52 protein-coding genes (2 of these 52 only partly in view) are annotated in these 57,103 nt (G+C 64.7%); 31 read left to right on the top strand and 21 right to left on the bottom strand.

All coding sequences use genetic code 11. From position 1 onward, the window contains the following. Together urtB and urtA are read right to left on the bottom strand one after the other, a co-directional pair. On the bottom strand, positions 1-968 hold the 5' portion of the coding sequence (gene urtB, locus AKN83_RS09270; RefSeq protein WP_050405372.1) for an urea ABC transporter permease subunit UrtB. The gene continues 628 nt to the left of window position 1, outside the view; only the first 968 of its 1,596 coding nucleotides appear in the window; the start codon lies at positions 966-968; its stop codon lies off the left edge, out of view. Positions 969-1,083: 115 nt separating this feature from the next. Then, positions 1,084-2,412 carry an urea ABC transporter substrate-binding protein gene (urtA, locus tag AKN83_RS09265; RefSeq protein ID WP_050405361.1) on the bottom strand — a complete coding sequence of 443 codons (1,329 nt, stop codon included), beginning with the start codon at positions 2,410-2,412 and terminating at the stop codon, positions 1,084-1,086. A gap of 488 nt (positions 2,413-2,900) precedes the next feature. On the opposite strand from urtA, the gene AKN83_RS09260 reads away from it, so the two are divergent. The 3 genes from AKN83_RS09260 to AKN83_RS09250 all read left to right on the top strand — a co-directional run bounded on the left by AKN83_RS09260 (position 2,901) and on the right by AKN83_RS09250 (position 5,172). After that, complete coding sequence (locus tag AKN83_RS09260) at positions 2,901-4,373, top strand: DEAD/DEAH box helicase (RefSeq protein ID WP_430641509.1); 1,473 nt, start codon at positions 2,901-2,903, stop codon at positions 4,371-4,373. Positions 4,374-4,397: 24 nt separating this feature from the next. Further along, positions 4,398-4,691, top strand: a complete 294-nt coding sequence (gene infA / locus AKN83_RS09255) for a translation initiation factor IF-1 (RefSeq protein WP_016842649.1) — start codon at positions 4,398-4,400, stop codon at positions 4,689-4,691. Between the two features lie 268 nt (positions 4,692-4,959). After that, complete coding sequence (locus tag AKN83_RS09250) at positions 4,960-5,172, top strand: cold-shock protein (RefSeq protein ID WP_016842648.1); 213 nt, start codon at positions 4,960-4,962, stop codon at positions 5,170-5,172. A gap of 200 nt (positions 5,173-5,372) precedes the next feature. Here AKN83_RS09250 and AKN83_RS09245 read toward each other — a convergent pair whose 3' ends face one another. From AKN83_RS09245 to AKN83_RS09225, 5 genes are all read right to left on the bottom strand, one after another. Continuing rightward, positions 5,373-6,002, bottom strand: a complete 630-nt coding sequence (locus AKN83_RS09245; protein ID WP_244521940.1) for a TadE/TadG family type IV pilus assembly protein — start codon at positions 6,000-6,002, stop codon at positions 5,373-5,375. An 8-nt stretch (positions 6,003-6,010) separates the two neighbouring features. Then, positions 6,011-6,562, bottom strand: coding sequence for a TadE family protein (locus AKN83_RS09240; protein WP_050405359.1), 552 nt, complete (start codon positions 6,560-6,562; stop codon positions 6,011-6,013). 172 nt (positions 6,563-6,734) lie between these two features. Continuing rightward, the gene (locus AKN83_RS09235; protein WP_063270689.1) at positions 6,735-7,238 is read right to left on the bottom strand and encodes a pilus assembly protein N-terminal domain-containing protein; all 504 of its coding nucleotides are present in this window, start codon (positions 7,236-7,238) and stop codon (positions 6,735-6,737) included. A gap of 231 nt (positions 7,239-7,469) precedes the next feature. After that, positions 7,470-8,915, bottom strand: coding sequence for a hypothetical protein (locus tag AKN83_RS09230; RefSeq protein ID WP_050405357.1), 1,446 nt, complete (start codon positions 8,913-8,915; stop codon positions 7,470-7,472). A 24-nt stretch (positions 8,916-8,939) separates the two neighbouring features. Continuing rightward, a complete protein-coding gene (locus tag AKN83_RS09225; protein ID WP_050405356.1) occupies positions 8,940-9,770 on the bottom strand; it encodes a sterol desaturase family protein in 831 nt (276 codons plus the stop codon). Positions 9,771-10,052: 282 nt separating this feature from the next. On the opposite strand from AKN83_RS09225, the gene AKN83_RS09220 reads away from it, so the two are divergent. From AKN83_RS09220 to AKN83_RS09180, 9 genes are all read left to right on the top strand, one after another. Next, positions 10,053-10,217, top strand: a complete 165-nt coding sequence (locus tag AKN83_RS09220) for a Flp family type IVb pilin (RefSeq protein ID WP_050405355.1) — start codon at positions 10,053-10,055, stop codon at positions 10,215-10,217. A 170-nt stretch (positions 10,218-10,387) separates the two neighbouring features. Next, positions 10,388-10,912 carry an A24 family peptidase gene (locus AKN83_RS09215; protein WP_050405354.1) on the top strand — a complete coding sequence of 175 codons (525 nt, stop codon included), beginning with the start codon at positions 10,388-10,390 and terminating at the stop codon, positions 10,910-10,912. A 127-nt stretch (positions 10,913-11,039) separates the two neighbouring features. Continuing rightward, positions 11,040-11,834, top strand: coding sequence for a Flp pilus assembly protein CpaB (gene cpaB, locus AKN83_RS09210; protein WP_050405353.1), 795 nt, complete (start codon positions 11,040-11,042; stop codon positions 11,832-11,834). Positions 11,835-11,836: 2 nt separating this feature from the next. Then, entirely contained in the window at positions 11,837-13,321 is a 1,485-nt protein-coding gene (locus AKN83_RS09205; RefSeq protein ID WP_157113289.1) for a type II and III secretion system protein family protein, read from the top strand. An 8-nt stretch (positions 13,322-13,329) separates the two neighbouring features. Beyond that, positions 13,330-14,082, top strand: coding sequence for a CpaD family pilus assembly protein (locus AKN83_RS09200; protein WP_050405351.1), 753 nt, complete (start codon positions 13,330-13,332; stop codon positions 14,080-14,082). Further along, positions 14,079-15,347 (top strand): CpaE/TadZ family protein, encoded by a 1,269-nt coding sequence (locus AKN83_RS09195; protein WP_050405350.1) that lies wholly within the window; start codon positions 14,079-14,081, stop codon positions 15,345-15,347. Before AKN83_RS09200 ends, AKN83_RS09195 begins: the two co-directional genes overlap by 4 nt. Positions 15,348-15,371: 24 nt before the next feature. After that, positions 15,372-16,835: a TadA family conjugal transfer-associated ATPase gene (locus tag AKN83_RS09190; protein ID WP_063695273.1), complete on the top strand. Its 1,464-nt coding sequence runs from the start codon at positions 15,372-15,374 to the stop codon at positions 16,833-16,835. Between the two features lie 11 nt (positions 16,836-16,846). After that, complete coding sequence (locus AKN83_RS09185; protein WP_050402164.1) at positions 16,847-17,824, top strand: type II secretion system F family protein; 978 nt, start codon at positions 16,847-16,849, stop codon at positions 17,822-17,824. Between the two features lie 9 nt (positions 17,825-17,833). Next, a complete protein-coding gene (locus tag AKN83_RS09180; protein WP_050402165.1) occupies positions 17,834-18,808 on the top strand; it encodes a type II secretion system F family protein in 975 nt (324 codons plus the stop codon). Positions 18,809-19,041: 233 nt separating this feature from the next. Here the strand turns inward: AKN83_RS09180 and AKN83_RS09175 are convergent, their stop codons facing one another. After that, complete coding sequence (locus tag AKN83_RS09175; RefSeq protein ID WP_050402166.1) at positions 19,042-19,839, bottom strand: tetratricopeptide repeat protein; 798 nt, start codon at positions 19,837-19,839, stop codon at positions 19,042-19,044. A gap of 208 nt (positions 19,840-20,047) precedes the next feature. On the opposite strand from AKN83_RS09175, the gene AKN83_RS09170 reads away from it, so the two are divergent. Together AKN83_RS09170 and AKN83_RS09165 are read left to right on the top strand one after the other, a co-directional pair. Further along, positions 20,048-21,427 carry a leucyl aminopeptidase family protein gene (locus AKN83_RS09170; RefSeq protein WP_050402167.1) on the top strand — a complete coding sequence of 460 codons (1,380 nt, stop codon included), beginning with the start codon at positions 20,048-20,050 and terminating at the stop codon, positions 21,425-21,427. After that, the gene (locus tag AKN83_RS09165; RefSeq protein ID WP_050402168.1) at positions 21,420-22,262 is read left to right on the top strand and encodes a C40 family peptidase; all 843 of its coding nucleotides are present in this window, start codon (positions 21,420-21,422) and stop codon (positions 22,260-22,262) included. The genes AKN83_RS09170 and AKN83_RS09165 overlap by 8 nt, the downstream gene beginning before the upstream one ends. Positions 22,263-22,378: 116 nt before the next feature. Here AKN83_RS09165 and AKN83_RS09160 read toward each other — a convergent pair whose 3' ends face one another. From AKN83_RS09160 to AKN83_RS09135, 6 genes are all read right to left on the bottom strand, one after another. Next, positions 22,379-24,004 (bottom strand): ABC transporter ATP-binding protein, encoded by a 1,626-nt coding sequence (locus AKN83_RS09160; protein ID WP_050402169.1) that lies wholly within the window; start codon positions 24,002-24,004, stop codon positions 22,379-22,381. A gap of 3 nt (positions 24,005-24,007) precedes the next feature. Next, complete coding sequence (locus tag AKN83_RS09155) at positions 24,008-25,192, bottom strand: ABC transporter permease (protein ID WP_050402170.1); 1,185 nt, start codon at positions 25,190-25,192, stop codon at positions 24,008-24,010. Beyond that, positions 25,192-26,301, bottom strand: a complete 1,110-nt coding sequence (locus AKN83_RS09150; RefSeq protein WP_050402171.1) for a microcin C ABC transporter permease YejB — start codon at positions 26,299-26,301, stop codon at positions 25,192-25,194. Before AKN83_RS09150 ends, AKN83_RS09155 begins: the two co-directional genes overlap by 1 nt. 3 nt (positions 26,302-26,304) lie before the next feature. Next, positions 26,305-28,176 (bottom strand): extracellular solute-binding protein, encoded by a 1,872-nt coding sequence (locus AKN83_RS09145; protein ID WP_063695272.1) that lies wholly within the window; start codon positions 28,174-28,176, stop codon positions 26,305-26,307. Between the two features lie 17 nt (positions 28,177-28,193). Next, a complete protein-coding gene (locus tag AKN83_RS09140; protein WP_050406346.1) occupies positions 28,194-30,098 on the bottom strand; it encodes an extracellular solute-binding protein in 1,905 nt (634 codons plus the stop codon). 246 nt (positions 30,099-30,344) lie between these two features. Beyond that, positions 30,345-30,893, bottom strand: coding sequence for a c-type cytochrome (locus AKN83_RS09135; RefSeq protein WP_050406345.1), 549 nt, complete (start codon positions 30,891-30,893; stop codon positions 30,345-30,347). A 199-nt stretch (positions 30,894-31,092) separates the two neighbouring features. Between AKN83_RS09135 and AKN83_RS09130 the strand changes: the two genes are divergently transcribed. Together AKN83_RS09130 and AKN83_RS09125 are read left to right on the top strand one after the other, a co-directional pair. Further along, entirely contained in the window at positions 31,093-31,833 is a 741-nt protein-coding gene (locus AKN83_RS09130) for a 3-deoxy-manno-octulosonate cytidylyltransferase (RefSeq protein ID WP_050406344.1), read from the top strand. A gap of 33 nt (positions 31,834-31,866) precedes the next feature. Continuing rightward, complete coding sequence (locus AKN83_RS09125; RefSeq protein ID WP_050406343.1) at positions 31,867-32,727, top strand: prephenate dehydratase; 861 nt, start codon at positions 31,867-31,869, stop codon at positions 32,725-32,727. Positions 32,728-32,846: 119 nt separating this feature from the next. Here AKN83_RS09125 and AKN83_RS09120 read toward each other — a convergent pair whose 3' ends face one another. After that, positions 32,847-33,866, bottom strand: a complete 1,020-nt coding sequence (locus AKN83_RS09120) for an LLM class flavin-dependent oxidoreductase (RefSeq protein ID WP_063695271.1) — start codon at positions 33,864-33,866, stop codon at positions 32,847-32,849. Between the two features lie 389 nt (positions 33,867-34,255). On the opposite strand from AKN83_RS09120, the gene metF reads away from it, so the two are divergent. From metF to maiA, 3 genes are all read left to right on the top strand, one after another. Beyond that, positions 34,256-35,170, top strand: coding sequence for a methylenetetrahydrofolate reductase [NAD(P)H] (metF, locus tag AKN83_RS09115; protein WP_050406342.1), 915 nt, complete (start codon positions 34,256-34,258; stop codon positions 35,168-35,170). A 15-nt stretch (positions 35,171-35,185) separates the two neighbouring features. Next, entirely contained in the window at positions 35,186-39,040 is a 3,855-nt protein-coding gene (gene metH, locus AKN83_RS09110) for a methionine synthase (RefSeq protein WP_050406341.1), read from the top strand. A 141-nt stretch (positions 39,041-39,181) separates the two neighbouring features. Next, positions 39,182-39,841, top strand: a complete 660-nt coding sequence (maiA, locus tag AKN83_RS09105; RefSeq protein WP_050406340.1) for a maleylacetoacetate isomerase — start codon at positions 39,182-39,184, stop codon at positions 39,839-39,841. Positions 39,842-40,059: 218 nt separating this feature from the next. On the opposite strand, the gene AKN83_RS41705 is transcribed toward maiA, so the two are convergent. From AKN83_RS41705 to AKN83_RS09095, 3 genes are read right to left on the bottom strand one after another with little or no spacing between them, the layout of a single operon-like run. Continuing rightward, entirely contained in the window at positions 40,060-40,182 is a 123-nt protein-coding gene (locus AKN83_RS41705; protein WP_283807360.1) for a Cj0069 family protein, read from the bottom strand. A gap of 34 nt (positions 40,183-40,216) precedes the next feature. Continuing rightward, complete coding sequence (locus AKN83_RS09100) at positions 40,217-41,284, bottom strand: nickel/cobalt efflux transporter (RefSeq protein WP_050406368.1); 1,068 nt, start codon at positions 41,282-41,284, stop codon at positions 40,217-40,219. Between the two features lie 5 nt (positions 41,285-41,289). Further along, positions 41,290-41,568 (bottom strand): metal/formaldehyde-sensitive transcriptional repressor, encoded by a 279-nt coding sequence (locus AKN83_RS09095; protein WP_050406339.1) that lies wholly within the window; start codon positions 41,566-41,568, stop codon positions 41,290-41,292. Positions 41,569-41,806: 238 nt separating this feature from the next. Between AKN83_RS09095 and AKN83_RS09090 the strand changes: the two genes are divergently transcribed. From AKN83_RS09090 to AKN83_RS09065, 6 genes are all read left to right on the top strand, one after another. After that, positions 41,807-42,625 carry a chromate resistance protein ChrB domain-containing protein gene (locus AKN83_RS09090; protein WP_050406338.1) on the top strand — a complete coding sequence of 273 codons (819 nt, stop codon included), beginning with the start codon at positions 41,807-41,809 and terminating at the stop codon, positions 42,623-42,625. Between the two features lie 80 nt (positions 42,626-42,705). Continuing rightward, entirely contained in the window at positions 42,706-42,939 is a 234-nt protein-coding gene (locus AKN83_RS09085; RefSeq protein ID WP_050406337.1) for a PepSY domain-containing protein, read from the top strand. 51 nt (positions 42,940-42,990) lie between these two features. Then, positions 42,991-43,323, top strand: a complete 333-nt coding sequence (locus tag AKN83_RS09080; RefSeq protein WP_244521939.1) for a hypothetical protein — start codon at positions 42,991-42,993, stop codon at positions 43,321-43,323. 44 nt (positions 43,324-43,367) lie between these two features. Further along, a complete protein-coding gene (locus AKN83_RS09075; protein ID WP_157113286.1) occupies positions 43,368-44,087 on the top strand; it encodes a superoxide dismutase in 720 nt (239 codons plus the stop codon). 42 nt (positions 44,088-44,129) lie between these two features. Continuing rightward, positions 44,130-45,308, top strand: a complete 1,179-nt coding sequence (gene chrA / locus AKN83_RS09070; protein ID WP_063695270.1) for a chromate efflux transporter — start codon at positions 44,130-44,132, stop codon at positions 45,306-45,308. Positions 45,309-45,486: 178 nt separating this feature from the next. Further along, on the top strand, positions 45,487-46,203 hold the full coding sequence (locus tag AKN83_RS09065) for a dihydrofolate reductase family protein (protein WP_063695269.1): 717 nt from the start codon (positions 45,487-45,489) through the stop codon (positions 46,201-46,203). Between the two features lie 80 nt (positions 46,204-46,283). Here the strand turns inward: AKN83_RS09065 and AKN83_RS09060 are convergent, their stop codons facing one another. Together AKN83_RS09060 and AKN83_RS09055 are read right to left on the bottom strand one after the other, a co-directional pair. Beyond that, entirely contained in the window at positions 46,284-47,108 is an 825-nt protein-coding gene (locus tag AKN83_RS09060; protein ID WP_083991994.1) for an outer membrane protein, read from the bottom strand. 151 nt (positions 47,109-47,259) lie between these two features. Continuing rightward, positions 47,260-47,985, bottom strand: a complete 726-nt coding sequence (locus tag AKN83_RS09055; RefSeq protein WP_172803511.1) for a TetR/AcrR family transcriptional regulator — start codon at positions 47,983-47,985, stop codon at positions 47,260-47,262. Positions 47,986-48,190: 205 nt separating this feature from the next. Here AKN83_RS09055 and AKN83_RS09050 point away from each other — a divergent pair, with 205 nt between their 5' ends. Further along, positions 48,191-49,453 (top strand): HlyD family secretion protein, encoded by a 1,263-nt coding sequence (locus AKN83_RS09050; protein ID WP_430641507.1) that lies wholly within the window; start codon positions 48,191-48,193, stop codon positions 49,451-49,453. A 15-nt stretch (positions 49,454-49,468) separates the two neighbouring features. Beyond that, positions 49,469-51,058 (top strand): DHA2 family efflux MFS transporter permease subunit, encoded by a 1,590-nt coding sequence (locus tag AKN83_RS09045; RefSeq protein WP_050406331.1) that lies wholly within the window; start codon positions 49,469-49,471, stop codon positions 51,056-51,058. A gap of 76 nt (positions 51,059-51,134) precedes the next feature. Here AKN83_RS09045 and AKN83_RS09040 read toward each other — a convergent pair whose 3' ends face one another. After that, positions 51,135-52,034, bottom strand: coding sequence for a LysR family transcriptional regulator (locus AKN83_RS09040; protein ID WP_050406365.1), 900 nt, complete (start codon positions 52,032-52,034; stop codon positions 51,135-51,137). Positions 52,035-52,171: 137 nt separating this feature from the next. Between AKN83_RS09040 and AKN83_RS09035 the strand changes: the two genes are divergently transcribed. The 4 genes in view from AKN83_RS09035 to AKN83_RS09020 are tightly spaced (at most 20 nt apart) and all read left to right on the top strand, a layout consistent with a single transcriptional unit that may run on beyond the window. Further along, the gene (locus tag AKN83_RS09035; RefSeq protein WP_244521938.1) at positions 52,172-52,711 is read left to right on the top strand and encodes a hypothetical protein; all 540 of its coding nucleotides are present in this window, start codon (positions 52,172-52,174) and stop codon (positions 52,709-52,711) included. Next, positions 52,708-53,904, top strand: coding sequence for an efflux RND transporter periplasmic adaptor subunit (locus AKN83_RS09030; RefSeq protein ID WP_244521937.1), 1,197 nt, complete (start codon positions 52,708-52,710; stop codon positions 53,902-53,904). Before AKN83_RS09035 ends, AKN83_RS09030 begins: the two co-directional genes overlap by 4 nt. After that, positions 53,901-57,020, top strand: coding sequence for an efflux RND transporter permease subunit (locus tag AKN83_RS09025; RefSeq protein ID WP_050406330.1), 3,120 nt, complete (start codon positions 53,901-53,903; stop codon positions 57,018-57,020). The genes AKN83_RS09030 and AKN83_RS09025 overlap by 4 nt, the downstream gene beginning before the upstream one ends. 20 nt (positions 57,021-57,040) lie before the next feature. Next, on the top strand, positions 57,041-57,103 hold the beginning of the coding sequence (locus tag AKN83_RS09020) for a hypothetical protein (RefSeq protein WP_050406329.1). 594 nt of this gene lie beyond the right edge of the window; the window shows 63 of its 657 coding nt (coding positions 1-63); it begins with the start codon at positions 57,041-57,043; its stop codon lies beyond the right edge, outside the window.

Below are 57,103 nucleotides of genomic sequence, written 5' to 3'. Positions count from 1 at the left end.
ATGATGGTGCGCTCAATCAGGACGCCGATGAACCCCGCGACCAGGAAGGCGAGCGGCACCGCGATCAGCAGCGAATAGTCGAACAGCGCGGGATAACGGGTGCGGATCACCTCCTGCACCACGAAGGTGGTGTAGGCGCCTAGCATCACCATCTCGCCATGCGCCATGTTGATGACGCCCATCACGCCGAAGGTGATGGCAAGCCCGATCGCGGCGAGCAGCAGCACCGAGCCGAGCGACAGGCCGTACCAGGCGTTCTGCACCATCGACCACATCGCGAGATTGCTCTGGATCGATGTCACCGCGGCTGCCGCCGCCTTGGCGACCACCGGCGGCTGGTCGCCGAGCCCGGTGAGCAGCGCCAGCGCCTCCTGGTCGCCACGCGCCTTGACCACGGCGACGGCGTCGAGCTTGTCACTGTCCGATGCATCCGACTTGAACAGGATGATGGCGGCGCGCGCCTCGGCGAAGGCCTGCTTGATCGACTTGACGCTCTCCTTGGCGAGCGCGCCCTCCACCGTCGGCAGCAGATTCTCCTCGTGGCTCTTGAACACCGATTGCGCCGCGGCGAGGCGCTTGGCCGGATCCGGCGACAGCAGCGTCAGGCCGCCGAGCGCGGCCTCCACGGTGCGGCGCAGGCGGTTGTTGAGACGAACCGCGGCCGCATTGTCGGGCAGCTTGTCGACGGCCGCGCCGGTTGCGGCGTCGACGATCTTGCCATCGGCCTGGGTGATGAAGACCTTCTTGCTGTCGGGATCGGCCGACAACCGGCCGTCCTGCAGCGCGCTGATGATGGGCGAGGCGAGCGCATTGCCCGATGCAGCAACCTCGCCGATCGCAGCCTCCGTGTCGGAGAACTCGTCATTGGCGAATTTGGCAACCGAATCCTCGAACGGGCCGGCCAGCGCCGGCACAGCAACGCAGCTCAGCAGCAGGATCGAGAGAAACAGAGTGCGAAAGCGATCAATACAAATAGCAAACACGTCAGTACCCCGGCAGGAGTGGAGGAGAAGGCGGCGAGCATGCCGCCTTCTCCGGTGTTGGAAGGTTGTGTTGTGTCGTTGTTGAGTCAGGCGCGCCCTATCAGGAGCCCTGGCCGCCGCACTTGTTGGTCTTGGTGTTGTAGTTGCCGCACTTCTTGCCGACCCAATCGCCGATCAGGTCCTTGGAGCCCTCGAGCTCCTTCGACCAGGCGTCGCCGGCCACCAGGCCCGGGGTCTTCCAGACCACGTCGAACTGGCCGTTGCCCTTGATCTCGCCGATGAACACCGGCTTGGTGATGTGGTGGTTCGGCAGCATCTTCGAGGTGCCGCCGGTCAGGTTCGGCGCCTCGGTGCCCGGAAGCGCGTCGATCACCTTGTCCGGATCGGTCGACTTCACCTTCTCGACAGCCTTCACCCACATGTTGAAGCCGATGTAGTGCGCTTCCATCGGATCGTTGGTCACGCGCTTCGGATTCTTGGTGTAGGCCTGCCACTCCTTGATGAACTTCTCGTTCGCCGGGGTCTTGATCGATTCGAAGTAGTTCCAGGCGGCGAGATGGCCGAGCAGCGGCTTGGTGTCGATGCCGGCGAGCTCTTCTTCGCCGACCGAGAACGCGACCACCGGAATATCGGTCGCCTTGATGCCCTGGTTGCCGAGCTCCTTGTAGAACGGAACGTTGGCGTCGCCATTGATCGTGGAGACCACGGCGGTCTTCTTGCCGGCGGAGCCGAACTTCTTGATGTCGGCCACGATCGTCTGCCAGTCGGAGTGGCCGAACGGCGTGTAGTTGATCATGATGTCGTCCTGGGCGACACCCTTCGACTTCAGATAGGCTTCCAGGATCTTGTTGGTGGTGCGCGGATAGACGTAGTCGGTGCCGGCCAGCACCCAGCGCTTCACCTTCTCTTCCTTCATCAGATAGTCGACGGCGGGGATCGCCTGCTGGTTCGGCGCTGCGCCCGTGTAGAACACGTTGCGCTCGGACTCCTCGCCCTCATACTGCACCGGATAGAACAGGATGTTGTTGAGCTCCTTGAACACCGGCAGCACGGACTTGCGCGACACCGAGGTCCAGCAGCCGAACACGACCGCAACCTTGTCCTTGGTGATCAGCTCGCGGGCCTTTTCGGCGAACAGCGGCCAGTTCGATGCGGGGTCGACGACGACGGCCTCGAGCTTCTTGCCGAGCACGCCGCCCTTCTTGTTCTGCTCGTCGATCAGGAAAAGGATTGTGTCCTTCAGCGTGGTCTCGCTGATGGCCATGGTGCCCGATAGCGAGTGCAGGATGCCAACCTTGATGGTGTCATCGGCCGCTTGTGCGGGCGCGAACGGCGAGGACGCAGCCAGGCCCAAAACCAGGCCGGCCGTCGCCGCGAGCGCGCGGCGGCGGGTCATCGTCGTTATTTTGTGAGTAAGCTGAGTAAGCATGAAATGTCGTCTCCCTGACGCAGGCGTGAACGCTGCGAACGGCCGCTTGGCCGCCTGCGGTTAAGGGAATCGCAAGAACTATGCCACGGTGCGTGGGCACCGTAAGCCGATGAACGGGCAGGATAATTTCGCAGGTTCCGGGCAAATACGGAGCGCGACCGCCCAATCATTGAGCCATCAACTTGACCTCCGAAAGAGCAATCAGGTTATTTTATAGGCAAAATTGGCCTCTTGGCTAAATTTCCGGCAGCGATTTGTGACAGTTTGCGCGATGGTTCGGCGCATTCGGCGCACCAAACTCGGCGATATCATCTTGAAACCGCCCAGTTCCTGGTCCATATCCTCGGCATGCCCGCGACATCGCGGTGCCTTCGCGAGCTGCGTGTTCAAGCTGCCCCAAGCGGCTTCTGGCTCGCCTTTCAGCTAACCAAGCTCGACGCCCCAGACACGCGGGTGTCCCCGAATGCCTTCATGCGATTCCGGCCGAGATGGGCCGGGACGATGACGGCTTTTATGGAAAGAACCACCTTTTGACCTCCTTTCAGGATTTCGGCCTCGCCGATCCCATCGCCCGCGCGCTTCGAGAAGAAAATTATCTCACGCCAACCCCCATCCAAGCCCAGACCATCCCGCTCGCACTCGCCGGCCGCGACGTCGTCGGCATTGCCCAGACCGGAACCGGCAAGACCGCGTCCTTCGCGCTGCCGATCCTGCACCGTCTGCTCGAGAACCGCGTCCGCCCGCAGCCCAAGAGCTGCCGGGTGCTGGTGCTGTCGCCGACCCGCGAACTGTCCGGGCAGATCCTCGACAGCTTCAACACCTATGGCCGCCACATCCGGCTGTCCTCGACGCTCGCCATCGGCGGCGTGCCGATGGGCCGCCAGGTCCGTTCGCTGATGCAGGGCGTCGAGGTGCTGGTCGCCACGCCCGGCCGCTTACTCGATCTCGTGCAGAGCAACGGGCTGAAGCTCAACCAGGTCGAGTTCCTGGTGCTCGATGAAGCCGACCGCATGCTCGACATGGGCTTCATCAACGACATCCGCAAAATCGTCGCCAAGCTGCCGATCCGCCGGCAGACGCTGTTCTTCTCGGCCACCATGCCCAAGGACATCGCCGAGCTCGCCGAGGCGATGCTGCGCGACCCGGCCCGCGTGGCGGTGACGCCGGTGGCCTCGACGGTGGATCGCATCGCCCAGCGCGCGATCCAGGTCGATTTCGCGGCCAAGCCGGCGGTTCTCGCCCAGCTTCTGAAACAGGAGCCGGTCAATCGTGCCCTGGTGTTTACCCGCACCAAACACGGCGCCGACAAGGTGGTGAAGAGCCTTGCCAAGGCGGGCATCGAGGCCAATGCGATCCACGGCAACAAGTCGCAGAACCACCGCGAGCGGACATTGGCGGCATTCCGTTCCGGCGAGATCCGCACGCTGGTGGCGACCGATATCGCCGCCCGTGGCATCGACGTCGACGGCGTCAGCCACGTCGTGAACTTCGACCTGCCCAACATCCCGGAAACCTACGTCCACCGCATCGGCCGCACCGCGCGTGCCGGCGCCGACGGGGTCGCGATCTCGCTGATCGCGGGTGCCGAGGAGATGGGCTATCTGCGCGATATCGAGCGGCTGATCCGGATTACCGTGCCGCGGGAAGACCGCCGCGCACAAGGCGGCTCCGCTGGCAGCCGCGAGGCCGCGGCGCCCGCATCGGCGACCCACCCCCACCGGGGCGGCCGCTCTGCGCCACGCGCGCATAATGTCCGTGGGAATGAGGCCGCTCCAGGTGCAAAAGGGCCTCGCCGCCGCCGCCGTCGGGGTGGTAATAATGGCGCGCCGCAGACGAGCCGGGGCGAGTCGCCGCGTCCGTCGCAGGCCGGAAACAGCGAAGGCATCCAGGGCGTCGCCTTCTTGCATCGCGAGAGCCGGCCGAATCCGCAACACAACCGCAACAACCGACCGAAGCACTAGCCGTCGCTCGATCTGGAGAACCATATGGCTAAGGAAGAGCTGATCCAGTTCGAAGGACTGGTGACCGAAATCCTCCCCGACGCTCGTTACCGGGTGCAACTCGATGCCGGACACGAAATCGTCGCCTACACCGCCGGCAAGATGAAGAAAAACCGCATCAAGACGCTGGCCGGCGACCGTGTCACGATCGAAATGTCGCCCTACGATCTCGAAAAAGGCCGCCTGATTTTTCGGCACAAGGACGAACGTCCGAGTGGCGCACCCGGCGGTCCGCCGCGGGGCGGTGCGCAGCGCGGCGGCCAGTTCCGTCGCCGATAGGCTGGACATTGCAACCGTCGCGCGCATGGCGTCCCGATGTCCTGCGCAACAATTGGCCGGCGGCTGCGCCGGCCAAAAAATCGCGCACGTCAGGATTGTTTTGAGCCCTTCTATCGAATAATATCCTACCCATCGATTTTCGGCCGGACGACATTAGCCAATACCGGTACAGCCGGTTCAGACGCTGACGACCCTTCCAAAAATTCGATCTCACCACCCCGCCGACCAGCGGGTCTTGAACTTGTATATCTGAGAAGGGACTACCCACGTGAGCATGGGAACCGTGAAGTGGTTTAACGCGACCAAGGGCTACGGCTTCATCCAGCCGGATGAAGGCGGGAACGACGTGTTCGTGCACATCAGTGCAGTCGAGCGCGCCGGCCTTGGCACTCTGCGTGAGGGCCAGAAGATCTCCTACGAGATCGTTGCTGACCGCCGTTCCGGCAAATCCTCGGCCGACAATCTGCGCGCCGCTGGATAAGCCGATTTCCCGGAGCGCGAAGCTCCAGGAAATTGTCGTCAAAGCATCAAGGGCCGCACCTTCGGGTGCGGCCCTTTTTGTCTGGATCGCGCTCTGTGATCCTAAAGCGCGATGAGATCAGGTTGAAGCACCTTCGCGCTTGAGCTCCTTGTTTGAGCGATCTTTTCGGAAAACCGCTTCGCACTTTTCCGGATCATGCTTTAGTAGGTCGAGCAGGTCGTCGGCATGGTGGCGGAGGTCGGCGCGTAGAACACGCAAACCGACTGCCGCGGCCGCGTGAAGGCAACGTCGCTGAGATTAATGCCGGCCTTGGCCATCACATAGCCGACCGTCGGAACGTATTTGTAGCTGACTTCGCTGAAGATCAGATAGGTGCCCGAAACCAGCAGCGCCGACGGAACGATGCTTGTCACGATGTCGCCCTGACTGCGGCTTGAGGCTACCACGGTAGCCTGCGTGGCGCCCGCGCTCATCACCCCCGCCTTGCTCCACTGGATCCGCGCGATGTTGGATTTGTCGACGTAGATTTCCGACAACGTGACCCTGGTCGGCGACGGATCGTAGGGCGTCATGATGCCGACGCTGGCGCTGAAGAAGTTCTGGAGGTCGGCATCCACCACCTGCGTCGCCTGCGATGTCAGGTCCGACGCGGCGCGCGCCATCAGCGTAACCTTGCGATCGACCGCGACACCGGATGAGAACTCCACGGTGCCGAAGAACAGCACCAGCATCAGCGGCATGATGAAAGCGAACTCGACGGCGGCGAGGCCCCGGCGATCACGCCCGAGAGCGACGACAAAGCGCAGCAACGCCGCGGGCGGGGTTTTCATGACTTTGCTCATGAGCATGTCGTGCCGGCGGTTCCGGAGGGCTCGTTCTTGAACGTTGCGGTCGCGATCAGCAGCCGCTTGCCGTTGGCGAGGGCGGTGGAGCTGAAGACCTTGGTGACGAACAGCGGCCACTGATAGAACAGCCGGACCACGACGACGTCACCGTCCTTGCCGGGACACCATTTCACCTGGGTGGGGTCGATGATGGGCACGAGGTTGACGGTCGAAAAACTCGTCGCAGGATAACTCCGCACGTCGACGTAGATGCCGTTGTTGCAATCGAACAACGCCTGGCTGACCGCGCCACAGACGAATTTCTTGAAATCCTGCTGGCTGTAATTCGCGCCCTGCGCCTGACCGGTCATGACCATCCGCGCGGAATCCTGCGTCGCCGTCTCAAGCACCTGGCTGGCGAAGAAGATCATTGCCACTTCGATGATCGCAAAAAGCAGCGCGAAAAACAGCGGCGCGACCATCGCGAATTCGACCACGGTCGCACCGCGGCGGTCTCGGCGAAAGCGACGGAGCAGGCGTGCAAGAGGATGAGCGGGCAGCAGCATCAACGACCCCGGATCAATGTGACGGCAACAACTACCGAAGAGTCATTGTTGAAGTATTTCGCCGAATCGAGACAGAGCGACCCAATCCGGTAGGCCTTTGTTAAGCACGTCGGGCGAGCGGCCTGCGATCGGCCAGGACGGCGGCGTGTGAGGCGCCCGGAGCGGACGCGCGTCAGTTCTGCGGCTTCGCGCCGCCCGAGCCGGAGGCCTGATTGTTGAGCGTACCGGCCTGATCCATGGTCGCCTTGAAATAGGTGTCGCCGTCGCCGAGCGTGATGCGACGCTGACAAACCGGCATGCAGCTATAGGTCTCGCGATCGATGCCGCGATAGACGGTGACGAGCTGATCGCTCGGACCTTCGACCTGGATCTGGCGATCCACCAGCACCTGGCCGGAGCGGTCGAGTGCGATGAAATTGGTCGCGCCATAACCCTTGCCGGTCACCACGACAACCCCGCCATTCTGCAGGGTGACGTCGGCGATCAGGGGATTGCCGACCACGATCGTGGCAATGCCGCCGGGCAGCTTGACGAGCTTGGCCTGATCGACATTGACCGCGATCCGGTCGGGATCCGGCGCTGCCGTTGCGAGTGCAGGCCCCAGCAGCAAGGCTGCGGCCATCGAGATGAAACCGATGCGCATGACGGCGCGAATACGCTGGGACTGAAACGACATACTCTACCCCGGGACGTTAACAGGCCGGCAAAGGCGATACGCTGCGGACCGGCGCCCGACGCTGGCAAATCTGACGGCAATTCATTTAGGAAGAGCAAAGATCGATCGCCGAATTGCGCGGATGTCGCGACTTCCCGAGCCGATCGGCTAACCCTCCGATGCCTCGCGCGGGACCATCCGGCCGCCGTTTCCCGTCGTCCAGCCACTGGGTGGCGAGCGCCTGCGGCGGTTTCAGCCGGCGGCGCGGACGTGGACGACCACGCGGTCATCGGCGTAGAGGCGCTGCCATCCTGCGATGTGATCCAGCAATTTGGACGCCGGCGTGGTTGGATCGAGCATCACCGCATCGATATCATGTGTTGCGAGCAGACTGAGGAAGCCGTTGACGTCCTTGAGCTGAACCGCGCGGACCAAGCTCATGCCGAACGCCTCGCCGTAGAGTTCGGCACGCCCGTCGATGAACACCGGCATCTGACGCCAGATCAGGTAGCCGCCGAACTGCAGATCGTTGAGCACGCGCTTGACGTCGTGCGCCTTCATCGCGTCAACGGCGGCGGCCGGCGAATAGATCGGCGGTGGCGATATGACCCGGCGCGCGGCAGCGACTGCGGTCCACGCGCAAAGCCCGACGACAAGGATTGCGGCCGGAGCAACCCTCGGGCGGACCGCGCTGGCGGCGCGCAGCCCGAACTGGGTGGCGACCGGCGTCAGCACGGCCAGCGGCAGCAGCAGGGCAAGCAGCTCGAGATTTCTGACATGGGACAGCGCCATGTGCAGCAAGCCCAGCACCAGGATGATTCGCGGCAGCGGCAACCTCGCCCCGTAATAGAGCGCAGCGCCGAGCAGGCCCAGGATCGATAGTCCGAACGGCTCGATCTCGCCGAATGTCGCCGGCTTCCACTCTGTGATCAGGTGCAACAATTCGCCGAGGCCGAGAATCCTGAGCGAGGCGAGGATCGAGCCCCAGCCATAGGGGGTCGCGCAGCACGCAGCGAGCGCGCCGATGCCGAACGCCGCCCAGCGCAGCGCCAGCGCCGGCCTCTGGGCCGGCAAGGCATTCCACATCGCATCGAGCGCGAATGCGCCGGCCAGTACCACGCCAAATAGAAAGCCGCCGTGCAGATTGGCCCACAGCGCGATCAGCGGTAGCAGCCAGAACGAAGGCGCCTCGCGGCGTTCGCTGGCGGTCATCAGGCCGTTCGCCCAGACGACCATGATGGGCATCGCCAGCACATGCGGACGGGCCAGCAGGTGCCCGCAGATCAGAACCAGCGCCGCTAGCGCAATCAGGCTCGCGTAGACCGTCGGTAGCGCGCGGCTGAGGATGGCGGTGAGCAGCGCGAAGCTGGCAGCGGCGCAGGCGGCGGCCAGCGCCACCGGGCCGGTCCATCCGGCGAGGTCATAGGCCTTCGCGAACAGAACCTGCGCCAACCAGGACGACGACACCCACGGCTCACCGGCCTTGGTGAACGAATAGATGTCGATAGACGGCAGCGTGCGATGGTCGAGGATCCAGCGGCCGACGGCAATCTGCCAGTAGGTGTCGGAATCGGCGAGCAGCCTGTTGCCGACGAACAGCAGCAGCGCATAGACGCCGCACGCCATCCAGAACCAGGCCGGGAGCTCGGCGAAAGCGGAGACTTTCGCGCGCGGGAAGGTCGCCGTCTCAGCGCTCATGATGGCACCGGCCGGCTGGCGGCGTCATTGCCGGAACGGATAGGCCAACTGTCCGCCGATCTCGGACGGCACGCCCTGTTCGGCATCGACGCCATAATCTTCCGGAAGCTTGCCTTCGGGCATCCGGAACGTACCGAACAGAATATCCCAGAGCGGAAACGTGCCTGCGAAATTGGTGTCGCCGCCTTCCTCGAGCCCGGTGTGATGCCAGCGGTGAAACACCGGTGTCGCGATCACGTATTTGAACGGGCCGAGCGTCCAGTTCAGGTTGGCGTGCACGAATGCCGAGTGGAATGTGGTGAACGGCCCCACCCACAGCATGATGTTCGGCGAGATGCCCGCCATCAGCAGGATCACATCGACGGTGATCGTGCCGATCAGAAGATTGACCGGATGGAAGCGTGCCGCCGAGATCCATTCAAGATCCTCGGAGGAGTGATGAATGGCGTGATATTTCCAGAAGCCGCCGCCATGGAACATCCGATGCAGCCAGTACAGCATGAAATCGGAGGCGACCAGGAAGATGATAGACTGCAGCCAGAGCGGAAGCTGCGCCAGCGGGCCGTGTCCGTTCTCGTAGAATGCGATCAGATCGTCGGCTTCGTGAACGTTGAACACCACGGCTGCGCCAACCACCAGGAGCCCGATCCGCAGCACGCGGGCGAATGCCGGCACGAAGAACCAGTAGCAGATGTCGGTGACCAGCTCACGCTTTTGCCACCATGGCTTGCCGGGATTGCAGGCCCAGAAATGAGTGAGCACCGTGAAGAACAGCGCCAGCGCGATGGTGATCGGCACCACCTTCATCATCGTCTGGCCGATCATCTCGATGACTTCAAAGGGAAGGGTGGGCATGACGGCCTCGTTTTGACGGAAGCCCCATGCGTATAGATGTGCGCTTAAGGACCCGTGAACAGGTGCCGATAGCAGCGGGCCCCTGCAACAATCTGCAATCTTAACGGGCCGCTTAAGGCCAAATTTACTGTGCTCAACAACTGCGGGTTCCCGCTGTGTTTATGCGATCAAATTAACTGCGCCGAAATTGTCGAACCGTAGGGTGCCGCAATGGTCACGGTGCTGAGAACGCCGGCGAGACCAAACCTAGTTCGACCAGCCACGTGTACACAGGAGTTACTTATGAAGAACCTCGTCTCGCGCTTCGTGAAGGATGAGTCGGGCGCGACTGCCATCGAATACGGCCTGATCGCCACCGGTATCGCCATCGCGATCATCGCGGCTGTCAACGGCGTCGGCTCCAAGCTCTCGACCACCTTCAACACGGTCTCCAACTCGCTGAAGTAAGCCGGTTCGAACGAACTCGCATCAAAGGTCCCGGCAGCCCCGGGACCTTTGCTATTTGGCGGACAGGCGGTCGGCGCCTTGATGGCGGCCGCGGCGGCTTTTCCCGATTGTTCACCATTGGCCGCTAGCGTCGGGTCTCGACCGCAGCTCCAGCTTGACGGCATGAATCCATGATCCTCGACATCGCACGCTTGATGCTGTTCCCGGCCCTGATGGCCTTTGCGGCGGCGAGCGATCTCTTGACCATGACGATCCCGAACCGGATCTCGCTGGCGCTGGTGGCCGGGTTCTTCATCCTGGCGCCGCTGACCGGGATGGGCATCCACGAGATGCTCGACCATGCCGGCGCGGGCGCGCTGGTTCTGGCGGTGGCATTCGGCATGTTTGCGATGGGCTGGGTCGGCGGCGGAGATGCCAAGGTCGCCGCCGCGGCCGGCCTGTGGTTCGGTTTCGAGCATCTGCTCCCCTATCTGGTCTTCGCGTCGCTGTTCGGCGGCGCGCTGACGCTGCTGCTGCTGCAGCTCCGGCAATGGCCGCTGCCCTATGCGCTCGCGAACCAGGCCTGGCTCAGCCGCCTGCACGACAAGCAGACCGGAATTCCCTACGGCATCGCACTCGCCCTCGGCGCCCTGCTGATCTATCCCGAGACGGACTGGATCAAGACGATCGATCTCGCGCACCTGGCGATGCGCTGACAAAGCAGCGGTAACCGCCCGTTAAGGCGATTTAGATACGCCTCATTAACCATGCTTTGACGAATAGCTGGTCAACTCCCATCACGGCGGCGGCAGCGTCGCGGCGTCATGTGGAAAGTGAAGCGTAATGGATAAGGCCCGCATTCTGGTCCTCGCAATCGCAGGCTGCGCCGGCCTCGCGGCGCTCTATTTGGCGAGTGGAAGCGACGACAGGCCGGCGCCGCCCCCACCTGTCGCGCAGCTGCCCACCGTCGACATCCTGGTCGCGAAGACCGACATCGGCCTCGGCCAGGCCGTGAAGCCCGAAGACTTGCAATGGCAGACCTGGCCGGCGGCAACCGCCAGCGCCAGCTTCATGCGCAGGGACAGCAACGCCGAAGCGATCAAGGACGTGACCGGTTCGATTGCGCGCGCCCCGTTCATCCAGGGCGAACCGATTCGCGAGCAGAAGCTCGTCAAGGCCGACGGCAGCGGCTTCATGGCCGCGATCCTGCCGACCGGCATGCGGGCGGTATCGACCGAAATCTCACCCGAGACTGGCGCCGGCGGCTTCATCCTGCCGAATGACCGGGTCGACGTCCTGCTGTCGAAGCGGGACAAGAATCCGGATCGCAACGGCGCCGACATCGTCAACTCCGAAGTGATCCTGACCAACATCCGCGTGCTCGCGATCGACCAGGCACCGAAGGAAAAGGACGGCACCAACGCACTGATCGGCAAGACGGTGACGCTGGAGCTGAAGCCCGAACAGACCGAGACGCTGGCGCGCGCGCGCCAGAGCGGCGTCCTGTCGCTGGCGCTGCGCAGCATCGCCGACAACAACGCGCCCGAAACCAAGATCGACGACAGCCGCCAGAGGCGCGGTGACACGATCAACGTCATCCGCTTTGGCGTTGCCAACCAGGCGACGATGCAGAAGTGACCATGAGGACACACGTGATGAAGGGCGGGGCAACTCAACGGACGATGCGGGCCTTCATGGTCCGCGCATTGTCGTTCTCGGCCGTCGCGGCGCTCACGCTCAACCCGGCGCTGACACCGGTGGTGGCGAGCGATTATCGCGCCGCGCCTGCCGCTGCCGCATCGGCCGATGGCGGCCAGATGAATGCCCGGTTCCTCTCGCTCGGCGTCGGCAAGTCGATCGTGATCGATCTGCCCCGGGACATCAAGGACGTGTTGGTCGCCGATCCCAAAATCGCCAACGCCGTGGTGCGCTCGGCGCAACGCGCCTACATCATCGGCGCGACGGTCGGCCAGACCAACATCGTGTTCTTCGACGCCGCCGGCCAGCAGATTGCGGCCTATGACATCGCGGTCAAGCGCGATCTCAACGGCGTGCGCGCCGCGCTGCGTGCGGCACTGCCGAATTCCGATATCCAGATCGAGGGCGTCGGCGACGGCGTGATGCTGAGCGGGAGCGCTGCGAGCCCGATCGAAGCACAGCAGGCCGGCGATATCGCCACGCGGCTGGTCGGCAGCCCCGACAAGGTCGTGAACTCGATCACGGTTCGCGGCCGCGACCAGGTGATGCTGAAGGTCACGGTTGCCGAAGTCGCGCGCAGCCTGATCAAGCAGCTCGGCATCGACCTCACCGCGAACCTCAACTACGGCACGACCGTGGTGAAATTCGCCAACAGCAACCCGTTCACCGCGAACAGCTCGCCGCTGGTGTCCGGCAACAATCTGACCACGTCGTTCGGATCGTCGGTGTCGGCAACGATCCGCGCCATGGAAAGCGCCGGTGTCGTGCGGACCCTCGCCGAACCGAACCTGACCGCAATCTCGGGCGAATCGGCGACCTTCATCTCGGGCGGCGAGTTTCCAATTCCGACCGGCGTGACCTGCCAGACCTCGACGACGGGCGCGATCGGGAATTGCGTCCAGACCGTCAGCTTCAAGAAATTCGGCATTTCGCTCAACTTCACGCCGGTGGTGCTGACCGAAGGGCGCATCAGCCTGCGCGTGATGACGGAAGTGTCGGAAGTCTCGACCGAGAACGCGCTGACCGGCGGCGCGGGTGGAACGACGATCCCTTCGATCAAGACCCGCCGCGCCGAGACCACGCTGGAAATTCCTTCGGGCGGCTCGATGGCCATGGCCGGCCTGATCCAGGATCAGACCAAGCAGGCGATCAACGGCCTTCCCGGGCTGGCGTCCCTGCCCGTGCTCGGCACGCTGTTCCGCAGCCGCGACTTCGTCAACAACCAGACCGAACTGATGGTTCTGGTGACGCCCTATGTGGTTCGCGCCGTGGCGCAAAAGGATTTGTCGCGCCCGGATGACGGCTTCGCCAACGCATCCGACCCACAGGCCGACCTGCTCGGCAGCCTCAATCGCATTTACGGCGTGCCCGGCCGCACCGAGCCGGCGCGGAATTACCGCGGCACCTACGGCTTCATTACCGACTGAGGCGGACGATGACACAGACCACACCCAGACCATCCGCCGATTACAAGCGCACCGCCGGTGTCGCCGGCGTGCTCGTCGTTCTTGCCATGGCGCTCGGCGCCTGCCAGCACGCCGCCGACAACAGTTTCGCGATGGTGGACTCGCCGGCCGACTATCGCCTGCGTCACCCGATCGCGGTGACCGAGGCCGATCGCTCGATCGTGGTCTTCGTCGGCCGCAGCCGCGGCGGCCTGACCGCGGAGCAGCGCGCCGAGGTGATGGGAATGGCGCAGGACTGGATGCGCGAGGGCACCGGCGCCGTTACCATCGACGTTCCCGCCGACACGCCGAATGCCCGGCCCGCGCAGGAATCGCTGCGCGAGATCCAGGCGACCTTCGCCGCCGCCGGCGTGCCGCCGCGCGGGATCCTCGTGCGCAAATACCACCCCGAGAATCCGCGCCTGATGCCTGCGATCCGCGTGAACTATCCAAAGATGAAAGCGGAGGCCGGGCCGTGCGGCCTCTGGCCGGAGGATCTCGGCCCGTCGATGCACAACGGATCCTACATCCAGAACAAGCAATACTACAATTTCGGCTGCGCCAATCAGCGCAACCTCGCAGCCATGGTCGAAGACCCGACTGACCTCGTGCAGCCGCGCGCGGAGACCCCTGCCTACACGTCGCGCCGCAACATCGCCTTCGACAAGTATCGCAAGGGCAGCACAACCGCCACGACGTATCCCGAGTCCGACAGGGCCAAGCTAAGCGACACAGGAAAATGATCACCTACGCGCAGCAAAACTCCGAAGAGCAGACGGACGTCCCGCCGCAGGCCGTGGACGACCATATTGCTCCGGCGCCACGGGTCTCGGTCCAGGCGTTCTGCGAGACGGTCGAGACCGCTGCCGCCGTACAGTCGGCGGGCGAGGATCGCCGGTTGGCCAAGGCCCACCTCAAGATCCAGATGGGCGGCATGGCGGCTGCCATCGAGGCCTACCGCTCGGCGCCGACGCCCAACGTCATCATCCTCGAGACCGAGGGCCGCAGCGACATTCTGGGCGGGCTCGACCAGCTCGCCACGGTATGCGACGCCGGCACCCGGGTGGTCGTGATCGGCCGGGTCAACGACGTCACGCTGTATCGCGAGCTGGTGCGGCGCGGCGTCAGCGACTACGTGATCGCGCCGGCACATGCGATCGACGTGGTGCGCGCGGTCTGCAACCTGTTCTCGGCGCCGGAAGCCAAGGCGGTCGGCCGCGTCGTCGCCGTCGTCGGCGCGAAGGGCGGCGTCGGCGCCTCGACGATCGCCCACAATGTTGCCTGGGCGATCGCCCGCGATCTGGCGCTCGATTCCGTGGTCGCCGATCTCGATCTTGCATTCGGCACGGCCGGCCTCAACTACAACCAGGATCCGGCGCAAGGCATTGCGGATGCGGTGTTCTCGCCGGACCGCGTCGATACCGCCTTCGTCGACCGCCTGCTGTCGAAATGCACCGACCATCTGAGCCTGCTGGCGGCACCGGCGACGCTCGACAAGGTCTACGATTTCGGCGCCGAAGCGTTCGATGCGATCTTCGACACGTTGCGCACCACGATGCCGTGCATCGTGCTCGACGTACCGCACCAGTGGTCCGGCTGGACCAAGCGCGCGCTGATCGCGGCCGACGACATCCTGATCGTGGCGGCGCCCGACCTCGCCAATCTGCGCAACGCCAAGAACATGTTCGACCTCTTGAAGGCGTCGCGGCCGAACGACCGCGCGCCGCTGTACTGCCTGAACCAGGTCGGCGTGCCGAAGCGTCCGGAGATCGCTGCGGGCGAATTCGCCAAGGCGATCGAAAGCCAGCCGATCGCCGCCATTCCGTTCGATCCGCAGATCTTCGGTTCGGCTGCCAACAACGGCCAGATGATCGCCGAAATCTCCGCCAATCACCGCGCAGTCGAGATGTTTCTACAGATGGCGCAGCGGCTGACAGGCCGCGGCGAGACCAAGAAGCCGAGGGGGTCTTTCCTGTCGCCCCTGCTCGAAAAGCTGCGGTCCAAATAGTGGTCCGCGTGGAGTCAAGACGTCGTGTTTGGTAAGCGTAGCGGAAACGAGGGGGACCTGCGGGCACCTAAGCCTGCCTTTCAGACGCCGGAGCCTGCCGGCTCGTCGCCGATGGCGCGCGAGTCCGCCGCCCCGACGATCTCGTCGCCGCCGCTGGCGCCGGCCAAGCCGCCGCCTGCTCCCGTCGTCGAAGCCCGCCGCTCGGACAACTACTACCAGGTCAAGGCGACGATCTTCGGCGCCCTGATCGAGGCGATCGACCTTGCCCAGCTCGCCAAGCTGGACAGCGAGTCGGCGCGCGAGGAAATCCGCGACATTGTCAACGAGATCATCGCGATCAAGAACATCGTGATGTCGATCGCCGAGCAGGAAGAGTTGCTCGACGACATCTGCAACGACGTGCTCGGCTACGGACCGCTGGAGCCGCTATTGTCGCGCGACGACATCGCCGACATCATGGTCAACGGCGCGGGCACCGTGTTCATCGAAGTCGCCGGCAAGATCCAGCGCACCGGCATCCGCTTTCGCGACAACCAGCAGCTGCTCAACATCTGCCAGCGCATCGTCAGCCAGGTCGGCCGGCGCGTCGACGAATCCTCGCCGATCTGCGACGCCCGCCTCGCCGACGGCTCGCGCGTCAACGCCATCGTGCCGCCGCTGGCGATCGACGGGCCCGCGCTCACCATCCGCAAATTCAAGAAGGACAAGCTGACGCTGGAGCAGCTCGTCAAGTTCGGCGCGATCACGCCGGAAGGGGCGACCATCCTGCAGATCATCGGCCGTGTCCGCTGCAACGTGATCATCTCGGGCGGCACCGGCTCGGGCAAAACCACGCTGCTGAACTGCCTGACCAACTATATCGAGCACGACGAGCGCATCATCACCTGCGAAGACGCCGCCGAACTTCAGCTGCAGCAGCCGCATGTGGTGCGGCTGGAAACCCGGCCGCCGAACATCGAGGGCGAGGGCCAGGTCACGATGCGCGAACTGGTCCGCAACTGCCTGCGTATGCGTCCGGAGCGCATCATCGTCGGCGAAGTCCGCGGCCCCGAGGCGTTCGACCTGTTGCAGGCGATGAACACCGGCCACGACGGCTCGATGGGCACGCTGCACGCCAACAATCCCCGCGAAGCGCTGTCGCGCTGCGAATCCATGATCACCATGGGCGGCTTCTCGCTTCCCTCGCGCACCATTCGCGAGATGATCTGCGCCTCGGTCGACATCATCGTGCAGGCCGCCCGCCTGCGCGACGGTTCGCGCCGCATCACCCACATCACCGAGGTGATGGGCATGGAAGGTGACACCATCATCACCCAGGATATCTTCCTCTACGACGTGATCGGGGAAGATGCCAACGGCAAGATCATCGGCAAGCACCGCTCGACCGGCATCGGCCGGCCGCGCTTCTGGGAGCGCGCGCGCTATTACAATGAAGAGAAGCGGCTTGCGGCGGCGCTGGACGCCTCCGACTCGCCGGCGCCGGTCTAGAGGAACGCAGGATGCAGACGCAAACCCTTGCCCTCGCCTTCCTCGCCGCCACCACCGTGGGCGGCATCGCCTGGGTCTTCCTCTATCCTTACCTTTCGGGGGAAAAGAAGGCCGAGTCGCGCCGCGCATCGGTGGCGCGCAGCGAACCGTCGACCACGCGAACCACCGAACGCACCCAGCGCTCCCGCCGCGAGCAGGTCGAAGGATCGCTGAAGGAGCTCGAGGCGCGTCGGCAGAAGGACAAGAAAATCCCGCTCGGCATGCGCATCTCGCAGGCCGGACTGGAGTGGTCCGAGCAGAAATTCTGGATGATCTCCGGCGCCCTCGGCTTGTTCGGGTTCGGCGCGGCCTTCATGGCCGGCGGAGGACTGCTGGGCGCCGCGGGCATCGGCTTTGCCATGGGCCTCGGCCTGCCGCGCTGGCTGCTCGGCTTCCTGAAGAAGCGGCGGGAAAAGGCCTTTCTGAAGGCGCTGCCCGACGCCGTCGACGTCATCGTCCGCGGCATCAAGGCCGGCCTGCCGCTGTTCGAGTCGCTCAAGGCCGTCGTCAACGATGCGCCTGAGCCGCTGCGGAGCGAGTTTCTTGCGATCATCGAGACCCAGGCAATCGGCATGCCGCTCGGCGAGGCCTGCGCCCGGCTGTACGAACGCATGCCGCTGCCGGAGGCGAACTTCTTCGGTATTGTGATCGCGATCCAGCAGAAGTCCGGCGGCAATCTGTCGGAAGCTCTCGGCAACCTGTCGCGGGTGCTGCGCGACCGCAAGAAGATGGCCGAGAAGATCCAGGCGATGTCGATGGAAGCGAAGGCTTCCGCCGCCATCATCGGCTCGCTGCCGCCGATCGTGATGATCCTCGTGTTCCTCACGACGCCGGACTACATCGCCCTGCTGTGGACCAACTCGATGGGCCAGCTCATGCTGGTCGGCTGCGCCCTCTGGATGACCTGCGGCGTGCTGGTGATGAAGAAGATGATCAACTTCGATTTCTGACGGTGCAGCATGATTGATATTCTGGTCGCCAAGCTCCACGACGTCAGGTTCATGACCATGCTGCTTGCCTTCATCGCGGCAAGCGCGACGGTCTACACGCTGGTGATGCCGTTGCTCGCCGGCGGCGATCTCAACAAGCGCATGAAGGCCGTCGCCAGCGAGCGCGAGCGTCTGCGGCAGCGTGAGCGCGATCGTCTCGCCAAGACGGAGAAGGTCGCGCTGCGGCAGACCCCGAAGCAGGTCGTCTCCCGGGTGGTGGACGATCTCAACCTCACGAAATGGCTCGCGCAGGAAGCGGCGCTCGAGAAGCTCGTGATGGCGGGCTATCGCGGCCACGCCCCCTACGTCACCTTCCTGTTCGCCCGCGCGGTGACCCCGATCGTGCTGCTGCTCGGCGCCATCGTCTATACGTTCTTCATCGCGGGCGCGGCCTGGTCGCTCACGCTCAAGATCGGCATTTGCGTCGGCGCGGCCTATGCCGGCCTCCAGGCGCCGATGCTGTTCCTGAAGAACGCGATCTCCAAGCGCCAGCTCCAGATCAAGCGCGCCTTCCCCGATTCGCTCGACCTGCTGCTGATCTGTATCGAGTCGGGCATGTCGGTGGAGGTTGCGTTCCGAAAGGTTGCCAACGAGATCGCCGGACAGTCGATCGCGCTGTCGGAGGAGTTCGCGCTGACGACCGCGGAGCTGTCCTATTTGCAGGACCGCAAGTCCGCCTACGAGAACCTGGCGCGCCGCACCGGACTCGAAGGCGTGAAATCGGTGTGCATGGCCTTGCAGCAATCCGAACGCTACGGCACGCCGCTCGGCCAGAGCCTGCGCGTGATGGCGCAGGAGAATCGCGACATGCGCATGAACGAAGCCGAGAAAAAGGCGGCGGCGCTGCCGCCCAAGCTGACCGTGCCGATGATCCTGTTCTTCCTGCCCTGCCTGTTCATCGTGATCCTCGGACCGTCCTACATCAAGATCGCCACGATGCATTGAGCTGCGCCGGCTGCCTTCTCCTTCCCCCTGAAAGTCCGCAGCCCGGATGAAGCGCAGCGAAATCTGGGACAGGACGATCCGCGGTTACGGCGCCCCGGATTGCGCTGCGCCGGGCTACGGTTCTTCCCCTTCCCTCTGCAGGGCTGCTCGCGGAGAGAGATGATCGCCCGCTTTGCTCCACGAGCAAAGCGACCTCCCCTTTTCAAGGGACGTTGGTAAGTTGCCGTGTTGGCTTAATCGTCCTTGGCGACAACCGGTGCGGCGCGCGAGGAAATCCGCGGACCGTCCTTGCGGTTCAGCATGTCGCGGAGATAGGCGACATTGGCCGCCGCCTCGTCCGCCGGCAGGTCGGCCTTGACGATGGTCTCGGCCTCCGCGAAGCGGCCCTGCAGGCCGACGACGAGCGCAAGGTTCTGCCGGATGCGGGTGTCGGCGCGGGCGCTGGCATAGGCCTGGCGCAGCGTCTCTTCCGCCTTCGGCAATTCCTTGGTCAGCATGTAGGACAGGCCGAGATTGGACAGCACCGACGGCTCGTCCGGGGCCAGTCGAAGGGCGCTGGCGTAATAGCGCCGCGCTTCCTCGTGCCGATTCAGCTTGTCGAGCGTGGTGCCTTGTACCGACAGGATCCGCCAGTCTGGATTGTCCGGACTGTGCGCTCGGCTGAGCACGTCGAATGCGGCCTGCGAATTGCCATTGTCGGCGAGCGCGCGGCCATAGGCGGCGAGCAGCGGCTTGTTGCCGGGAGTGGCGAGCGTGGCCTGCTCCAGCACGGCGCAGGCCTGCGAACGCTGTCCGGTCATGCGCAACGCCTGGCCGTAAGCGATCGCGGCGTCGACATCCTTGGGATTCTTGCGATAGCGCTCGCCATAGACTTCGAGATTGCGGCGCGGATCGTCGGACGCCGGGTCGGACCGGGACGCGATCGATCCGGTGACGTCGGACATGGTCTGGCAACCGCCAAGCCCGGCGGCGAGAACCGCCACGAGGGCTGCGGAAGCGAGATGCCGGGTCAAAATGGACTGTCGACGCATGGCACTGTGACTCACGAAATCGGGCAAATGGATCGAGCCGAGCGCGCCAGCAATAGACTGTTAACCCTAACGTCTGGTTAACTGGCGGCCGTCGCAACCGGCGCGCCGGTTCCAGTCGCCGCAGGCCGCGTCAACCGCGGGCGCGCTACCATCGACTGCGAAAGCCGTGTTAGTCACCAGCAACGACGCCAAAACAGCCGAGAGCCGCATGCCATCCGTGTTCGAGACCGCACCCACGACCGCCGTCACGCCGATCACCTTCGTCAGCAAGGCAACATGGGATGCGATCCGCAGCGAGTTGCCGGCGCCGGCGCGCCAGTTCGCCGAGGCCAGTGACTTTGCCGCCAAGCCCGGCAAGGCCCTCGCTTTGCCGGCAGCCGATGGCGGCATCGCGCAGGTGCTGTTCGGCCTCGAGGACGCCGACCACAAGGCGCGCGATCCGTTCCGGCCCGGCGTCTTGCCTGGCCTGCTGCCGCCGGGCGTCTACCGCTTTGGCAATGCGCCGCATGACACGCGGCTTGCCGCGCTCGCCTTCGCGCTCGGCTGCTACCGCTTCGGCCGCTATCGCAAGAACAAGAGCCCCGAGGTCCGCCTCGTGCCACCCGATGGCGTCGACACGGCCGAGATCGCGCGGATGGCGGACGCCGCGGCGCTGGCGCGCGACCTCATCAACACGCCGTCCAACGACATGGGCCCGGCCGAGCTCGCCGAGGTGGCGCGCGACCTCGCAGCGCGGTTCGGCGCCGCCTTCAATTGCATCGATGGCGACGAGCTCGCGCAGAATTTCCCGCTGATCCACGCCGTCGGCATGGCCTCGACCCGCGCACCGCGGCTGATCGATCTGAGCTGGGGCGATCCGGCCCATCCGAAGGTGACGCTGGTCGGCAAAGGCGTCTGCTTCGACACCGACGGGCTCGACCTTAAGCCGTCGAGCGGCATGCTGCTGATGAAGAAGGACATGGGCGGCGCAGCCAACGTGCTGGCGCTGGCCCAGATGGTGATGGACGCGAAGCTCAAGGTGCGGCTGCGCGTGCTGATCCCGGCGGTCGAGAACGCGGTTGCCGGCAACGCGTTCCGCCCGCTCGACATCTTCAAGTCGCGCAAGGGCATCACCGTCGAGATCGGCAACACCGACGCCGAGGGGCGGCTGGTGCTCGCCGACGCGCTGGCGCTGGCCGACGAGGAGACGCCCGACCTGCTGGTCGATCTGGGCACGCTGACCGGCGCGGCGCGCGTGGCGCTGGGCCCGGATCTGCCGCCGTTTTATACCAATGACGAGACGCTCGCCGGCGACGTCGCAGCTTGCGCGAAAAGCGAGAACGATCCGTTGTGGCGGATGCCGCTGTGGCCGGCCTACGATGCCTGGCTCGATTCCAAGACCGCCGACATCACCAACGCACCGTCAGGCGGTTTCGCCGGCTCGATCACCTGCGCGCTGTTCCTGCAGCGCTTCGTCGAGCACGCGCGGAGCTGGCTGCATGTCGATATCTATGGCTGGACGCCGTCGGCAAAGCCCGGCCGTCCCGAAGGCGGCGAATGCCAGGCCGCACGCGCGATCTACAAACTGCTGAGCCAGCGCTATGCATGATGCCAGACTGACGCCGGCCCGCGCCGACCTCGCCGCGAAATATCTCGAGGGCAAGGTCAAGGCTGCGCGCTTCGTCGACGGCGAGGCGCGCGAGGTCGGCGACGCGATCGCGCCGCTACGGCGGGCGCCGGCGGCCGATGCCGAACAGATGACGCAGGCCCTCAGGGGTGAACGCGTCACCGTGTACGACCGCAACGGCGAAGGCTGGGCCTGGGGCCAGCTCGCCGATGACGGCTATGTCGGCTGGATTGCCGAGGCGGCGCTGACGGCGCCTGGCGCTGCCCCGACGCACAAGGTGACGGCGCTGCGCGCGCTGGCGTTTCCGGGACCGTCGATCAAGCTGCCGCCGGTCGAGGCGCTGGCGATGGGGACCAGGCTGGCAATCGCCCGCGAGGACGGCGCCTTCGCGGTGACCCGCGAGGGCTGGCATCTGCCGCGCCAGCATCTCGCGCCGCTCGACGCAATGGCGCCGGATTTCGTCGCGATCGCCGAGCGGTTCGTCGGCACGCCCTATCTCTGGGGCGGCAAGTCGAGCCTCGGCATCGACTGCTCCGGCCTGGTGCAGATCGCGCTGACCGCCGCCGGCACCGGCTGCCCGCGCGACAGCGACATGCAGCAGGACGGGCTCGGCCGCGAACTGACGACAGCGGAATCCAGGCATCTGCAGCGCGGCGACTTGATCTTCTGGAAGGGCCATGTCGCCATCGTGCGTGATGCGGCGACGATCGTGCACGCCAATGCGCATCACATGGCGACGGTAGTGGAGAACACGCAGGCTGCGATCGCGCGGATCAAGGCCGCCGGCAACGAGGTCGCCGCAATCAAGCGGCTTTGACCGCGTCATTCCGGAGCGACGCGGAGCGTCGAGCCCGGAATCCATCGAGCCTCCCGCTCCGTGGATGAATGGATTCCGGGCTCTCGCTGCGCGAGCCCCGGATTGACGACAGAGAGCTACGTCGCCACAGCCCCGTCGCCGGCCGCTTCGATGCGGAACGCGGCGGCGAACAGCGCGCGGGTGTAGTTGCTCTTCGGATTCCTGAACAGCTCGGAGGCCGGCCCCTCCTCCTCGACCTTGCCGGACTTCATCACGATCAGATGGCTCGCGAGCGAGGCCACCACGCGCAGATCGTGCGAGATGAACATGTAGGTGAGGTCGCGCTTGCGCTGCAGGTCGCGCAGCAGATCGACCATCTGGGCCTGCAGCAGCATGTCGAGCGCACTGGTCGGCTCGTCCAGCACCACGAAGTTCGGCTCCAGCACGACTGCGCGCGCGATCGAGATGCGCTGGCGCTGGCCACCGGAGAATTCGTGCGGATAGCGGAAGCGCCAGTCGGGATCGAGGCCGACATCCTTCAATGCCTTGATCACCCGCGCCTCGCGCTCCTCGCGCGAGAGCTGCTTCTGATGCACTTCGAGGCCCTCGGCGATGATGTCGGCCACCGACATTCGCGGGCTGAGCGAGCCGAACGGATCCTGGAAGACGATCTGCATGTCGCGGCGGAACGGCAGCATCTGCTTGAAGCGCAGGCCCTGAATGTCCTTGCCGAGGAACATGATCGGGCCGTCGGACGAAATCAGCCGGAGCAGCGCGAGCCCGAGCGTGGTCTTGCCGGAGCCGGACTCGCCGACCACGCCGAGCGTTTCGCCCTTGCGCACCGCGACGCTGACGCCATCGACCGCCTTGATGTGGCCGACGGTCGAACGCAGCAACCCGCGCTTGATCGGGAACCAGACCTTGAGATTGTCCGCCGACATCACGACCGGCGCACCCGGCTGCGGCGGCGCCGGATCGGGCTTCGGCTCGGCCGCCAGCAGCGCCTTCGTATAGGCGTGTTTCGGCGCGGTGAAGACCTGCTCGACCGGGCCCTGCTCGACGATCTTGCCGTTGTTCATCACGCAGACCGTGTCGGCGATGCGGCGGACGATGCCGAGGTCGTGGGTGATGAACAGCAGGCTCATGCCGAGTCGGGCGCGGATCTCGGCCAGCAAGGCCAGTATCTGCGCCTGCACGGTGACGTCGAGCGCGGTGGTCGGCTCGTCCGCGATCAAGAGATCGGGCTCGTTGGCGAGCGCCATCGCGATCATCACGCGCTGGCGCTGGCCGCCGGATAGTTGATGCGGATAGCTGTTGAGCCGCGTCTCCGGTTCGGGGATGCCGACCTGGCCTAGCAACTCCAGCGTCCGGGCCCGCGCTGCTGCGCCGCTGATGCCGCTGTGCAGCGACAGGATCTCGCCGATCTGGGCTTCGATGGTGTGGAGCGGATTGAGCGAGGTCATCGGCTCCTGGAAGATGATCGAGATGTCGTTGCCACGAATCCCGCGCATCTCGCTTTCCGACGATCCCAGGAGATCGCGGCCCTTGAATCGGATCGCGCCGGAGGGATGCGAGGCCGCTGGATAGGGCAGCAGCCTCAGTACCGACAGCGCGCTGACTGATTTTCCCGAACCGGACTCGCCGACCAGCGCGGTGCATTCGCCGCGCTTGATCGAGAAGGAAACGCGATCGACCGCGAGCGAGCGGCCGAAGGCGACCGAGAGGTCGCTGACGTCGAGCAGAGGCTGGTTGGTCGCATCCATGCGTCAGCCCTTCGCGAACGTCTTGCGCGGATCGAAGGCGTCGCGCGCAGCTTCGCCGATGAAGATCAGGAGCGACAGCATGATCGCGACCGAGAAGAAGCCGGTCAGGCCGAGCCATGGCGCCTGCACATTGGCCTTGCCCTGCGACAGCAATTCACCGAGCGAGGGTGAGCCGGGCGGCAGGCCGAAGCCGAGGAAATCCAGCGCCGTCAGCGTCATCACCGAGGACGAGACGATGAAGGGCAGGAACGTCATGGTCGCGACCATGGCGTTCGGCAGCAGATGGCGGAACATGATCTTGACGTTGGAGACGCCGAGCGCGCGCGCCGCCTGGATGTATTCGAAGTTGCGGCCGCGGAGAAATTCGGCCCGCACTAGGCCAACCAGCGAGACCCACGAGAACAGCAGCAGGATGCCGAGCAGGATGAAAAAGCCCGGCGGCAGCACTGCCGAGATGATCAGCAGCAGATAGAGCGAGGGAATCGCGGTCCAGATTTCGATGAATCGCTGGAAGCCGAGATCGATCCAGCCGCCGAAATAACCCTGCACGCCGCCGGCAGCGATGCCGATGATCGAGGACAGGATGGTCAGCGTCAGGCCGAACAAGACGGAGATGCGGAAGCCGTAGATCAGCCGCGCCACGACGTCGCGGCCCTGATCGTCGGTGCCCAGCCAATTGTATTCGAGGTCGCGGCAGCCGGTCAGGCCCTTGCGCTTCACCACGTCCGCGCACTCTTTTTCGGTCAGCAGCCAGGTCGGCTTCGACGGCACCGCGGTCGGCGGATCGAGGTTGCGGCTGTCGTAGGAGTAGCGGATCGGCGGCCAGATCATGCTGCCGCCCTTGGCCGCGATCTGCTTCTGCAGATAGGGATCGCGATAATCGGCCGCCGTCTCGAAGTCGCCGCCGAACGTCGTCTCGGCGTAAGTGAACACCACCGGCCAGTAGAGATGGCCGTCATACTTGACGACAAGCGGCTTGTCGTTGGCAATGAAATTGGCGAACAGCGACGCCACGAACAGCACGACGAAGATCCAGAACGACCAATAGCCGCGCCGGTTCGCCTTGAAGTTCTGCCAGCGCCGCTGATTGAGCGGCGACGGCGCGAAGGCGTGGCGGGTGGCGGGCACCGACTCGCCGAGCGGCGATTGCGTCGAGGTCTCGACCGGCTGGGGCGCGAGCAGCGTCATCAGACCTCCCGCGCCTCGAAGTCGATCCGCGGATCGATCCACATATAGGCGAGATCGGAGATCAGATTGACCACCAATCCGACCAGCGAGAAGATGAACAGCGTTCCGAACACCACCGGATAGTCGCGGTTCAGCACGCTCTCGAACCCGAGCAGGCCGAGCCCGTCGAGCGAGAAGATGGTCTCGATCAGCAGCGAGCCCGAGAAGAACGCGTGGATGAACGCGCCCGGGAAGCCCGCGATCACGATCAGCATGGCGTTGCGGAAGATGTGCCCGTACAGCACCTGGCGCTCGCTGCAGCCCTTGGCGCGCGCGGTCATCACATATTGCTTGCGGATCTCGTCGAGGAACGAATTCTTGGTGAGCAAGGTCATCGTCGCGAAGGCGCCGAGTGCCATCGACACCAGCGGCAGCGTCAGGTGCCAGAAGTAATCGATGATCTTCCAGTACCAGGGGAATTGCGACCAGCCGTCCGAAGTCAGGCCGCGGAGCGGGAAGATGTTGAGGAACGAGCCGCCGGCGAACAGCACGATCAACAGGATTGCAAACAGGAAGCCCGGAATAGCAAAGCCGATGATGATCACGGCCGAGGTCCAGGTGTCGAACCGCGAACCGTCCTTCACCGCCTTGCGGATGCCGAGCGGGATCGAGATCAAGTAGGTCAGCAGCGTCATCCAGATGCCGAGCGACATCGACACCGGCAGCTTCTCCTTGATCAGCTGGATCACGCTGACGCTGCGGAAATAGCTCTGGCCGAAATCGAAGCGCGCGAAATTCCAGACCATCAGCGCGAATCGCTCCGGCGCCGGCTTGTCGAAGCCGAACTGCACCTCAAGCTTCTTGATGAAATCAGGATCGAGCCCCTGCGCGCCGCGATATTTCGAGTTGATGGCCGCGCCGGCACCCGCACCCTGGCCGCGCTGCGCGCCGAAGTCGCCGCCGCCTCCCGACACGCGCGAGGTGCCGCCAGTGTCGGCGCCATTGATCTGCGCGATCACGCGCTCGACCGGTCCGCCAGGGGCAAACTGCACGACCACGAAAGAGACGAACAGGATGCCGAGCAGCGTCGGCAGCATCAGGAAGATACGTCGGGCGATATAGGCGCTCATCGGCTACTTCGCCTGCTCAAGCTTCGCGGCCTTGGCCGCATCATACCACCAATTCTCCGGCGCGCCGACGCCCTGGGTGTATTTTGCCAGCTTCTCGGTGTGTCCGAACTGATCCCAGTAAGCGATCGGATGCGTGTTGCGGTACCATTGCGGCACCCAGTAACGGCCGGCGCGAAACACGCGGTCGAAGGCGCGGCAGGCGACCGTCAGCTCGTGGCGGCTGTTGGCGCCGATGATCTTCTCGATCAGGGTGTCGATCGCCGGATTGGAAATGCCGGCGAGATTGTAGGAGCCCTTGGTCTTCGCGGCCTGCGACGAGAAAAACGGCCGCATGCTATCGCCCGGCGTCGCCGAGAAGCTGAAGCGCTGCATGGTCATGTCGAAGTCGAAGTCCTCGACGCGGGCGCGGTATTGCACCGCGTCGACCAGGCGGAACGTCGCATCGATGCCGAGCGTGCCGAGGTTCTTGATGTAGGGGCCGTGGTGCGGCTGCAGCGAGGGCTCGTCGTTGAGGAATTCGACCGTAATGGGCTCGCCGTTCGGCAGCACCCGCTTGCCGTCCTTGATGAGACAGCCGGCCTCGTTGAGCAGTTGCACCGCCTTGCGCAGCAGCGCGCGATCCTGACCGGAGCCGTCCGACATCGGCGGCAAGAACGGCAGGCCGAACACTTCGTCGGGCACCTGGCCGCGGAACGGCTCGAGCAATGCAAGCTCCTCCGGCGGGGGAGGCCCCTCAGCGACCATGTCCGAGTTCTGGAATGGCGAGACGGTGCGCGCATACGCATCGTACATGATGGTCTTGTTGGTCCACTCGAAGTCGAAGGCGCAGATCAGCGCCTCGCGCACGCGCGGATCCTTGAACTTGTCGCGACGCATGTTAATGAACCAGCCCTGCGCGCCCGACGGCGTGTCGTCGGGCAACGTCTCGCGCTTGACTCGGCCGTCCTTCACCGCAGGGAAATCGTAGCGCGTCGCCCAGACACGCGCGGTAAACTCCTCGCGGAACAGATAGCTCTTCGAGGTGAAGCCCTCGAACGCCACGTCGCGATCGCGATAATATTCATAGCGTACTGTATCGAAATTGTAGCTGCCGCGATTGACCGGAAGATCGGCGCCCCACCAGTCCTTGACGCGATCGTATTCGACGTAGCGGTTGACTTCGAAGCGGCCGACCTTGTAGGGCCCCGAACCAAGCACCGGATCGAGTGTCGATTCCTCGAACGGGCGCGTCGCGTAGTAGGCCTTGGAGAAGATCGGCAGGCTCGCGACATAGAGCGGTACGTCGCGCGCGCGCCCCGCCGCGAAGGTCACCACCACGGTCGCGTCATCGGGCGCCTCGGCCTTGATGAAATCGCGCAGCTGCACCTGGATCAGCGGATGCCCCTTGTCCTTCAGCGTGTTGAGCGAGAAGGCAACGTCTTGCGCGGTCAGCTTTGAGCCGTCATGGAAGCGCGCCTCGGGGCGCATAGTGAAGCGGTAGGTCAGCTTGTCCGGCGAGATCTGCACCGATTTCGCGGCAAAGCCGTACATCGCGTCGGGCTCGTCATTGGCGCGCGACATCAGCGTCGCGAACGTCATGTCCATGCCCTGCGCGCCTTCGCCCTTCAGAACATAGGCGTTGAGCGAATTGAAGGTGTAGTAGGACTGGTTGTAGGCACGTACCCAGGGAATCACCGAGAACGTCCCGCCCTTCGGCGCCTTCACATTGACGTAGTCGAATTGCTGGAAATCCGCCGGGTATTTCAGGTCGCCGAACACCGACATGCCGTGCATCTCGGTGCCGTTGTCGGCCGCCGCCGGGGCAGCGCGCAAGCCTGCAGCACTCAACGCACCGATGCCGAGACCGAGTGCGTGCCGACGGGAGAAGTGCGCCATGCGCGAATCCTTCGATCTTACGAACGCTTGAGCTTGGCCGCCTTGTCGGCGTCGTACCACCAAAGATTTGGGAATCCTGAAACCGCGTATTTCGGCAGCGGATCGGGATGGCTGAAGCGATCCCAATAGACATAGCGCTGCTTGTCGTAATTGAAGTGTGGAACGCAATAGAAGTTCCAGAGCAAGACTCGGTCCAACGCCTTGGCGGCGGCGATCTGATCGGCGCGGCTGGTCGCGAAGATGATGCGCTCGATGATGGCATCGACGGCCGGATTCTTGATGCCGGGAAGATTGTTCGAGCCCGGACGGTCGGCAGCCTGCGAACCGAAATTGTCGCGCTGTTCGTTGCCGGGCGAGATCGACTGTCCCCACACCTGGGTGACCATCTCGAAATCGAAATCGCGCACCCGGTTCTGGTACTGCACGGTGTCGACAGCGCGCAGGTTGACGGTGATGCCGAGGCGCTCCAGGCTCGGCTTGTAGAACAGCGTGATCCGCTCCATGCCGGAATCGCCGCTGTTGCCGAGGATCTCGACCGTAAACGGCTGGCCCGAAGAATCGACCAGCTTGCGATCGCGGATCTCGAAGCCGGCTTCCTTCAACAGTCGCGTCGCCTCGCGTAGATTGGCGCGCACGTTCTCCGGCGTGCCGCCAACCGGATCCTTGTACGGCGTCGTGAAGACTTCCGGAGGCACCTTGTCGCGCACCGTCTCCAGGATCTCGAGCTCCTTGCCTTCCGGCAGGCCAGTCGCCATCAGGTCGGGGATGCCGTCGAAATAACTTGAATCGCGATGGTACTCGCCGGTCGAGAGCACCCGGTTCATCTCTTCGAAATCGAACGCGTAATTGAAGGCCCGGCGTAGCCTCGGGTCCGCAAATTTCGGGCGCCTCAGGTTGAACACCCAGCCCTGCATCCGGCCTTGATTGCGGACGGTGAAGAGCTCCTTGAGCAGTCGCTTGTCGCGTACCGGCGGAACGTCGTAAGCCGATGCCCATTCCTTGGCGCTGCGCTCATTGTACCAATCGAACCCGTCGGCCTTCAGCGCCTCACGCGCGACGGTGTCGTCGCGGAAATACTCGTAGCGCAGCTCGTCGAAATTGTTCTGTCCGATTGCGATCGGAATATCCTTGCCCCAGTAATCCTTGACGCGCTCGAGCACCACCGACCGTCCGGCGACGAACTCCTTGATCCGGTAGGGTCCCGACCCGAGCGGCGGCTCCAGCGTGCTCGCGGTGATATCGCGCTTCTTGCCCTGCGCGTCGGTGCCCTCCCACCAATGCTTGGGCAGGATGATGAGCTGGCCGGTGATCATCGGTAGCTCGCGGTTGCCCGGGCTGTCGAAGGTGAACTTGACGTCGCGATCGCCGATCTTCTCGGCCTTCGCGATATGCCGGTAATAGGCGCTGAACATCGGACTGTTCGCCTTCAGCGCCTCGAACGAGAAGATCACGTCCTCCGGCGTCACCGGCTTGCCGTCGTGCCAGCGCGAGCCCGGCCGGAGGCGGTAGATCACGTAGGAGAAATCGTCTGGGAAGGCGGCGCCCTCGGCGAGTTCGCCGTAATAGGTATCGGGCTCGTCGAGCGAGGCTTCCATCAGCGAGTCGTAGATGCGGGCGACCGCGGCGGCGACCGTGCCCTTCAAACCCGCAACGACCAGGTTGAAGCTGTCATAGGTACCGGACTGGAACAGCCGCACCACGCCACCCTTCGGCGCGTCCGGCTTGACGTAGTCGTAGCGCTTGAAGTCGGCCGGGTACTTGATTTCGCCATAGGTGGAGAGGCCGTGCCGCCATTTCAGCCCGTTGGGGGCGTCATCGGCCAGTGCCGGCGTGATCGCCGGCAGGCTGGAGTTCAGTCCGAGCGCCGGCGCGAATGCCGCCAGTGCGCTGCCTTGAAGGAGGTGTCGTCGGGTGATCGCCAAATTCGCTCTTCCTGCTTGCGGCCCCGGTTACATGGGACCCAATATAAGGCAACGGTTCGACAGATTACGTTGCTTTTTCCTCATGATATTGGCCCGGGAACAATATTGGTGCGGCGAAACGTCCCGATAGCACCCCCGCGACAGCGGATTCCTCAAGGGATTTCCCAAGCGAAAGAGGATTCCCCATGCGAAAACGGCCAGGCAGTGCCTGGCCGTTTCATCCACATGGTTGCACGAAGCAATTCGTTACTTCGAGGCGGTCGGGAGCGGAGCCGGATGCTCCGAGTTCGAATTCAGATAGGCGATGATGTCGGCGCGCTCGCTGTCCTTCGGCACGCCGGCAAAGCCCATCGCGGTGCCGGGGATGAAGCCCTTCGGGTTGGTCAGGAACTTGTTGAGGTCGTCGAACGACCAATCGCCGCCCTTGCCCTTCATCGCGGCCGAGAAATTGAAGCCACGGCCCTCGCCTTTCTTCTCGCCGACGACACCGTACAGGTTCGGACCGACGCGGTTGGGGCCGCCCTTCTCGAAGGTATGGCAGGCCTGGCACTTCTTGGCGGCCGCGGCGCCCTTCTCCACCGAGGCGGTCTGCAGCAGCTTCTCGATCGGTTCGGAGGCGGCCGCAGCGGCCTCACCGCCAGCACCATGGGACTCTTCCTTCACCGCGATCTCAAAACCCGGCTTCTCCGGAAGCTTGGCGGAAAACACCGATCCGGCGGCAAAGCTCATCACCAGGACGACGATGCAGGTGCCGAGAACCGCACCGAGGATTTTGTTGAGTTCGAAGGAGTCCATTTGGCTCAGGCTCCGGGCCTTGAATGTCGACTTCAGGCCGGGAATACGGCCGCGGGGAAAGACCTGGGAATCGGCCTTATCGCACCGCCCCAAGCAGGGTTGAGATATCGGTTTGCCCGCGCTCTGGCAACCCGTATAAACGCGCCGAATTCAACCTCCTCCCCGGCAATTTCCGCAGGCCGGACGGGCCCCGACACGAATGACCGATCCCCGTACCTTGGTGCTGATTCCGGCCCGCATGGCCGCGACCCGACTACCCGGAAAACCGCTGCTCGACATCGCAGGCGCACCGATGATCGTTCATGTGCTGCGGCGGGCCGAGGCGGCCGGGATCGGCCGGGTTGCGGTCGCAACCGACACGGCCGAGATCGCAGCCGCAGTTCAGGCTGCGGGCGGCGAGGTGGTGATGACCCGCCCGGACCATCCTTCCGGCTCGGATCGGATCCATGAGGCGATGACGATCCTCGATCCGGACGGCGCTGCCGAGATCGTGGTCAATCTGCAGGGCGATTTCCCGACCATCACCCCCGAGACCATCCAGAGCGTGATGCCGGCGCTGGCCGACCCCACCGTCGACATCTCGACGCTGGCCTCGCGAATCCATACCGAGGAGGAGGATCAGGCTCCCAGCGTCGTCAAGGCGGTCGGCTCGCCGATCGGCGCCGACCGGCTGCGCGCATTGTATTTCACCCGCGCCACGGCACCTCATGGCGACGGCCCACGCTACCACCATATCGGCCTCTACGCCTACCGCCGGGCCGCGCTGGAGCGGTTCGTAGCGTTGCCGCCCTCGCCGCTGGAGCAGCAGGAGAAGCTCGAGCAGCTGCGCGCGCTGGAGGCCGGGATGCGGATCGACATCACCATCGTCGACACCGTCCCACGCGGCGTCGACACCCCGGCCGACCTCGAAACCGCCCGCAGAATACTTTCCAAAGCCTGAGCGGGTGCTAAAAGGCCCGCCAGGAAAGAACCTATGACCAAGAAGCTGAAAATCGCGTTCCAGGGCGAGCCTGGCGCCAATTCCCATATCGCGATCGTCGAGGCCTATCCCGACGCCGAGCCGATGCCCTGCCCGACCTTCGAGGACGCACTGGCGGCGATTTCCTCGGGAGAGGCCGATCTCGGCATGATCCCGATCGAGAACTCGGTCGCCGGCCGCGTCGCCGACATCCATCATTTGCTGCCCGCCTCGGGCCTGTTCATCATCGGCGAATGGTTCCTGCCGATCCGCCACCAGCTGATGGCGGTGAAGGGCACCAAGCTCGCCGACATCAAGAGCGTGGAGAGCCACGTCCACGCGCTCGGCCAATGCCGGCGCATCATCCGCAAGCTGGGCATCCGGCCGATCGTCGCCGGCGACACCGCCGGCAGCGCCCGCGACATCTCCGAGCGCGGCGATAGGAGCGTGGCGGCGATCGCCTCGCGCCTCGCCGCCGATATCTATGGCCTCGACATTCTCGCCGAGGACATCGAGGACGAGGCTCACAACACCACGCGCTTCGTGGTGCTGGCGCGCGAGGCCAAATGGGCCGCGCAGGGCTCCGGGCCGCTGGTCACCTCTTTTGTTTTCCGGGTGCGCAATCTGCCCGCCGCGCTCTACAAGGCGCTCGGCGGCTTCGCCACCAACGGCGTCAACATGACCAAGCTCGAGAGCTACATGGTCGACGGCAATTTCTTTGCCACGCAATTCTACGCCGATGTCGACGGCCACCCGAACGATCGCGGGCTGGCTTTCGCGCTCGAGGAACTGAAGTTCTTCTCGCGCGAATTCCGCATCGTCGGCGTCTACCCCGGCCATCCGTTCCGCGCCACTTTCAGCGAAACGCGGGATTAGTAGGCCGAGCGAGCGTAGTCTCCCCACACGTCGTCCCGGCGAAGGCCCGGACCCATACGCCGCAGCGGACGTTGTGGGTGGGACTCGTTGTTCAAGCGTCGCGCAACAATCACCATCGATTATGCGGCGGCGCTCCTCTGCAGCCCGAACGCCTCCGCAAGCAGGCTGTAGGACTTCTTCCGCGCTGCGTGATCATAGACTGCAGTGATCACCATCAGCTCGTCCGCCTGGCTCGCCGCGATCAGCGGCTCCAGCTTGGTCATCACGGTCGCCGGGCTGCCGACGAAGAGCCGCCCGCGGTTGCGCGCGATCGAGGCGCGTTCGGCGTCGGTGTAGGGATAGGCCTGAGCTTCCTCGACGCTCGGCAGCGGCAGATACTGGCCGCGGTCGCGGCGCAGCCGATTGAGATCCATCGACATCGCAAGCTGCTCGGCTTCCGAGTCGGTCTCGGCCACGACCACGGCAACCGCCAGGATCGATTGCGGCGTCGCACGCCAGCCCGACGGCTTGAAATGCGCGCGATAGTTCGTCATCGCCGCAATTGCGTCGTAAGTCGCAAAATGATGCGCGAACGCAAAGCCCATTCCGACCTCGGCAGCGAGCTCGGCGGAATAGTCGCTCGAGCCAAGCAGCCAGATCGGCGGCAGCGGCGAATCATCCGGCATCGCCACCACGTTGTTATAGGGATGGCCGGCCGGGAAATCGCGCGTCTCCCAAAGCGTCAACTCATGCAGCCGCTCGAGGAAGTCGTCGCCCTCGCGGCGATCGAGCCTGCTGCGCAGCGCATAAGCTGTGGCGCCATCGGTGCCGGGCGCGCGGCCGAGGCCAAGATCGATACGGCCGGGAAACAGCGCCTCGAGCATCTTGAACCGCTCGGCGACGACGAGTGGTGCGTGGTTGGGCAGCATCACGCCGCCGGAGCCGACCCGGATATGCTGCGTCACCGCCGCGATCTGCCCGATCATCAGGTCGGGCGCCGGGCTCGCGACCGAGGCGAGGTTGTGGTGCTCGGCAAGCCAATAACGCGTGTAGCCGAGACCATCGACATGGCGCGCCAGGTCGATGCTGTTGCGGAGTGCAGCGGCAGGCCTCGTGCCGGTGGTAACGACGGAGAGGTCGAGGACGGAGAGCGGGATCATGGCCGTCAGCCTAATGTGGCGCCACGAGTCGACAAAGGCCCCGGCCGCGCAGGGCAGTTCCGCACCGGAGGTCCGGCTTGGGGCGACAGCACAATTGGGACATAATACGACGATTATTTGAAGTATCCGGCTGCCCACAATCCATATTGGCAAGCAGTTCACCGTCAGAATCACAATTACATCATATATTTCAATCAATTATAAATTTCAAACAGCTGTTGTGCTTGGCCCATCACTCGTGCCACGCAGTCGAATCTTGCCGCTTCTTTGCGATAAATGGGCAACTTCCCAAATACGATCGGCTATTTCGGCCCACCGGATTCGCCTATCTTGGGGCCTCGATATCCAGGCCGGACGCCTGCCCTCCAGTTGCGGAGCCCTTGCGTATCATGACCGAGACCATTTCCTCCCTGCCGAACGGGCAGCGCGCGCCAAAGACGCCGAAAATCTCCTTCGAGTTCTTCCCGCCGAAGACCGAGGAGATGGAGCGCAATCTCTGGGAGACCATCAATCGCCTGGCGCCGCTGACCCCGAATTTCGTCTCGGTGACCTACGGCGCCGGCGGCTCGACGCGCGAGCGCACCCATTCCACCATCAGCCGCATCCTGCGCGAGACCGACCTGCTGCCGGCCGCGCACCTGACCTGCGTCAGCGCCTCGCGCGGCGAGATCGACGACATCGTCGACCGCTATTATGAGGTTGGCGTCCGCCACATCGTGGCGCTGCGCGGCGATCCGCCCGGAGGCATCGGCACGCCCTACTTCACCCATCCGGACGGCTACCAGAGCTCGGCCGAGCTCGTCGCGGGGATCAAGAAGCGCCACGCCGACATCGAGATCTCGGTGTCCGCCTATCCCGAGAAGCATCCTGAAGCCGCTGACTTCGATGCCGACATCGACACGCTGAAGGCCAAGGTCGACGCCGGCGCGACGCGCGCGATCACCCAGGTGTTCTTCGACAACGACCTCTATCATCGCTACGTCGACCGGGTGCGGGCGCGCGGCATCGAGATTCCGATCGTGCCCGGCATCATGCCGATGCACAATTTCAAGCAGGCCCGCAATTTCGTCACGCGTACCGGCACCAGCGTGCCGGACTGGCTCGCCGAGAAATTCGAGGGCCTCGACAACGACGCCGAGACCCGCAAGCTGGTCGCCGCCACCGTCGCCGCCGGCCAGGTGCAGAAGCTGTTCAAGCACGGCGTCGACACCTTCCACTTCTACACCATGAATCGCGCGGACCTCGTGTTCGCGATCAGCCACCTGCTCGGCATCCGGCCGACCGGTGCCCAAAAAGCTGCCTGACCCAGAAAGCAATCGATGTCCGTTCCGGTTTCCCCCAAGCGTAACGCTTTGCTCGCGGCTGCCCGCGAGCGCATCCTGGTGCTCGACGGCGCCATGGGCACGATGATCCAGGGCCTGCAGTTCGACGAAGCCGCCTTCCGTGGCGAACGCTTCAAGGACTTCCACCGCGACATCAAGGGCAACAACGATCTGTTGATCCTGACCCAGCCCGAGGCGATCACGGACATCCACGCGGCCTATCTGTGTGCCGGCGCCGACATCGTCGCAACCAACACCTTCTCCTCGACCTCGATCGCGCAGGCCGACTACGACATGTCGGACCTCGCTTATGAAATGAACCTGCAGGGCGCACGGCTGGCGCGTGCCGCCGCGGAGCGCGTGAGCGCCGAGGACGGCAAGCCGCGCTTCGTCGCCGGCGCGCTCGGCCCGACCAACCGCACCGCCTCGATCTCTCCCGACGTCTCCAATCCCGGCTATCGCGCGGTCACTTTCGACGACCTGCGCAAGGCGTACGGCGAGCAGGCCAAGGGCCTGCTCGACGGCGGCGCCGACCTGCTGCTGGTCGAGACCATCTTCGACACCTTGAACGCCAAGGCGGCGCTGTATGCGATCTCCGAGATCATCGAGGAGCGCGGCATCGACGTGCCCGTGATGATTTCCGGCACCATCACCGACAAATCCGGCCGCCTGCTCTCCGGGCAATTGCCGGAGGCGTTCTGGCATTCGGTACGGCACGCCAGGCCGATCACGATCGGCTTCAACTGTGCGCTCGGCGCCGAGGATCTGCGCGCGCACATCGCCGATATCGGCCGCGTCGCCGACACGCTGGTCTGCGCTTACCCCAACGCCGGCCTGCCCAACGAGTTCGGCCAGTACGACGAGACGCCGGACTACATGGCGCGGCTGATCGGCGAGTTCGCCGCCGCCGGCCTCGTCAACATCGTTGGCGGCTGCTGCGGCACCACGCCCGACCATATCGCCGCGATCGCCCGGGCCGTCGCCCCGCACAAGCCGCGCGTGGTGCCCGAGATCGAACCGCGGCTGCGGCTCTCCGGCCTCGAGCCGTTCACGCTGACCGACGCCATTCCCTTCGTGAACGTCGGCGAGCGCACCAACGTCACCGGCTCGGCGCGTTTCCGCAAGCTGATCACCGCAGGCGACTACACGGCGGCGCTTCAGGTCGCACGCGACCAGGTCGAGAACGGCGCCCAGGTCATCGACGTCAACATGGACGAGGGTCTGCTCGATTCCGAGGCGGCGATGGTGACGTTCCTCAACCTCGTCGCCGCCGAGCCCGACATTGCGCGCGTGCCCGTGATGGTCGACTCCTCGAAATTCCACGTCATCGAGGCCGGCCTGAAATGCATCCAGGGCAAGCCGATCGTGAACTCGATCTCGATGAAGGAAGGCGAGGAGAAATTCCTGCACGAGGCAACGATCGCCAAGCGTCACGGCGCCGCCGTGGTGGTGATGGCGTTCGACGAGACCGGCCAGGCCGACACGTTCGCGCGCAAGACCGAGATCTGCAAGCGCGCCTACGACCTGCTGGTCAATCGACTCGACTTCCCGCCCGAGGACATCATCTTCGATCCGAATATTTTCGCGATCGCGACCGGCCTCGAGGAGCACAACAATTACGGCGTCGACTTCATCGAGGCGACGCGCTGGATCCGGCAGAACCTGCCGGGCGCGCACATCTCGGGCGGCGTCTCCAACCTCTCGTTCTCGTTCCGCGGCAACGAGCCGGTGCGCGAGGCGATGCACTCGGTGTTCCTGTATCACGCCATCCATGCCGGCATGGACATGGGCATCGTCAATGCCGGACAGATGATCGTCTATGACGACATCGACCCGGAGCTGCGCCAGACCTGCGAGGATGTGATCCTCAACCGCGATCCCGGTGCGTCCGAGCGGCTCTTGGCGCTGGCCGAGAAATTCCGCGGCAAGGAGAAGCAAACCAAGGAGCAGGATCTCGCCTGGCGCGAATGGCCGGTCGAGAAGCGGCTGTCGCACGCCCTGGTGCACGGTATCACCGAATTCATCGAGGCCGACACCGAGGCCGCCCGCCAGAATGCGTCCCGTCCGCTCGACGTCATCGAGGGGCCGCTGATGGCCGGCATGAACGTGGTCGGCGACCTGTTCGGCGACGGCAAGATGTTCCTGCCGCAGGTCGTGAAATCGGCGCGCGTGATGAAGCAGGCGGTCGCCTATCTGATGCCGTTCATGGAGGAGGAGAAGGCGCGCAACCTTGCCAACGGCATCACCGGCGGCCGCAACGCCGCGGGCAAGATCGTGCTCGCCACGGTGAAGGGCGACGTCCACGACATCGGCAAGAACATCGTCGGCATCGTGCTCCAGTGCAACAATTTCGAGGTCATCGACCTCGGCGTCATGGTGCCTGCCAACAAGATCATCGAGACCGCGAAGGCCGAGGGCGCCGACATCATCGGCCTGTCCGGCCTGATCACGCCCTCGCTCGACGAGATGAGCTTCCTCGCCGGCGAACTGGAACGGCAGGGCATGAACGTGCCGCTTTTGATCGGCGGCGCCACCACCAGCCGCGTGCATACCGCCGTGAAGATCGACCCGAACTATCCGGGCGGCCCGGTCGTGCATGTCAATGACGCGAGCCGCGCCGTCGGCGTCGCCTCCTCGCTGCTGTCGGCCGACAAGAAGCAGGCCTACGCCGCCGAGGTGCGCGCCGAATACGCAAAAATCTCGACGGCGCATTTCCGCGCCCAGGCCGACAAGAAGCGGCTGAAGCTGAACGACGCCCGCGCCAACAGGGTGGCGATCGACTTTGCGGCGGCGCCGCCGAAGAAGCCGGCCTTCTTCGGGCTGAAGAGCTTCGATGCCTACGACCTCGCGGAGCTGGCTGATTACATCGACTGGACGCCGTTCTTCCAGACCTGGGAATTGACCGGCCGCTTCCCGGCGATCCTCGACGATCCCAAGGTTGGTGAAGTCGCGCGCTCGCTCTACGCCGACGCGCGCAAGATGCTCGACACGATCATAAAGGAGAAGTGGTTCACGGCGCGCGCCACCATCGGCTTCTGGCCGGCGAACGCGGTCGGCGACGACATCGAGGTCTATGCCGACGAGACGCGGAAGCAAAAGATCGCGGCCTTCCATACGCTGCGCCAGCAGCTGGAGAAGCGCGAGGGCCGCTTCAACGCCGCTCTGTCGGACTTCGTCGCGCCAAAGGAGACCGGCGTGCCTGACTATATCGGCGGCTTCGTCGTCACGGCGGGAATCGGCGAGGATGCGGTCGCTGACCGTTTCAAGAACGCCAATGACGACTACTCCTCGATCCTGTGCAAGGCGCTGGCCGATCGTCTCGCCGAAGCCTTCGCCGAGCGCATGCACCAGCGCGTGCGCAAGGAGTTCTGGGGCTATGCGCCCGACGAGGCGTGGTCGGCGGACGAATTGATCCTCGAGAAATATGACGGCATCCGCCCCGCGCCCGGCTATCCGGCGCAGCCCGACCACACCGAGAAGCGAACGCTGTTCGCGCTGCTCGATGCCGAGAACACCGCCGGCGTGAAACTGACCGAGAGCTTTGCGATGTGGCCGGGCTCGTCGGTCTCGGGCCTGTATTTCTCGCATCCCGAGAGCTTCTATTTCGGCGTCGGCAAGATCGAGCGCGACCAGGTCGAGGACTATGCCGCGCGCAAGGCCATGACGGTCGCCGAGGTCGAGCGCTGGCTCGCGCCGGTGTTGAACTACATCCCCTCGCAGGACGGTGCCAAGGGATCGGCGATCGCGCCGGCCGCAACGCCCGCCAATGACGAGGAACTGGCCTCGCATCCGCAGGGCTGCACCTGTGCCGTGCACCTCGCCTGGCGCAAGAAGAAGGTAGGCGCGGGGTAAGCCTCGCCAAGACTTGTCATCGCCGGGCTTGACCCGGCGATCCCTCTTCAACGACATTCCTCCAGTCGACGGATGCCCGGGTCATCTGCACGAAGACGCGCTTCGCGCTCTTGCCCGGGCATGACGCAAGGAGTTCGCCCCATGCAGTTCTTCTCCTTCTGGCGATCGCTGGCGAGCTTTCGGGTGCGGATCGCGCTCAACCTCAAGGGCGTGCCGGCCGAGGTGGCGTTCGTCGACATCGATGCGGACGCGCATCGCGCCGACGCCTATCGCAAGATCAATCCGCAGATGGCGCTGCCGGCGCTGGTGACCGACGACGGCACGGTGCTGTTCCAGTCGCTCGCGATCATCGACTATCTCGACGAGACATTTCCGACCCCGCCGCTGCTGCCATCAGATGCGCTCGGCCGCGCCTGGGTGCGCGGGCTGGCGCTGATCGTCGCCTGCGAGGGCCATCCGCTGCTGACCCCGCGGGTACGCCGCTATCTCGACCGCGAGCTCGATCTGCGCGACAGCCAGCAGAACGCGTGGCGGCGGCACTGGACGGTCGAGACGCTCGCGGCGCTCGAGGGCCACCTCGCCGGCCACAAGGCGACCGGCCAGTTTTGTCACGGCGATGCGCCGACCCTCGCCGACATCTGCCTGGTCGGCCATGTCACGGCGGCGATCAACCAGCAGATCAGCCTGTCGCCCTGGCCGACCGTTAAGCGGATTCACGATGCCGCCATGGCGCTGCCGGCGTTTGCGAAAGCGCATCCCTCCGCACAGCCGGATACGCCGGAGGCGATGCGGGCGAAGTGAGCTGTCGTCCCTGCGAAAGCAGCGACCCATACTCCGCAGCAGACGTTGTGAACGGGACTCGTCGTTCCAGCATCCTTCAACAATGAGCATTCGTGGTTACGGGTCCCCTGCTTTCACAGGGACGACACCACATCTGTTGCTCCATCAGTGCGTCGCACTTCCGCATCTCGCGACATGAATTGGCCAAGAGATGGACTCCGGGTTCGCTAGAGGGCGCGCTAGGTGTCGGCACCATCGGTATCGCGCGGACAATAGAGGAAGTCGGCATCCCAGATCACCGGCAGCGATGCTTCATCGATCGTCAGCGTCGCCATCAGTTGCGGAATCCATTCTTCGCCCATCAGCCGCCGCGCAGGTTTCAAGATGGACGTGGGATCACGCCGTGATACCGTGCAGCCCCAACCAGCCGGTATAGAGGCCAACGAGCACGATCAGCGCGGCCGACACATAGGGCGCGCGTTGCGCAAACCGACTGAACCCTCCCCAGTGACGCTCGACATGGCGCAGACTGAGCGCGGCCACAACACCAGCGGAGACCATGGTGATCGCAAGCCCAATGCCGAAGCAAAGGACCAGCACGAAGCCGAGGCTAAATTGCTTGAGCTGAAGGCAGAGCAGCAGCACGGTGATCGCCGCCGGACAAGGAATGAGGCCGCCGGTCAGGCCGAACAGAATGATCTGCCAGGTCGTGACGGTGCGTCCGGCAAAGCGATTGCGGATGTCGGCGGCGTGAGCGCGCGCATGCGCGTCTTCCGCGTCGCCGAGGTCCATGTGCGCGTGGTCGTGCTCCTCGAACAGCACTTCCGCAATGTCCGCCCGCAGCGACACACGTGCCTTGAAGGCATGCGGCTCCGGGATTTCATCGACGCTTTCCAGATAGCCACCCCGATCGGCGAAGCGAAAGCGCTGCTCGCTGCCGTCGGGACGGATGGTCAAGACGTCGACCTCGCCGGCCGCCGGGAGCGTCCCGGCCTCGCTACGCAACCGCCAGCGCGGCGGCACGCCATCCTCGAAAACTTCGAGCGACAGCGCCTGCCCGGCGAGGATCAGTTGACGCGTTTCATCGTGGTGGTGATGGTCATGGTCATGTTCGGAATTCTGCTCGCGCCAGGTGCGCCAAGCCATCCAGGCGGCGACCGCGATGATGATCGCCGCCGACACCAGTTGCAACCAGGCTTCGCTGCGTTCGCCGGACCATTGCTGGCCGAAATGCAGCCCCGCGACCGCGATGATCCAGACGATGGCCGTGTGCGAGATGGTCGCCGACAGGCCGAGCAGCACAGCCTGCAGCACCGTGCCGCGGATCGCGACGATGAAGGCCGCCATCATCGTCTTGGAGTGCCCGGGCTCGAGACCATGCAGCGCGCCGAGCAGGATCGCACTGGGGATGAACAGCCATGCATGCGCGCTGCTCTGCTGGAGCAGCTGGGACAGATCGGTCATGTGCTTCACTTCAAATAGGTGCGAACGACGTCGATGAGATCGGCGGCGCCCTGCGCCCGCTCGGGATCCTTTTCCCGGGCAGGGTCGACCACGTGATGGCGGATATGATCCTCGAGCAGTTCCGCGGTGAGACCGTTGATGGCGCCGCGAACCGAGGCCACCAGCATCAACACGTCGGCGCAGCCGAGCTCGGACTCCAGTGCCCGCTCGACGGCCTCCAGCTGACCCTTGATGCGGCGAACCCGGCCGACGAGCTTGGACTTGTGCTTGATTGTGTGCGACATGCAAATAATATAGGGGGGTACCCTATATTGGTCAACACCGCTTTCTGGTCTTTGCGCCGGGGACAACCGCCAGCGCCGTGTGTTCCTGTCACAATCGGTGAATTCTTGGTGATCTGCCGACGCGGCAGAGCCGGTTGACAGCAAGGCGCATTGCTCTTCTATTGACGGCACGGGGATGTGCGATCTCCCCGCGAGGCGACATGCCCAAGAATCGCGTCCTGTTCACCAAGGACGCATCATGTCATCATACACCTCGATCTCATCCGAAAAACTGTATCGTCTCATCGGCACGGCCAAGGCGCCGGCGCTTGTCGACGTCCGTCTCGATGAGGATTTTTCCAGCGATCCGCGCCTGATTCCGGGCGCGATCCGGCACTCCCATCTCGACATCCAGGACTGGGCGTCCGGCCTGACCGGCCAGTCCGTGGTCGTGGTCTGCCAGAAGGGACAGAAGCTCAGCGAAGGCACCGCCGCCTGGCTCCGATGCGGCAACATTGCTGCCGAAGTCCTCGAGGGCGGCCATCTCGCCTGGAAGCAGGCGGAGCTTCCGACCGTTCCTGCCGACAGAATTCCGAAACGTGACGGGCGCGGCCGCACCGTCTGGGTGACGCGGTCGCGGCCGAAGATCGATCGCATCGCCTGCCCGTGGCTGATCCGCCGCTTCATCGATCCCGCGGCGGTGTTCCTGTTCGTCGCTTCAGCGGAAGTCGAGGCGGTCGCTGAACGATTCGACGCCACGCCGTTCGATATCGAGAACGTGTTCTGGAGCCACCGCGGCGAGCTCTGCACCTTCGACGTGATGGTCACGGAGTTCGGCCTGTCGACGCCCGCACTGGAGCGACTCGCGACCATGGTGCGGGCCGCGGACACCGCCCGGCTCGATCTGTCGCCGGAGGCCCCGGGGCTGCTCGCCGCTTCGCTCGGCCTGTCGCGGATGTTCGACGACGACCTCGAGCAGTTGAGCGCCGGCATGCTGCTCTACGACGCCTTCTATCGCTGGTGCCGCGACGCGACCAGGGAAACGCACAACTGGCCGACCAGCAAGGTGAAGCCGTGAGCGTTGCGATCTTCCGCTTCATCTGAGCAAGCGCGCACCTGAAGAACCTGGGGCAGCACAACACAACCAGGAGAACAGCCATGCAGAAGCGAAGATTCCTCCACCTGATCCTTGCGCTCGCGGTCGCAGGCACCGCCGTGCCCGCCCGCGCCCTGACGCAGGACGAGCTTGTCGCGAAACTTCAGGCTGCCGGCTACGCGAACGTCAGCGACGTCAAGTCGACGGCCGAAGGCACGACGGCGAAGGCGATGAGGAACGGCAAGCCCGTAAAGCTCGTGATCGACAGCAGCGGCCAGGTCAAGGAGCAGGACTGAGGTCCTGCTCCGCCCGAAGCGACCAGAGGCCGAAACAATGGAGTGACGATCATGATGAGAACAACCCTGGCCCTGTGCCTCGCCGCGCTGTGGCCCGGCGCAACGCTTGCAACACCAGCCGATGGTGGCGAGCAGCGTGAAACGGCCATCGCATTGCAGGCGGCGGCCGTCGATCCGCCGGCAAGCGAGACGCTGCGCGGCGTCGTCGATAGCGTCGACGAACGCAATGACACGCTGCTGATACGCCTGCCTGCGGGCAGAACGGAACCGTTCAAGGTTCAGGACGGGCTGATCTTCAATGCCGTCCGCTTCGGCGACCCCGTCGAAATCTCGGTGCAGGCCATCTCGGGATTCCCGACCATCGTCGGGCTCACCAAGCAATAGAGCCGCGATCTGACGCAAGGAACGTTCAACATTGGGAGAAGCCGATGACCATCAACACAGAGCGTCGAAACTTCATCGCAGCGGCTGGCGTAGCCGCAGCATCTGCAACCGTGCTTGGCATCAACCAGGCCGTGGCTGAAACCAATCAGCAGACAGGAGCCAGAGCCATGTCCTATCAGGCAAAGCCGATGCCATTCGATCCAAAATCGATCAGCGGCATCTCGGAGAAGATACTCGTCAGCCACTACGAGAACAACTACGTCGGCGCGGTGAAGCGACTCAACGCGATCGGCACGCAGCTTGCCGAGCTCGACTTCGCCAAGGCCCCGAACTTCGTCATCAACGGCCTGAAGCGCGAGGAGCTGGTCGCGGCGAACTCGATGATCCTGCACGAGGTCTATTTCGACGGGCTCGGCGGCGCGGGCAAGCCGAACGGCGCACTGGTCGAGGCGATCGGGCGCGACTTCGGCAGCCTAGAGCGCTGGCGGACCGAATTCGCCGCCATGGGCAAGGCGGAAGGCGGCGGTTCGGGCTGGGTGATCCTCGCCTACTCGCCCCGCGACAAGCGGCTCGTCAACCAATGGGCGGCCGATCACACGACCACGCTCGCCGGCGGCCGCCCGGTCCTGGTGCTCGATATGTATGAGCACGCCTATCACATGGACTTCGGAGCCGCGGCGGCCCGCTATGTCGACATCTACATGGAAGCCATCCGCTGGGACAACGCGGCCAGACTCTATGAGCAATATTCGAACGAGGCTTGAGGAGAGACGCGTGGAACTTCCTTCGAGGGAGATTTTTCCGGAATGACACCAACGTCCTCGCATCGCGGCCGATTGGCGGAACTGGCACGCTATTTCCTGCGCCTCGGCTTTCTCGGCTTCGGCGGCCCGGTCGCGCTCGTCGGGCAGATGGAGCACGAGCTGGTCGACGGCAAGAAATGGCTGACCAAGGCTGAAATGAAGGAAGCGATTGCCATCTGCCAATCGCTGCCGGGACCGCTGGCGATCCAGGTCGGCATCTACGTATCCTGGCTCCGCGGCGGCTTCTGGGGAGCCTGGGTCGGTGGATGGTGCTTCATCCTGCCGAACTTCGTCATCGTGGCGGCTCTCGGCGCGCTGTACGTCTACCTTGGCGATCTCCAGCCAGTCACCGCGATCTTCTACGGCGTCAGCCCCGCCGTGATCGCGCTCATCCTGCACTCCTGCTACCGGCTTGCCAAGCTCGGCATGGAAGACTGGCTGCAATGGGCGATCGCAGCGATTTGCCTGGCGGTCACCGTCATTCTCCAGGCCGAGGTCGCCCTGCTGTTCATCGGCGCGGGCATCGTGGGCATCCTCTATTACGGCAAGCCGTTCAAACGCTCGCCCGCGATCCTGCCGGGAATTGCCATCGTGCCGGTCGCCGCAGGTCCGATCGCGCCGGTCGCAAGCACGTCTACGCTCTCCAAGCTGTTGCTGTTCTTCCTCAAGGCCGGCTCGCTGACCTTCGGCAGCGGCCTCGTCATTGTGCCGTTCCTCGAGCAAGGGCTCGTGCAGCAATATGGCTGGCTCGATGAGCGGCAATTCCTCTTCGCGGTCGCGATCGGCATGATCAGTCCGGGACCAGTGGTGATCACCGCGACCTTCGTCGGCTACCTCGTGGCGGGATTCTGGGGCTCGCTGGTCTCCACCATCGGCATTTTCCTGCCGTCGTTCCTGCTGGTGCTGATCGTCGCGCCGCTGCTGGCGCGGCATCGCGGCAACGCCAACGTGCAGGGCTTTGTGAAGGGCGCCTATGCGGCGGCGATCGGCACCATCCTCGGCGCCTGCATCCTGCTCGGCAAGATCGCCATCGGCGACTGGCTGACAGCGCTGATCGGCACGATCTCGCTCGCCCTCCTGTTCCGCTGGAAGGTGAGCAATCCGCTCTTGATCGCTGCAACGGCCGTCGTCGGCCTGATCGCCTATCCGTTACTGCAGCCGACCTGGGTGATGGTTCATTAGCCGCCCGTGACATCCCCGGTGCTCTGGTTCAAGCGGCGCGGATGGATTGACCGGGCCGACAAGCGACGTTGAAACACCGCTGCGTTATCGGCGTTGAGAACCCGATTACGGCTCTCTAGATCAGGACTGCCCCATCCGCCCCTGCGGCGCAGTCATAACCCACCGAAGAGTTGAGGCAATGCGACCCCACATCATCTGCCACATGGGCACGTCGATCGACGGCCGGCTTCATCCCAGCCGCTTCACCAAGCCGGCCGCGGGCATCCCGGCCGAGGTGCTGCGCTCCCACTATGAGAGGATACATGACGGCTTCAATGCCGATGGATGGATCATCGGCCGCGTCACCATGAACGAGATGGCCAAGGGAACGGAGCGGCAGTTCGCCAATGCGCCCAAGCTGCCGCGCGAGCCGCATCTCGGCAACCGCGACGGCCGCAAGCTCGCTGTCGGCATCGATCCGTCGGGCCGGGTACATTTCGGCAAGGACAATGTCGGCGGCGATCACGCCGTCGCGGTGCTCGGCGAACAGGTCTCCGACAGCCATCTCGCCGAGCTGCGCGAGGACGGCGCGTCCTACATCTTTGCAGGCCTCAAGGGCGACGATCTGGCGAGCGCGATGGCGCAGCTTGCAGCGCGGTTCGGCGCCAAGACGCTGCTGCTCGAAGGCGGCGGTGCGATCAATGGCGCCTTCCTCAAGCACGGGCTGATCGACGAGTTCAGCACATTGATCCATCCGGCCGTCGACGGTGTCGCGGGATCGCAAAGCATTGTCGACTATCATGGCGAGGCCGGCGAGCGCCCCGGCGCCGGGCAGTCGCTCCGGCTCACCCATTGTGAAACGCTGGAAGGCGGCATGGTCTGGCTGCGTCACGCGGTGGAGCGCGCGCCGGGCTGAGCGCTCCCTGAGAGACTGCACCAGAGCTGCGTCACCTCTCCCGCGCGCGGGAGAGGGAACGCAGCGTTTGCTCGCCGGTGTCAGAACTTGTAGCTCAACGCGGCGCGGGCGACGCTGAACCTGTTCTCGCGACTGGCATTGTAACGGATCTGGCTCTGCAGCGGATCCGTGCCCTGGAATGTCGCCGTCGTACCGCTGCTGCCGAGATCGATATAGAGATATTCGCCGCGCAGCGTCCAGTTATTGGTGAAGGCATATTCGAGGCCGGCGCCGGCGGTCCAACCGACGCGAACGTCGGAGTTATCGCCAAGCCAGAGCCGCGAGAGGCCCGTGGAGAAGGCCGACGAATTGGCGATGTTGGTCTTCACCTCGCCATAGGCCACACCGCCCGTCGCGTAGATCAGCAGGCGCTCGGCCGGCACAAAGCCGATACGACCCCGCACGGTGCCGAACCAGTCGATGTTGCTGGTGTTCGCAATGTTGAAATTGCCCGTCACGCCGCCAGGGAAAGCGGCGGTGGTGCTTCCTCCCTTGGTGGACTTCAGGTCGACATAGTTGAAATCGGCTTCCACGCCAAGGACGACCCTGTCCATCTGATAATTGTATCCGATCAGTCCACCAGCGGTAACACCGGCATGGTTGCTGTTCGAAAGGGGCACACGGACGATGTTGCCGGGGGGAATCAGCGAACTGACATTGCTGCTTGTCGTGATATTCCCACCATCATACCAGCCCCCGCCCGCATTCACGCCGGCGTAGAATCCGGACCAGTTGAACGCGGGAGCCAGCAATGGCGGAGCCTTGGTCCAATTGCGCTCCGACAGGTCAGCGGCTGACGCCGCGCTCGCAAATTGCGTAATCAAAAGCAGGCAAGTCCCAACGATTGCAAAACGGCGCACTTCCATTCCCCTTGCGGTTGCCATAGGCCAGCGACACACGTCTCTGCCATGGGCGGAAGGGATGCGACAGTACGTCTCATTCAAATTCTATTCTTTTCCGCACTCCTGTGGCGCAGTTGCAACGGCCCGCACTCACAACCTGGTGATCGTCCGGGGGTCAATCGGCGCCGAACCGGTAACCGCTTCTGCACGCCGCGACGAAGAACGAGACGCCGCGCGCGACGTGTTCGTCGAGCTCGGGATCGAGCGCCTTGAGGTCGACTTCGTACAGCGCCCGCATCAGCATGGGCACCGCAATGATGTCGAGGAACAGGCGCGCGGTGGTAGGCAGGTGCTCCGGCGCGAAGGCCGGCAGCTTGCCGAGCTCGTCGGATTGCGTCAGGTCGCGCAGCAGATGGATACCGAGCTCGGTCGCGAGCGCGCGCGCCCTGCGGTTGACGGTGGCGGCGAGATCCGGGAAACGATGCGCCTCGGCGATGGCGAGCCGCATCAGCCCGATCCGGTCGGCGTCGAGACCCCAATGCAGCAGCGTAGAGGCGACGCTGGTGAGGCGTTCCTCCACAGTCGCACCAAGAGGCGCGTCCGCCTTGAACTCAGCGATGCGTGACAGGATGTCCCGCGTCACCACCTCGGTGAACAGCGCTCGCTTGTCCTGAAAGCGCGCATAGATCGTGCGCTTGCCAGAGCGCGCGATGTCCGCGATCTCGTCGATGCTGGCGCCTTCGAACCCGCGCTGCAGGAAGACCTTGCGCGCCGCATCGAGGATGCGCGCGTCGACCTCGCCGGCGAGCTCCTTCGGCGGCCGGCCGGCACGCACCTTGATCGGCCTTTCTGCCGTGCGGGCCTTGGGCGCCCGCGGCATCTTCAGCGTGCTGGTGGTCATTGGCTTGACCTCGGGTTCCGTGAGCCGTTGGGCCGGCAACGCCCAGTAATATAGGCCGATCACATCTGGTTGTAAATAGAACGGTACAGTTTCGTTCCTATTGACGCTGCATTGCGGTGGGACTATCTGCCGCACAGAACGGAACGGCATCGTTCCCTTTTGCGAAGGCCTTGCAGACCTCGCTCAACAGCCAGGAGCAGCCATCATGTTCGAAGACACTGTCTTGGAGCGCGACCAACCGGGGCACGAGGGCATCGAGGGTTCGCCCTCGCTTCCACCCTCTCATGAGCCCACCATCACGGCCGAGCGGCCGGAGATCACCGCGCGCGCACCCGCGCAGGAACGCCCCGCAAACAAGCAGCCGGTCCCGCCGGCAACGATCCCGCCCGAGGCCACGGCACCGAAGCGCGGCTTCCTGCGCCGCCGTCCGGTCGTCTCCGCGATCGGCACCGTGCTGCTCGCCGCCACGCTCGGCGGTGGCTATCTGTACATGGACTACACCGAGCATTTCGAATCCACCGATGACGCCTTCATCGCGGCGCGGCAGTCCGCGCTGGCCCCGAAGGTCTCGGGCTACATCACTGCCGTTCCGGTCACCGACAACCAGCATGTCGCAGCCGGCGATGTGATCGCCCGGCTCGATGACCGCGACTATCGCGTCGCGCTGGCACAGGCCGAGGCGCAGGTCGCGGCCGCACAGGCCAGCATCGAGAATGTCGACGCGCAGCTCGACGTGCAACAGGCGCAGATATCAGCCAACCAGGCCCAGGTCGACCAGGCGCAGGCGGCGCTGACCTTCGCCCAGCAGCAGGCGACTCGCTACCAGCACCTGGAGCAGACCGGCTACGGCACGGTGCAGAATTCCGAGCAGTACACCTCGCAACTGCATCAGCAGCAGGCCTCGCTGCTGAGCGCGCAGGCGACGCTCAATCTCGCGCAGCGTCAGGTGGAATCGCTGAAGGCGCAGCGCAAGAGCGCGGTCGCCAACCTCGCCCAGGCCGAGGCGCAGCGCGACCAGGCTAAACTCAATCTGTCCTACACGACGGTCACGGCCGCGCAGCCGGGCCGCGTCGTCAATCTGTCGGCCGCGGTCGGCCAGTTCGCGCAGGCCGGCACCAACCTTTCGATGTTCGTGCCCGACCAGACCTGGGTCACCGCGAACTTCAAGGAGATCCAGCTCGACCAGATGCGTCCGGGCGAGAAGGTGACGCTGAAGATCGATGCCTATCCCGGCCGCACCATCAAGGGTCATGTCGAGAGCGTGCAGCCCGGATCGGGCACCGCGTTCTCGCTGCTGCCGGCGCAGAACGCCACCGGCAACTACGTCAAGATCGTGCAGCGCGTGCCGGTGAAGATCGTGATGGACAACCCGCCGACCGACGTTGCGCTCGGTCCGGGCATGTCCGTCGTCCCGACAGTGCGGATCAATCCCGCGCCGTCACTGCTCGAACGGCTTGGCAAGCTCTGATCCGGGGAGGCCGTCATGAGCGCCGCAGCAATCGATGCCGGAAGTCCCCCTGCTCCAAGCGTTGCCGTCAATCCCTGGCTGATCGCCATCGTGGTCGCGCTCGCGAGCTTCATGGAGGTGCTCGACACCACCATCGCCAACGTGGCGCTGCCCTATATCGCGGGCGGGATGGGCGTGAGCGAGGACGAAGCCTCCTGGGTGGTCACCTCCTATCTGGTGTCCAACGCTATCATCCTGACCGCCTCCAGCTTTCTCGCCAAAATGCTGGGGCGGAAGACGTTCTTCCTGATCTGCCTCGGCATCTTCACCGTCAGCTCGATCCTGTGCGGCTTCGCGCCCAATCTGAACGCGCTGCTGCTGTTCCGCATCCTGCAGGGTCTCGGCGGCGGCGGCATGGTGCCGGTGGCGCAGTCGATCCTCGCGGATGCGTTCCCGCCGGCCAAGCGCGGCCAGGCCTTCGCGGTGTTCGGCATCGCCGTGGTGGTGGCGCCGGTGGTCGGCCCGACGCTCGGTGGCTGGCTCTCCGACAATCTGTCCTGGCACTGGTGCTTCCTGATCAACGCGCCGGTCGGCCTGTTCGCGATGGTCGCGATCGCCGCGGTGCTGCGGGAGCCTGCGAAGGCTGCGGACCCGAAGCAGGACAACTCGTTCGACTTCGTCGGCTTCGCGCTGGTGGCGACCTTCCTTGGCGCGCTCGAGGTGACGCTCGACCGCGGCCTCGAGGACGATTGGTTCGGATCGTCCTTCATCGTCGCGTCAGCGGCGATCTGTGCCGCCGCGTTCGTGCTGATGATCCCGTGGGAAATGACTCGCCGCAATCCGATGATCGATTTGCGGATGGTCGCGACCCGGCAGTTCGGGGCGAGCTTCCTGGTGATGCTGGCGACCGGCGCCATCCTGCTTGCGACCACCCAGTTCCTGCCGCAGCTGGTGCAGCAGGATTTCGGCTATACCGCGACCTGGGCCGGCCTCGTGCTCTCGCCCGGCGGCGTGGTCACCATGCTGATGATGTTCGTGGTCGGCCGGCTCGCCGCCAGTGTGCAGCCGAAATACCTGATCATCGCCGGCGCGCTGGTGATCGCCGCCTCGATGTACAGCATGACCAACGTGTATGGCGATCTCGGCTTCTGGTACATGGCGCGCTCGCGCATGCTGATCGGAGTCGGCCTGCCGCTGATCTTCATTCCGATCATGACGGCGTCCTATGACGGCGTCCCCGCCGGCAAGACCGACCAGGCCTCCGCGCTGATCAACGCGGCGCGCAACACCGGCGGCTCGATCGGCGTCGCGTTGGTCTCCAACGTGCTGACGCATCGCCAGCAGTTCCACCAGAGCCGGCTGGTCGAACAGGTGACGCCGTCGAGCCCGCAATACCAGGACACGCTGCACCAGGTCACCGACTTCTTCGTCGCCCAGGGCAATGCGCTGGCGCAGGCGCATCAACAAGCGATCCAGTGGATCGGCCAGCAGGTGCAGACCCAGGCCTCGTTCCTGTCCTATATGGATGCGTTCTGGGTGCTGATGCTGATCGCATTGTCGGCGATCCCGCTGGCCCTGACCTTGCGCAAAGTCAAGCTCGGCGGCGCCGCGCCCATCGGTCATTGACAGGCAGCAGAGATAAATTGCGATGCGCCCGCGCCAGAGATCGGCGCGGGCGCATCGCTTCAGGATCGTCGCGAGATCAAATGCCGCGCGTAGCGGCAACGATCGTGTCGCGCAGCCAGCGGTGCGCCGGCAGATCGTCGAAGCGGCGGTGCCAGCTCATGACGCTCTGCAGCTTCGACGCGTCGAACGGCAGCTCCCGTATCTCGATCGGATAGGCGCGGCGGAATTCGAGCGCGAGCTTGCGCCCGAGGATCGCGACCATGTTCGATTGCACCAGGACCGCGCCGGCCGACAGATACGGCACATCTGAGGCGATGGTGCGGCTCGCCTTGCGGGCCCGCAGCCAGGCATCGATGAAATCCAGGTCTTCGCCGCTGGAGGTGATCGCAAGGTGCGGCAGCTCGACCAGCGTCTCCCCGGTCAGCTTCTTGCGCAAGGCCGGATGACCGGCGCGTAGCACCGCGACGAAGCGGTCCTCGATCAGCCGGCAGGAGGCGAAGCGCTCGCCCTCCAGTGCGCGGGCGGAGATCGCAAGATCGAGCTCGCCGCGATCGAGCCTGTCGGCGAGATCGAGCGTCCCGCTCGGCACCAGCGTCAGCCGTACCCTCGGCGCCTGCGCGCGCACCGCCGCGATGATCGCGCCGGCCGCGACCACCGCGGCATAATTGTTGACGGCGATGGTGAAGCGCCGCTCCGCCTGCGCCGGATCGAAGCGATCGCCCTCGACCGCGAGTTGCAGCTCGCTCAGCGCCTTGCGGACCGGCAGCGCGAGCGCTTCGGCCCGCGGCGTCGGCAGCATGCCGGACGGCGTGCGGACGAACAGCTGGTCTTTCAGCGCATGACGCAGCCGGTTCAGCGCGTGGCTCACGGCGGGCTGGCTGATGGCAAGCGCGCCAGCCGCGCGCACCACGCTGCGCTCGCGCATCACGGCGTCGAACACCAGGAGGAGATTGAGATCGAGATTGCGCATCCGCATGCCGTCATCATGCATGATATGAATTGACGGATAAAGACAATTCATTTGAATTATATCGACCCAGGGCCCAGCTTCCGGGCATGTCCGAAAGCCCGCACAGCGCCCTCGCAACCCGGACCCGCCCCGCCGTCACGGGCGTGCTGGTCGGCGTGCTGGCCGCCCCCGATGCTGCGTCCATCACCGTGCCCGAGACCTTTGCGCGCTGGCGCCGGCTCACGCCACTGGCGACGTGGCTGCCGATCGAGCTCCGCGAAACCAGCTATGCCGGCATCCTGAGCGGCGTTGCGGACGCGCTCGACCGCGTCGGCATGATCCCGCGGCAGCTGATCCTGCTCGGCGAAGGATCGGTCGCGCGGCGCATGCTCGAACTGGCGTTGCGGGGCGAGTTGCCCTGCGGCGGCATCGTCGCAATCGACGCCGCCTCCGACGCGCTGCCGTTTCACATCGTGCCGACAGTGACCGCGATCCGGCTCGTCGTTCATCGCACCGACGATGCGCCGCAAGACAGCCTGATCGGCGCGCTGCGCGCTGCCGATCTCGACGCACGCATCATCCACCTCGACCTGACCGCCGGCCGCGGGGCCGCGGCGGCCGCGGCGAGCGCAACTGAAACCTTCGTCCTGGAACTGGTCGCAACGATCGGCCGCCGGACAACCGATGGAGCTGGTGACCCATGAGAGCGAAGACCTTCAAGATCGCGGCCGCCGGCATGGTGACCGCCGCCGCAATCGGCGCCGGCTCTTACGTCCTGCATCGACCGGACAGCGCGACGGACCATGCACCGGCGGCCCAGTCGAATACCACCACATCAGTCGTTCCGGTGACGGCGGCGAAAGTGTTGCAGCATGATGTGCCGATCGTGCTCGAAGGCCTCGGCACGGTGACGCCGATCAATACGGCCACCATACGCACCCAGGTGCAGGGCACGCTCGACAGCGTCGATTTCGTCGAGGGTAAGCAGGTGAAGCGCGGCGATGTGCTCGCCAGGATCGACCCGCGGGTCTACGAGGCTCAGGTCGACCAGGCCGAGGCCGCGCTGGCGCGCGACGAGGCGAGCCTGAAGAACGCCCGGACCAATCTGGCGCGAACGCAGCCGCTCGCCAATCGCGGCTTTGCCACCCAGCAATTGCTCGACACCCAGGATTCGCAGGTCGCCCAGGGCGAAGGTACCGTCGCGCTCGACAAGGCAGCGCTGGAAGCCGCGCAGACGCAGCTGAGCTTCGCGACGATCACCGCACCGTTCGACGGCGTCACCGGCATCCGCCGCATCGATCCCGGCAATATCGTACACCCGACCGACACCAACGGACTCGTGGTCCTCACCCAGCTGCAGCCGATCGCGGTGATCTTCACGCTGCCGTCCGGCGAGATCCCGGGCGTGCGGCAGGCGCTGGCATCCGGAGACGCATCGGTCGACGTCTATGATGCACAGAACAAGCACAAGCTCGACCACGGCAGCCTGATGCTGATCAACAACCAAGTCGACAGCTCAAGCGGCACGGTGCAGCTGAAGGCGTCCTTTCCCAATGCCGGCAACACGCTGTGGCCCGGCAGTTTCGTCAACGTCCATCTGACGATCGCGGTTCGTCACGACGCGCTCACCGTGCCGCTATCGGCGGTGCGCCAGGGACCGGACGGCGGCTTCGCCTATGTGGTCGGCGCGAACAACGTCGTCAGCATGCGCAATGTCACGGCCGGCCAATCGCGCGACGGGCAGGTCCTGATCGAGCAGGGCCTCGCGGCCAACGAGACCGTCGTCACCGCGGGTCAGTACCGGCTCAATCCGGGGACGAAGGTCGAGATCGTGCCTGATGACAAGAAAGACCTGGTCCAGGAAGCAACCACCGCAAGCGCAGGCATGCTGCCATGAACATATCAGCAGGTTTTATCCGCAAGCCGGTCGCCACCGCCTTCCTGGCCATCGCCATCGTGCTGGTCGGCATGATCGCCTTCGTGCGGCTGCCGGTCTCGGCGCTGCCGACGGTGGATACCCCAACCATCCAGGTCACCGCGCAATTGCCCGGCGCCGATCCGCAGACGATGGCGTCCTCGGTGGCGACGCCGCTGGAGCGGCAGTTCGGCCAGATCGCCGGCCTCACCGGCATGAGCTCGAGCAGCGGGCTCGGCAACACCCAGATTACGCTGCAATTCGCACTCAACCGCAGCGTCGATGCGGCCGCGCAGGACGTGCAGACCGCAATCGATGCGGCATCGGGGCAATTGCCCAAGACGATGCCGTCGCCGCCGACCTTCCACAAGGTCAATCCGGCCGACGTGCCGGTGCTGCTGATCGCGCTGATGTCGGACACCGAGCCGCTGACCAAGGTCGACGACTATGCCGACAGCATCCTGGCCCAGAAATTGTCGCAGGTACCGGGCGTTTCGCTCGTCACCATCGGCGGCATGCAAAAGCCCTCGATCCGGGTGCAGGTCAATCCGGCCAAGCTCGCCGCCGCGGGGCTCGATCTCGAGCAATTGCGCGGCACGCTCGGCAACATCACGGTGAACCAGCCCAAGGGCGTGCTCTACGGCAGCCAGCAGGCCTACACGCTCGCCACCAACGACCAGGTGCTGGTCGCGAGCAAGTATGATGATCTGATCATCGCCTATCGCAACGGCGCGCCAGTCCGCCTGCGCGACATCGGGCACGCGATCGTGGCGGCCGAGGACATCACGCTGCATGGCTGGTACAACGACAAGCCGGCGGTCATCCTCGCGATCCAGCGCCAGCCCGGCGCCAACGTGATCAGCACGGTGGACGGCATCGAGAAGCTGCTCCCGCAGCTCGTGTCGAGCCTGCCGTCCGACATCAAGGTCCAGATCGCCTCCGACCGCACCCAGACCATCCGCGCCAGCGTCGCCGACGTGCAGTTCACCCTTGTGCTGACCATCGCGCTGGTGGTCGGCGTGATCTTCCTGTTCCTGCGCAATCTGTGGGCGACCATCATCCCCGCGGTCTCGGTCCCGATCTCGCTGATCGGCACCTTCGGCGTGATGTATCTGCTCAACTACAGCCTCGACAATCTATCGCTGATGGGGCTGTCGATCGCGGTCGGCTTCGTCGTCGACGACGCCATCGTGATGATCGAGAACATCTCGCGGCACATCGAGGAAGGTCTCTCCCCGATGCAGGCCGCCCTGAAGGGCGCCGGCGAGATCGGCTTCACCATCATCTCGATCTCGGTCTCGCTGATCGCGGTGTTCATTCCGCTGCTGCTGATGGGCGGGGTGATCGGCCGCATGTTCCAGGAATTCGCCGTCACGGTGTGCGTTGCCATCGTGGTGTCGGTGATCGTCTCGGTGACCCTGACGCCGATGATGTGCGCCTATCTACTGTCGCCGCACCAGGGCGCCAATGCCGGCGCGGTGTCGCGCGCGCTGGAACGCGGCTTCGTTGCGATCCAGGCGGCCTACGAGGCCGTGCTGGCCAAAGCGCTGCGCTACAAGGCCACGACCCTGTCGATCATGCTGGCAAGCGTCGCGGTGACCGGCCTGCTGTTCGTCGGCATCCCCAAGGGCTTCTTCCCGCAGCAGGACACCGGCATGATCACCGGCATCACCGAGGCCTCGGCCGACGTCTCGCCCTCACAGATGGCGACGCTCCAGCGCAGCGTCATCGACGTCATTTCCAAGAACCCTGCGGTCGCCAATGCGACCGGCTACATCGGACCGGGCGGCCCGACCGTGACCGAAAACAACGGCCGCCTGTTCGTGCTGCTGAAGCCGCGCAACGAACGCGATGCGTCCGCCGATCAGGTGATCCGGCAGCTCGACACGGCGCTAACGAAGATCAAAGGGATGTCGGTGTTCATGCAGGCGACGCAGGACATCAACCTCGCCAGCCGGCTGTCGAAGACGCAGTACCAGTTCACCCTCACCGACGTGAACCAGGACGAGCTCAATCTATGGGCCGGCAAGCTGTATCAGAAGCTGAAGACGCTGCCCGAGCTGGCCGACGTCGCGACCGACCAGGCCAATGCCGCGCGTCAGCTCAAGCTGCAGATCGACCGCGACGCCGCCTCCCGGCTCGGCATCGATCCGGCCGCGGTCGACAACACGCTCTATGATTCATTCGGCCAGCGTCACGTCGCCCAGCTGTTCACAACGCTCAACACTTACTACGTGATCCTGGAGGTCGATCCGTCGTTCCAGCTCGGCCCCTATGCGCTCAACCGCATCTACGTCCGCTCGTCGGCGGGAACGATGGTGCCCTTGAGCCAGATCGCGAGCATCGACTACGGCACCGCACCGCTCTCCGTAAATCATCAAAGCCAGTTTCCGTCGGTGACGCTGAGCTTCAACCTGGCGCCGGGCACGGCGGTGGGGACCGCAGTCGCAGCCGTGCAGAAGGCGACCGCCGACCTGCAGGTGCCTTCGACGGTGGTCACCAGCTTCCAGGGCAACGCGCAGGCGTTCCAGGCGGCGCTCGCCTCGACGCCGGTCCTGATCCTCGCTGCGGTGGTCGCCGTCTATCTGATCCTCGGCATGCTCTATGAGAGCACGATCCATCCGGTCACGATCCTCTCGACCCTGCCGTCCGCCGGGCTCGGCGCGCTGCTCACGCTGTGGGCGTTCGGCTTCGGGCTCGACGTGATCGGGCTTGTCGGCATCATCCTCTTGATCGGGATCGTGCAGAAGAACGGCATCATGCTGATCGATTTCGCGCTGGAGGCCGAGCGGCACCAGCATCTCTCCGCCGAACAATCGATCTACATGGCCTGCAAGGCGCGCTTCCGCCCGATCCTGATGACGACGATGTGCGCCATGCTCGGCGGCGTTCCGTTGATGATCGGCACCGGCACCGGATCGGAGCTGCGCCAGCCGCTCGGCTTTGCCATCGTCGGCGGGCTAATCGTCTCGCAGCTGATGACGCTGTTCACGACGCCGGTCGTCTACATCTATCTCGACGGCTTGATCCACTGGATCGGCCGCATGCGCAGGAGCCGTTCGGGCAAGCCTGCGGCACATCCCACAATGTCGACCTGAACGTTGCCTCGGAGGCGCATATGGACGTGGTTCATATTGAGATGCGAGGGACGCCCGGCGTGCGCGAGGCCGCGGTACGGTTC

Source organism: Bradyrhizobium embrapense (assembly GCF_001189235.2).
GTDB classification, from domain to species: Bacteria; Pseudomonadota; Alphaproteobacteria; order Rhizobiales; family Xanthobacteraceae; genus Bradyrhizobium; species Bradyrhizobium embrapense.
Note: the sequence above shows the minus strand (reverse complement) of the source record. Positions and strands in the feature narration are given on the sequence as shown.

Bases quoted from the DNA above. Each gene is read 5' to 3' on its own strand.
- AKN83_RS09205 (WP_157113289.1), top strand. From the start codon at position 11,837: ATGAGGACACACGTGATGAAGGGCGGGGCAACTCAACGGACGATGCGG.
- AKN83_RS09160 (WP_050402169.1), bottom strand. From the start codon at position 24,004: ATGGATGCGACCAACCAGCCTCTGCTCGACGTCAGCGACCTCTCGGTC.
- AKN83_RS09055 (WP_172803511.1), bottom strand. From the start codon at position 47,985: ATGACCACCAGCACGCTGAAGATGCCGCGGGCGCCCAAGGCCCGCACG.
- AKN83_RS09165 (WP_050402168.1), top strand. From the start codon at position 21,420: ATGCATGATGCCAGACTGACGCCGGCCCGCGCCGACCTCGCCGCGAAA.
- AKN83_RS09225 (WP_050405356.1), bottom strand. From the start codon at position 9,770: ATGCCCACCCTTCCCTTTGAAGTCATCGAGATGATCGGCCAGACGATG.
- AKN83_RS09095 (WP_050406339.1), bottom strand. From the start codon at position 41,568: ATGTCGCACACAATCAAGCACAAGTCCAAGCTCGTCGGCCGGGTTCGC.
- AKN83_RS09260 (WP_430641509.1), top strand. From the start codon at position 2,901: ATGGGCCGGGACGATGACGGCTTTTATGGAAAGAACCACCTTTTGACC.
- AKN83_RS09050 (WP_430641507.1), top strand. From the start codon at position 48,191: ATGTTCGAAGACACTGTCTTGGAGCGCGACCAACCGGGGCACGAGGGC.
- AKN83_RS09125 (WP_050406343.1), top strand. From the start codon at position 31,867: ATGACCAAGAAGCTGAAAATCGCGTTCCAGGGCGAGCCTGGCGCCAAT.
- AKN83_RS09045 (WP_050406331.1), top strand. From the start codon at position 49,469: ATGAGCGCCGCAGCAATCGATGCCGGAAGTCCCCCTGCTCCAAGCGTT.
- AKN83_RS09220 (WP_050405355.1), top strand. From the start codon at position 10,053: ATGAAGAACCTCGTCTCGCGCTTCGTGAAGGATGAGTCGGGCGCGACT.
- AKN83_RS09080 (WP_244521939.1), top strand. From the start codon at position 42,991: ATGATGAGAACAACCCTGGCCCTGTGCCTCGCCGCGCTGTGGCCCGGC.
- chrA (WP_063695270.1), top strand. From the start codon at position 44,130: ATGACACCAACGTCCTCGCATCGCGGCCGATTGGCGGAACTGGCACGC.
- AKN83_RS09085 (WP_050406337.1), top strand. From the start codon at position 42,706: ATGCAGAAGCGAAGATTCCTCCACCTGATCCTTGCGCTCGCGGTCGCA.
- infA (WP_016842649.1), top strand. From the start codon at position 4,398: ATGGCTAAGGAAGAGCTGATCCAGTTCGAAGGACTGGTGACCGAAATC.
- AKN83_RS09060 (WP_083991994.1), bottom strand. From the start codon at position 47,108: ATGGAAGTGCGCCGTTTTGCAATCGTTGGGACTTGCCTGCTTTTGATT.
- AKN83_RS09200 (WP_050405351.1), top strand. From the start codon at position 13,330: ATGACACAGACCACACCCAGACCATCCGCCGATTACAAGCGCACCGCC.
- cpaB (WP_050405353.1), top strand. From the start codon at position 11,040: ATGGATAAGGCCCGCATTCTGGTCCTCGCAATCGCAGGCTGCGCCGGC.
- AKN83_RS09195 (WP_050405350.1), top strand. From the start codon at position 14,079: ATGATCACCTACGCGCAGCAAAACTCCGAAGAGCAGACGGACGTCCCG.
- AKN83_RS09180 (WP_050402165.1), top strand. From the start codon at position 17,834: ATGATTGATATTCTGGTCGCCAAGCTCCACGACGTCAGGTTCATGACC.
- AKN83_RS09150 (WP_050402171.1), bottom strand. From the start codon at position 26,301: ATGAGCGCCTATATCGCCCGACGTATCTTCCTGATGCTGCCGACGCTG.
- metH (WP_050406341.1), top strand. From the start codon at position 35,186: ATGTCCGTTCCGGTTTCCCCCAAGCGTAACGCTTTGCTCGCGGCTGCC.
- maiA (WP_050406340.1), top strand. From the start codon at position 39,182: ATGCAGTTCTTCTCCTTCTGGCGATCGCTGGCGAGCTTTCGGGTGCGG.
- AKN83_RS09030 (WP_244521937.1), top strand. From the start codon at position 52,708: ATGAGAGCGAAGACCTTCAAGATCGCGGCCGCCGGCATGGTGACCGCC.
- AKN83_RS09240 (WP_050405359.1), bottom strand. From the start codon at position 6,562: ATGCTGCTGCCCGCTCATCCTCTTGCACGCCTGCTCCGTCGCTTTCGC.
- AKN83_RS09245 (WP_244521940.1), bottom strand. From the start codon at position 6,002: ATGAAAACCCCGCCCGCGGCGTTGCTGCGCTTTGTCGTCGCTCTCGGG.
- AKN83_RS09025 (WP_050406330.1), top strand. From the start codon at position 53,901: ATGAACATATCAGCAGGTTTTATCCGCAAGCCGGTCGCCACCGCCTTC.
- AKN83_RS09170 (WP_050402167.1), top strand. From the start codon at position 20,048: ATGCCATCCGTGTTCGAGACCGCACCCACGACCGCCGTCACGCCGATC.
- AKN83_RS09100 (WP_050406368.1), bottom strand. From the start codon at position 41,284: ATGACCGATCTGTCCCAGCTGCTCCAGCAGAGCAGCGCGCATGCATGG.
- urtA (WP_050405361.1), bottom strand. From the start codon at position 2,412: ATGCTTACTCAGCTTACTCACAAAATAACGACGATGACCCGCCGCCGC.
- AKN83_RS09230 (WP_050405357.1), bottom strand. From the start codon at position 8,915: ATGAGCGCTGAGACGGCGACCTTCCCGCGCGCGAAAGTCTCCGCTTTC.
- AKN83_RS09175 (WP_050402166.1), bottom strand. From the start codon at position 19,839: ATGCGTCGACAGTCCATTTTGACCCGGCATCTCGCTTCCGCAGCCCTC.
- AKN83_RS09090 (WP_050406338.1), top strand. From the start codon at position 41,807: ATGTCATCATACACCTCGATCTCATCCGAAAAACTGTATCGTCTCATC.
- AKN83_RS09075 (WP_157113286.1), top strand. From the start codon at position 43,368: ATGACCATCAACACAGAGCGTCGAAACTTCATCGCAGCGGCTGGCGTA.
- metF (WP_050406342.1), top strand. From the start codon at position 34,256: ATGACCGAGACCATTTCCTCCCTGCCGAACGGGCAGCGCGCGCCAAAG.
- AKN83_RS09235 (WP_063270689.1), bottom strand. From the start codon at position 7,238: ATGTCGTTTCAGTCCCAGCGTATTCGCGCCGTCATGCGCATCGGTTTC.
- AKN83_RS09120 (WP_063695271.1), bottom strand. From the start codon at position 33,866: ATGATCCCGCTCTCCGTCCTCGACCTCTCCGTCGTTACCACCGGCACG.
- AKN83_RS09135 (WP_050406345.1), bottom strand. From the start codon at position 30,893: ATGGACTCCTTCGAACTCAACAAAATCCTCGGTGCGGTTCTCGGCACC.
- AKN83_RS09145 (WP_063695272.1), bottom strand. From the start codon at position 28,176: ATGGCGCACTTCTCCCGTCGGCACGCACTCGGTCTCGGCATCGGTGCG.
- AKN83_RS09155 (WP_050402170.1), bottom strand. From the start codon at position 25,192: ATGACGCTGCTCGCGCCCCAGCCGGTCGAGACCTCGACGCAATCGCCG.
- AKN83_RS09040 (WP_050406365.1), bottom strand. From the start codon at position 52,034: ATGCGGATGCGCAATCTCGATCTCAATCTCCTCCTGGTGTTCGACGCC.
- AKN83_RS09130 (WP_050406344.1), top strand. From the start codon at position 31,093: ATGACCGATCCCCGTACCTTGGTGCTGATTCCGGCCCGCATGGCCGCG.
- AKN83_RS09215 (WP_050405354.1), top strand. From the start codon at position 10,388: ATGATCCTCGACATCGCACGCTTGATGCTGTTCCCGGCCCTGATGGCC.
- AKN83_RS09065 (WP_063695269.1), top strand. From the start codon at position 45,487: ATGCGACCCCACATCATCTGCCACATGGGCACGTCGATCGACGGCCGG.
- AKN83_RS09185 (WP_050402164.1), top strand. From the start codon at position 16,847: ATGCAGACGCAAACCCTTGCCCTCGCCTTCCTCGCCGCCACCACCGTG.
- AKN83_RS41705 (WP_283807360.1), bottom strand. From the start codon at position 40,182: ATGGGCGAAGAATGGATTCCGCAACTGATGGCGACGCTGACGATCGAT.